Annotated in this window: 44 protein-coding genes, 1 tRNA gene and 2 pseudogenes (1 of these 47 cut by a window edge); 28 read left to right on the top strand and 19 right to left on the bottom strand. The window is 72.5% G+C overall.

Annotated features, from left to right (window positions below; genetic code table 11):
* On the top strand, positions 1 to 353 hold the final stretch of the coding sequence (locus ACZ3X1_RS19945; protein ID WP_356813978.1) for an aldehyde dehydrogenase family protein. Its footprint begins 1111 nt before the window's first position; only the last 353 of its 1464 coding nucleotides appear in the window; its start codon lies off the left edge, out of view; it ends in the stop codon at positions 351 to 353.
* 40 nt (positions 354 to 393) lie between these two features.
* Here ACZ3X1_RS19945 and ACZ3X1_RS19940 read toward each other — a convergent pair whose 3' ends face one another.
* Genes ACZ3X1_RS19940 through ACZ3X1_RS19930 form a run of 3 tightly spaced genes read right to left on the bottom strand, consistent with a single transcriptional unit; the run spans position 394 to position 4010 of the window.
* Positions 394 to 2193 carry a hypothetical protein gene (locus ACZ3X1_RS19940; protein WP_467280464.1) on the bottom strand — a complete coding sequence of 600 codons (1800 nt, stop codon included), beginning with the start codon at positions 2191 to 2193 and terminating at the stop codon, positions 394 to 396.
* Between the two features lie 54 nt (positions 2194 to 2247).
* Positions 2248 to 3336 carry a DNA alkylation repair protein gene (locus tag ACZ3X1_RS19935; protein WP_467280463.1) on the bottom strand — a complete coding sequence of 363 codons (1089 nt, stop codon included), beginning with the start codon at positions 3334 to 3336 and terminating at the stop codon, positions 2248 to 2250.
* A 41-nt stretch (positions 3337 to 3377) separates the two neighbouring features.
* Positions 3378 to 4010 carry a hypothetical protein gene (locus ACZ3X1_RS19930; protein WP_467280461.1) on the bottom strand — a complete coding sequence of 211 codons (633 nt, stop codon included), beginning with the start codon at positions 4008 to 4010 and terminating at the stop codon, positions 3378 to 3380.
* Between the two features lie 334 nt (positions 4011 to 4344).
* On the opposite strand from ACZ3X1_RS19930, the gene ACZ3X1_RS19925 reads away from it, so the two are divergent.
* The 3 genes from ACZ3X1_RS19925 (at position 4345) to ACZ3X1_RS19915 (ending at position 7242) form a co-directional block, all read left to right on the top strand.
* Positions 4345 to 5904, top strand: a complete 1560-nt coding sequence (locus ACZ3X1_RS19925) for an APC family permease (protein ID WP_356813983.1) — start codon at positions 4345 to 4347, stop codon at positions 5902 to 5904.
* A gap of 159 nt (positions 5905 to 6063) precedes the next feature.
* Positions 6064 to 6345 carry a hypothetical protein gene (locus ACZ3X1_RS19920; RefSeq protein WP_467280460.1) on the top strand — a complete coding sequence of 94 codons (282 nt, stop codon included), beginning with the start codon at positions 6064 to 6066 and terminating at the stop codon, positions 6343 to 6345.
* Between the two features lie 57 nt (positions 6346 to 6402).
* On the top strand, positions 6403 to 7242 hold the full coding sequence (locus ACZ3X1_RS19915; protein WP_467280459.1) for a bestrophin-like domain: 840 nt from the start codon (positions 6403 to 6405) through the stop codon (positions 7240 to 7242).
* On the opposite strand, the gene ACZ3X1_RS19910 is transcribed toward ACZ3X1_RS19915, so the two are convergent.
* Complete coding sequence (locus ACZ3X1_RS19910) at positions 7206 to 7604, bottom strand: VOC family protein (protein WP_467280458.1); 399 nt, start codon at positions 7602 to 7604, stop codon at positions 7206 to 7208. The genes ACZ3X1_RS19915 and ACZ3X1_RS19910 overlap by 37 nt on opposite strands.
* Before the next feature lie 332 nt (positions 7605 to 7936).
* Here ACZ3X1_RS19910 and ACZ3X1_RS19905 point away from each other — a divergent pair, with 332 nt between their 5' ends.
* Positions 7937 to 8464: a hypothetical protein gene (locus tag ACZ3X1_RS19905; protein WP_467280457.1), complete on the top strand. Its 528-nt coding sequence runs from the start codon at positions 7937 to 7939 to the stop codon at positions 8462 to 8464.
* Positions 8465 to 8646: 182 nt separating this feature from the next.
* Here ACZ3X1_RS19905 and ACZ3X1_RS19900 read toward each other — a convergent pair whose 3' ends face one another.
* Positions 8647 to 9198, bottom strand: coding sequence for a hypothetical protein (locus ACZ3X1_RS19900; RefSeq protein ID WP_467280456.1), 552 nt, complete (start codon positions 9196 to 9198; stop codon positions 8647 to 8649).
* Positions 9199 to 9325: 127 nt separating this feature from the next.
* Between ACZ3X1_RS19900 and ACZ3X1_RS19895 the strand changes: the two genes are divergently transcribed.
* On the top strand, positions 9326 to 9943 hold the full coding sequence (locus ACZ3X1_RS19895) for a flavodoxin family protein (RefSeq protein WP_467280455.1): 618 nt from the start codon (positions 9326 to 9328) through the stop codon (positions 9941 to 9943).
* Between the two features lie 10 nt (positions 9944 to 9953).
* Here ACZ3X1_RS19895 and ACZ3X1_RS19890 read toward each other — a convergent pair whose 3' ends face one another.
* Positions 9954 to 10202, bottom strand: coding sequence for a DUF397 domain-containing protein (locus ACZ3X1_RS19890; protein ID WP_467280454.1), 249 nt, complete (start codon positions 10200 to 10202; stop codon positions 9954 to 9956).
* Complete coding sequence (locus ACZ3X1_RS19885; RefSeq protein WP_467280564.1) at positions 10199 to 11035, bottom strand: helix-turn-helix domain-containing protein; 837 nt, start codon at positions 11033 to 11035, stop codon at positions 10199 to 10201. The genes ACZ3X1_RS19890 and ACZ3X1_RS19885 overlap by 4 nt, the downstream gene beginning before the upstream one ends.
* Before the next feature lie 129 nt (positions 11036 to 11164).
* Between ACZ3X1_RS19885 and ACZ3X1_RS19880 the strand changes: the two genes are divergently transcribed.
* Positions 11165 to 11614, top strand: a complete 450-nt coding sequence (locus ACZ3X1_RS19880; RefSeq protein WP_356813994.1) for an ATP-binding protein — start codon at positions 11165 to 11167, stop codon at positions 11612 to 11614.
* 268 nt (positions 11615 to 11882) lie between these two features.
* The gene (locus ACZ3X1_RS19875; protein ID WP_467280453.1) at positions 11883 to 15650 is read left to right on the top strand and encodes a hypothetical protein; all 3768 of its coding nucleotides are present in this window, start codon (positions 11883 to 11885) and stop codon (positions 15648 to 15650) included.
* A gap of 77 nt (positions 15651 to 15727) precedes the next feature.
* On the opposite strand, the gene ACZ3X1_RS19870 is transcribed toward ACZ3X1_RS19875, so the two are convergent.
* The 4 genes from ACZ3X1_RS19870 to ACZ3X1_RS19855 form a co-directional block, all read right to left on the bottom strand.
* Positions 15728 to 16588, bottom strand: a complete 861-nt coding sequence (locus ACZ3X1_RS19870; RefSeq protein ID WP_467280452.1) for a TIGR03619 family F420-dependent LLM class oxidoreductase — start codon at positions 16586 to 16588, stop codon at positions 15728 to 15730.
* A gap of 95 nt (positions 16589 to 16683) precedes the next feature.
* Positions 16684 to 17880, bottom strand: coding sequence for an ADP-ribosylglycohydrolase family protein (locus tag ACZ3X1_RS19865; protein WP_467280563.1), 1197 nt, complete (start codon positions 17878 to 17880; stop codon positions 16684 to 16686).
* Positions 17881 to 18547: 667 nt separating this feature from the next.
* On the bottom strand, positions 18548 to 21139 hold the full coding sequence (locus ACZ3X1_RS19860; RefSeq protein WP_467280451.1) for a bifunctional FO biosynthesis protein CofGH: 2592 nt from the start codon (positions 21137 to 21139) through the stop codon (positions 18548 to 18550).
* A 40-nt stretch (positions 21140 to 21179) separates the two neighbouring features.
* Positions 21180 to 21962: an SDR family oxidoreductase gene (locus tag ACZ3X1_RS19855; protein ID WP_356812720.1), complete on the bottom strand. Its 783-nt coding sequence runs from the start codon at positions 21960 to 21962 to the stop codon at positions 21180 to 21182.
* 307 nt (positions 21963 to 22269) lie between these two features.
* Between ACZ3X1_RS19855 and ACZ3X1_RS19850 the strand changes: the two genes are divergently transcribed.
* The 3 genes from ACZ3X1_RS19850 to ACZ3X1_RS19840 all read left to right on the top strand — a co-directional run bounded on the left by ACZ3X1_RS19850 (position 22270) and on the right by ACZ3X1_RS19840 (position 24676).
* Positions 22270 to 23601: a diacylglycerol/lipid kinase family protein gene (locus tag ACZ3X1_RS19850; RefSeq protein ID WP_467280562.1), complete on the top strand. Its 1332-nt coding sequence runs from the start codon at positions 22270 to 22272 to the stop codon at positions 23599 to 23601.
* Positions 23602 to 23714: 113 nt separating this feature from the next.
* Positions 23715 to 23966 (top strand): amphi-Trp domain-containing protein, encoded by a 252-nt coding sequence (locus tag ACZ3X1_RS19845; protein ID WP_356812719.1) that lies wholly within the window; start codon positions 23715 to 23717, stop codon positions 23964 to 23966.
* A 245-nt stretch (positions 23967 to 24211) separates the two neighbouring features.
* A complete protein-coding gene (locus tag ACZ3X1_RS19840; protein ID WP_467280561.1) occupies positions 24212 to 24676 on the top strand; it encodes a hypothetical protein in 465 nt (154 codons plus the stop codon).
* Here the strand turns inward: ACZ3X1_RS19840 and ACZ3X1_RS19835 are convergent.
* Positions 24654 to 25939 (bottom strand): annotated as a pseudogene (locus ACZ3X1_RS19835) (aminotransferase-like domain-containing protein). The gene ACZ3X1_RS19840 and the pseudogene ACZ3X1_RS19835 sit on opposite strands and share 23 nt — an antisense overlap.
* Positions 25940 to 26089: 150 nt before the next feature.
* Between ACZ3X1_RS19835 and ACZ3X1_RS19830 the strand changes: the two are divergent.
* Positions 26090 to 26953 carry a hypothetical protein gene (locus tag ACZ3X1_RS19830; protein WP_467280450.1) on the top strand — a complete coding sequence of 288 codons (864 nt, stop codon included), beginning with the start codon at positions 26090 to 26092 and terminating at the stop codon, positions 26951 to 26953.
* 150 nt (positions 26954 to 27103) lie between these two features.
* On the opposite strand, the gene ACZ3X1_RS19825 is transcribed toward ACZ3X1_RS19830, so the two are convergent.
* The 3 genes from ACZ3X1_RS19825 to ACZ3X1_RS19815 all read right to left on the bottom strand — a co-directional run bounded on the left by ACZ3X1_RS19825 (position 27104) and on the right by ACZ3X1_RS19815 (position 29430).
* Positions 27104 to 27313 carry a DUF397 domain-containing protein gene (locus tag ACZ3X1_RS19825; protein WP_467280449.1) on the bottom strand — a complete coding sequence of 70 codons (210 nt, stop codon included), beginning with the start codon at positions 27311 to 27313 and terminating at the stop codon, positions 27104 to 27106.
* A 199-nt stretch (positions 27314 to 27512) separates the two neighbouring features.
* On the bottom strand, positions 27513 to 28397 hold the full coding sequence (locus ACZ3X1_RS19820; protein WP_467280448.1) for a helix-turn-helix domain-containing protein: 885 nt from the start codon (positions 28395 to 28397) through the stop codon (positions 27513 to 27515).
* 298 nt (positions 28398 to 28695) lie between these two features.
* Positions 28696 to 29430: a GOLPH3/VPS74 family protein gene (locus ACZ3X1_RS19815; RefSeq protein ID WP_356812715.1), complete on the bottom strand. Its 735-nt coding sequence runs from the start codon at positions 29428 to 29430 to the stop codon at positions 28696 to 28698.
* A 1112-nt stretch (positions 29431 to 30542) separates the two neighbouring features.
* Between ACZ3X1_RS19815 and ACZ3X1_RS19810 the strand changes: the two genes are divergently transcribed.
* The 4 genes from ACZ3X1_RS19810 (at position 30543) to ACZ3X1_RS19795 (ending at position 36885) form a co-directional block, all read left to right on the top strand.
* Entirely contained in the window at positions 30543 to 32555 is a 2013-nt protein-coding gene (locus tag ACZ3X1_RS19810; protein WP_467280447.1) for a D-alanyl-D-alanine carboxypeptidase family protein, read from the top strand.
* A 232-nt stretch (positions 32556 to 32787) separates the two neighbouring features.
* Positions 32788 to 34749 (top strand): MFS transporter, encoded by a 1962-nt coding sequence (locus ACZ3X1_RS19805; RefSeq protein ID WP_467280446.1) that lies wholly within the window; start codon positions 32788 to 32790, stop codon positions 34747 to 34749.
* A 94-nt stretch (positions 34750 to 34843) separates the two neighbouring features.
* Complete coding sequence (locus tag ACZ3X1_RS19800; protein ID WP_356812713.1) at positions 34844 to 35047, top strand: hypothetical protein; 204 nt, start codon at positions 34844 to 34846, stop codon at positions 35045 to 35047.
* Between the two features lie 497 nt (positions 35048 to 35544).
* On the top strand, positions 35545 to 36885 hold the full coding sequence (locus tag ACZ3X1_RS19795; protein WP_356812712.1) for an ATP-binding protein: 1341 nt from the start codon (positions 35545 to 35547) through the stop codon (positions 36883 to 36885).
* A gap of 55 nt (positions 36886 to 36940) precedes the next feature.
* Here ACZ3X1_RS19795 and ACZ3X1_RS19790 read toward each other — a convergent pair.
* Positions 36941 to 37013: transfer RNA gene (locus ACZ3X1_RS19790), tRNA-Arg, on the bottom strand.
* A gap of 270 nt (positions 37014 to 37283) precedes the next feature.
* Positions 37284 to 37748, bottom strand: a pseudogene (locus tag ACZ3X1_RS19785) (serine/threonine protein kinase); the annotation flags it as partial.
* Between the two features lie 138 nt (positions 37749 to 37886).
* Here ACZ3X1_RS19785 and ACZ3X1_RS19780 point away from each other — a divergent pair.
* Positions 37887 to 39266, top strand: coding sequence for an acyltransferase family protein (locus tag ACZ3X1_RS19780; RefSeq protein ID WP_467280445.1), 1380 nt, complete (start codon positions 37887 to 37889; stop codon positions 39264 to 39266).
* 72 nt (positions 39267 to 39338) lie between these two features.
* On the opposite strand, the gene ACZ3X1_RS19775 is transcribed toward ACZ3X1_RS19780, so the two are convergent.
* Positions 39339 to 40193: an AfsR/SARP family transcriptional regulator gene (locus ACZ3X1_RS19775; RefSeq protein WP_467280444.1), complete on the bottom strand. Its 855-nt coding sequence runs from the start codon at positions 40191 to 40193 to the stop codon at positions 39339 to 39341.
* A 306-nt stretch (positions 40194 to 40499) separates the two neighbouring features.
* Between ACZ3X1_RS19775 and ACZ3X1_RS19770 the strand changes: the two genes are divergently transcribed.
* The 8 genes from ACZ3X1_RS19770 to ACZ3X1_RS19735 all read left to right on the top strand — a co-directional run bounded on the left by ACZ3X1_RS19770 (position 40500) and on the right by ACZ3X1_RS19735 (position 52156).
* A complete protein-coding gene (locus ACZ3X1_RS19770; RefSeq protein ID WP_467280443.1) occupies positions 40500 to 41483 on the top strand; it encodes a ScbA/BarX family gamma-butyrolactone biosynthesis protein in 984 nt (327 codons plus the stop codon).
* Positions 41480 to 42157: an HAD family hydrolase gene (locus ACZ3X1_RS19765; protein ID WP_467280442.1), complete on the top strand. Its 678-nt coding sequence runs from the start codon at positions 41480 to 41482 to the stop codon at positions 42155 to 42157. Before ACZ3X1_RS19770 ends, ACZ3X1_RS19765 begins: the two co-directional genes overlap by 4 nt.
* A complete protein-coding gene (locus ACZ3X1_RS19760; RefSeq protein WP_467280441.1) occupies positions 42154 to 43866 on the top strand; it encodes an FAD-dependent monooxygenase in 1713 nt (570 codons plus the stop codon). The genes ACZ3X1_RS19765 and ACZ3X1_RS19760 overlap by 4 nt, the downstream gene beginning before the upstream one ends.
* Positions 43866 to 46139, top strand: coding sequence for an MMPL family transporter (locus ACZ3X1_RS19755; RefSeq protein WP_467280560.1), 2274 nt, complete (start codon positions 43866 to 43868; stop codon positions 46137 to 46139). Before ACZ3X1_RS19760 ends, ACZ3X1_RS19755 begins: the two co-directional genes overlap by 1 nt.
* Entirely contained in the window at positions 46114 to 47214 is a 1101-nt protein-coding gene (locus ACZ3X1_RS19750; protein ID WP_467280440.1) for an NAD-dependent epimerase/dehydratase family protein, read from the top strand. The genes ACZ3X1_RS19755 and ACZ3X1_RS19750 overlap by 26 nt, the downstream gene beginning before the upstream one ends.
* Positions 47211 to 48401 carry an alpha/beta hydrolase gene (locus tag ACZ3X1_RS19745; protein ID WP_467280439.1) on the top strand — a complete coding sequence of 397 codons (1191 nt, stop codon included), beginning with the start codon at positions 47211 to 47213 and terminating at the stop codon, positions 48399 to 48401. The genes ACZ3X1_RS19750 and ACZ3X1_RS19745 overlap by 4 nt, the downstream gene beginning before the upstream one ends.
* 95 nt (positions 48402 to 48496) lie before the next feature.
* A complete protein-coding gene (locus ACZ3X1_RS19740) occupies positions 48497 to 50794 on the top strand; it encodes an MMPL family transporter (protein ID WP_467280438.1) in 2298 nt (765 codons plus the stop codon).
* Between the two features lie 27 nt (positions 50795 to 50821).
* Positions 50822 to 52156: a metallophosphoesterase gene (locus tag ACZ3X1_RS19735; protein WP_467280437.1), complete on the top strand. Its 1335-nt coding sequence runs from the start codon at positions 50822 to 50824 to the stop codon at positions 52154 to 52156.
* A 74-nt stretch (positions 52157 to 52230) separates the two neighbouring features.
* On the opposite strand, the gene ACZ3X1_RS19730 is transcribed toward ACZ3X1_RS19735, so the two are convergent.
* Positions 52231 to 53895, bottom strand: a complete 1665-nt coding sequence (locus ACZ3X1_RS19730; RefSeq protein WP_467280436.1) for a PKD domain-containing protein — start codon at positions 53893 to 53895, stop codon at positions 52231 to 52233.
* 912 nt (positions 53896 to 54807) lie between these two features.
* On the opposite strand from ACZ3X1_RS19730, the gene ACZ3X1_RS19725 reads away from it, so the two are divergent.
* From ACZ3X1_RS19725 to ACZ3X1_RS19715, 3 genes are all read left to right on the top strand, one after another.
* A complete protein-coding gene (locus tag ACZ3X1_RS19725) occupies positions 54808 to 55608 on the top strand; it encodes an AfsR/SARP family transcriptional regulator (RefSeq protein ID WP_467280435.1) in 801 nt (266 codons plus the stop codon).
* 80 nt (positions 55609 to 55688) lie between these two features.
* On the top strand, positions 55689 to 56627 hold the full coding sequence (locus ACZ3X1_RS19720; protein ID WP_467280434.1) for a beta-ketoacyl-ACP synthase III: 939 nt from the start codon (positions 55689 to 55691) through the stop codon (positions 56625 to 56627).
* 14 nt (positions 56628 to 56641) lie between these two features.
* On the top strand, positions 56642 to 57400 hold the full coding sequence (locus ACZ3X1_RS19715) for a thioesterase II family protein (protein WP_467280433.1): 759 nt from the start codon (positions 56642 to 56644) through the stop codon (positions 57398 to 57400).
* Positions 57401 to 57529: the final 129 nt, after the last annotated feature.

Here is a 57529-nt window from a genome sequence, read left to right as displayed (position 1 = left end):
TCTACGTGGCACCCACCCTGCTCGTGGACTGCACCAACGACATGCGGGTGGTCCGCGAGGAGATCTTCGGCCCGGTCGTCGTGGTCGTCCCCTTCGACGGCGACGAGGACGAAGCGGTCCGGCTGGCCAACGACAGCGACTTCGGGCTGCTGTCCTACGTGTGGTCCGGCGACTCGGCGCGCGCCTTCCGCGTGGCGCGGCGGCTGCGCGCGGGCGGGGTCGGCGTGAACACCGTCGGCCGGAACATGGAGGCCCCCTTCGGCGGCTTCAAGCGCAGCGGGGTGGGCCGTGATGTCGGCTCGTACGCCCTGCACGCGTACAGCGAAGTGCAGTCGATCGTCTGGACGACCTAGGGGGTCCGGCCGGGGGCGGTTGCCCCCGGCCGGACCCGTGTCATGCCGGCGGGGTGCGCGGGGGCTCGCGGTGGCCGAGGGCCTCGGCCAGTTCGCCGTCGCCGCCGGCGAACGTAGCGAAGGCCTTCGGGTCGTCCCTCTCCAGCCGTCGCAGGGCGGCGGCCGCCCGGTCCCGGGGCGGGGCGCCGTCGTCGGGCAGCCGCCAATCGAAGTAGAGCGATCCACCGGTGCCGGGAGGCGGCGCGGACGGTTCGTACCTGAGATGGACCACCGTGGTGTCCGGCTCGCGCCAGTCGGTGCCGATCCAGTGCGGCGAGAGCTCCCACCGGGCCGTCAGTTCGGGCCGGTCGCGCAGGCCCGCCGCGATCAGGCGGGCGGTGCTGCGGGCCGGCCAGCACCAGGAGTGGTCCCGTACGGCGCGCGCGAGTTCGGTGTCGTAGGCGGCCGCGTCGAAGTGGTAGGCGGGCGGCGGCGGGCCGACCGCTCCGCGCCAGCCGTCCCACACCACCTCGTCGCCGTCCCGGCGGATCGTCACATACAGCGCTCCGCAGCAGCCCTCGGTGCAGTACGCCTCGGCGAGCTGCACCTCGCGCGGCTGCGGTACGGCACGCAGCCGGCCGCTGTCGAGGAGGTACTCGGGCGCGTGGCCCCTGCCCTTTCCGAACAACGCGGGGACGAGTGGGATCCCGTCGATCAGGATCCGGGTCTCCACGGCGGAGGGGTCCTCGCAGTCGTGGACGACGGCCAACTCCCACCGACGGGGGTCCCCGGCTTCGGCGTGGGCGAAGGGTAGGTGCCGGTTGCGCCGGAACCAGTCCGCCCGCCGGTCTCCGGGTACGGGCTCGGGTACGGGGTCCGGCGCGGCCGCGGGCAGCAGCCGGTCCAGCGCGTCGAGCAGGGCCCGACGCCGTCCGGGCCGCCAGTTCAGCAGGACGGGGGCGCCGCTGTGCAGGTCGAGGGCGATCGACAGCAGCAGGGACCAGTGCTCCGGGGTCGGGGGCAGCTCGTCGGCGTGCCGGACCAGGGCCTCGTACACGGCCCGGGCGGGCAGGTAGTCGAGGATTTCGGCGCGGCTGTCCAGTTGGTCGGCCATCCGGTGCAGCAGCCGGCCGGCCAGCGCGAGCAGGTCGGCGTCCTGCGGCCGGGCCCGGAGCAACCCGTGCAGGTCGGCGGCCTCGGCGATGCGCCGGGCGAGCCACATGGCCTGCGACTCGTCCGGCAGGGAGACCAGGGCGGACCGGGTGGCCTCCGCGTCGCCGGAGGTGATCGCCTCGGTCAGGGGGGTCAGCCGCTCGGAGCGGTCGCGGCTGCGGATGACCAGCAGGGCCGCCGCCTGCCGGTCGAGCGGGTCGAGGGCGGCGCTCGCGGTGTCCGCCAGGCCGCGCAGCATGCCGAGGGCCTTGAGGCAGGGCACGTCCTCGGGCTCGCCGAGGCGGATCAGCAGGGCCATCCCGACGCCGACGGCCGCAGGGTCGGTACCGGTGCGGGCAAGCTGCCGGGCGGTCCGCCGGGCGGCGTCCTCGTCGGTGAGGGCGAGCCGTGCGGCGTGTGCGCGCAGGGTGCGGCGGGGCATGGCCAGTTCGGCGACCCGCCGGTGGACGGCCGCGGCGGCCCGTACCGGGTCGGGGTCGGCGAGCAGGGGCGTGAGGGCGTCGGTGACTTCGGCCCGTGCCTGTTGCCAGGTCAGGCCCTCGCGGCTGGGTTCCGGTGGCCCGTCGGGCAGGGGATAGCCCTTCCGCGGGATCCGGCCGTGCGGCTCGATGCCGTGGCGGAAGAGGGCGTAGTCGTAGAGGGAGGTCGTCCGGGAGCTGAGCGGCGGGCGCTCTTCGCGGGCGCTCACGGGGCTGGGTGGGACTCGATTCCGTAGGTCATGCGACGAGGGTGCCAGGAGTGATCATCCGGCGTCCAACGAGAAAACCGCCTCGCCGCGGACCCGGCCGTTGACCTGGAGCTGCACCAGGTGCTCGCCCGAGTGGTAGCGGCGGGTGGTGATCGGCTTGAAGGAGTGGCGCCTGGTGCCGCTGAGGGTCTCGCCGGGGGCCAGCGGGCGGGTGACGAGCTTGAAGACCTTCGGGGTGCGGGTGCCGTTCGCCTTCGTGTGGTGCACGACGTAGTCGATCACCAGCTCGGCCGGGAGCTCGCCGGTGTTGGTGACGGCGTAGTGGAAGACGAGGTATTCCCCGACGGCCACCCGCGGGGTGGTCACCACCGGCCCGTGCACGGTGACCGGTACGTCCGGGGCGTGCCCGAGGAGGGTCAGCGCCTCGGGCCGGCCGGCCTTGACCAGGGTGCGCAGGCCGTGCCGGACGACGCGGTCGGTCGTGTCGGCGGGCTCGGCCAGCCAGCGGGCCGCGGTCTCGACGGCGAGGGCGGGATGGTCCCGGCTGATGTCGTTGAGGTGGTTGGAGACGGAGCGGCGGACGTACTCGGACGCGTCGAGGTAGAGGGCGTCCAGCACCGGCAGGGCCGGGCGCGGGTCGGCGACGAACGCCGGGAGCTGCGGGGCCCACGGCAGCCGGGGGCGCGTGCCCTCGCTGGCGAGGCGCCGTACGTGCGGGTCCGGGTCGTCCGTCCACTTCCGTACGACGGCCAGGGCGCGGTCCGCGTCGGCGCGCAGGAAGGGCCGTACCGCGGATTCGGCCGTCAGCCGGGAGGTGAGGTCGTGCAGCAGCTCCAGTCCGGGCTCGAACACCTCCAGTCCGCGGACGGCGACGGCCTCGTTGACGGGGAAGGTCATCCATCCCTCGAAGCCGGGCTCGGCGAGGGCGGTGCGCACGACGGCCTCGAAGGCCGGCCAGTCCTCGGGCAGGTCGGCGAGGACGGCGTCGCGGACGGCGGCGACCCGGCCGCTGTACGTCAGCCCGTCGAGGGCGGTGGCGCGGGCGGTCAGGGCGGGCGCGGTCCGGCGGCCGCCGGACCGGGCGAGGAGGCGGGCAAGGGCGGTGACGGTGTCCGCGCTGAGGAGCTCATCGGCCGTGGGCATGGGGACAGTCTCGCGGATCGCACACCCGGCCCGCCGGTTCGTCAGTCCTTGTAGTAGTCCGTGAGGACACAGCCCTTCACCAGGGCGGGCTCCTTGCGGAAGCCGCTCGGCGGGTTGAAGTCCGGGTGGCAGTTGAGCATGAGCAGTCCGGCCTGGGGCTGGAGCAGGGCGCTCATGGCGTCCGAGCTCTCGGATCCCATGGCGAAGTCCTGGCCGACGACGATGCCGCTGTTGCGGTTCCCGCTGCCTTCCTTCGCCGTCAGGGCCTTGAAGGCGGTCTGGAAGGCCTTCGCGTCCTTGTAGAGGACGATGGTGGTGGTGTTCCGCCTGCCGCAGTATCCGGTCTCGGTCACGGTGGCGTTCGAGCCGAAGGAGGCCTCCGGGCCCGAGCTCGGTCCGCCCTCCCCGGGGTCGGGGCTGACCGGGTCGCACTTGGTGTAGCCGTTGACGAAGCGGGCGGCCGCGGCCATGGTGCCGGCCTTGGGCAGCTTCTGGAAGGCGGTCCCGTCCTTGGGTGCGTTCCCGTTGACCCCGCCGTCGGTGACGCCGCTCGTCCCGGTGTCGGCGCCGGAGCCGACGCCGCCGACGGTCGGGTTCGCGCCGCCTCCGCAGGCGGTGAGGGTGAGCAGCGCGGTGACGGCCGCGGCCGATGCCAGCAGTGTTCCGGTGCGCATGTGCGTGGTGACTCCCCCGTGAATGACCTTGATCGGCGGTGACTCTAGGTCGGCGATCATGTCCACGGCAAACTGGTCGCATACCCCGTTACCACTGGTCACCGCAAAGTCACGAGGGAAAGTTTGGAAAGGGGTAAACCGGACATGCCTTCGGTTTCCGCATACCGAAAGCCTCTCGGTCGAGCCTGCCGATTCCCGGCTGGGTGTCTGAGTGGACCTTTCATTAAGCTCTCATGAACTCTCTAGACCTCAAGATTCCAAGGCGTCGCCGCCCGTTCTCTTCCGGAGTCCGATCCTCCAGATGTGGAATGCGCACCATCTAACGTCCTGACCCATGACTCAGCTGGACGTTCGGCCTCAGGCCGGAGACACGGTAAGCGGCGTCGCCGACGGCGACGTTCGCGGCAAGGGACTCGGCAAGGGGTCCGTCGGGCTCGTGGGCAGTGCCGTCATCGGCATCTCCACCGTCGCCCCCGTCTACTGCCTGACCTCAACCCTCGGCTCCACTGCTGGCGAGGTCGGCATGCAGATGCCCGCGATCTTCCTCGCCGGCTTCCTCCCGATGCTCCTGGTCGCCTTCGCCTACCGCGAGCTCAACAAGGCCATGCCGGACTGCGGCACCTCCTTCACCTGGACCGTCAAGGCCTTCGGCCCCCGGATCGGCTGGATGTGCGGCTGGGGCCTGGTGATCGCCACGATCATCGTCCTCTCCAACCTCGCGGGCGTCGCCACCTCCTACTTCTGGCTGCTGGCCGGCGAGATCACGGGCAACCCGTCGATCGCCGCCCTGGACGACAACAAGCTCGTCCACATCGCCACCTGCCTGACCCTGATCGCCCTCGCGACCGCCATCAGCTACCGCGGCATGACCGCCACCAAGGGCGTCCAGTACGCCCTGGTCGGACTCCAGCTCGTCGTGCTGGCCGTCTTCGTCGTGATGGCCTTCCAGAAGGCCTCCGCCGGCACCTTCGACACCGGCCTGGACTTCTCCTGGTCCTGGATGAACCCCTTCGCGGTCGAGTCCATGGCGGCCTTCACCGCCGGACTCTCGCTCTCGATCTTCATGTACTGGGGTTGGGACGCGTGCCTGGCCACCAATGAGGAAACCACCGGCTCCACGAAGACCCCCGGCCGCGCCTCACTCATCGCGATGGTCGTGCTCGTCGGCTCCTACCTCGCCACCGGCGTCGCCGCCCAGATGGCCGTCGGCTCGGGCGGCGAAGGCCTCGGCCTCGCCAACGAGGAGACCTCCGACAACGTCTTCGCGGCCCTCGCCGGCCCGGTGATGGGCCCGGTCCTCGGCATCCTGCTCTTCGTCGCCGTCCTGGCCTCCGCCGCGGCCTCGTTGCAGACCACCTTCATCCCGGTGGCCCGCACGGTCCTCGCGATGTCGGCGTACGAGGCGCTGCCGCCCTCCTACGCCAAGGTCCACCCCACGTTCAAGACCCCGGGCCGCGCCACCGTCATGGCGGGCGCCGCCACCGGGCTCTTCTACACGGTGATGACCCTGGTCAGCGAGAACGTCCTGACCGACACGATCTTCGCGCTCGGCCTGATGATCTGCTTCTACTACTCGCTGACCGCCTTCGCCTGCGCCTGGTACTTCCGCGCCGAGCTGCGCCGCTCCTCCCGCGACCTGTTCTTCAAGGGAGTCTTCCCGGTCCTCGGCGGAGTCCTCCTGGCCGCGGTCTTCTGCAAGACCCTCTTCGACATGTGGGACCCGTCCTACGGATCCGGTTCCACCGTCCTCGGCGTCGGCGGCGTCTTCATCATCGGCGTCGGCCTGCTGGCCCTCGGCCTGGTGATCATGTTCGTCACCGAGCGCCGCAGCCCCGCCTTCTTCCGCGGCGAGGTCCTCACCAAGTCCACCCCGGCCCTGGTGGTCGAGGACTGACCCCAGCCGGAACCGCCGGAACCCGGCGGAGCCCCACCCGCGACGCCACCCGCGCGCCACCCGCCGAGTCATCCCCGCGGCCCCGGATCGATCCCCCCGATCCGGGGCCGCCGGCGTTCCCGGCGGTGACCTCGGGTGCGGGAGGTCGTTGGGCCGGGCATGACTGCCATGAAGCGCACCCTCGCCGCCCTGGTCCTGTCCGGGGGCGCCGCCCTCGCACTCGTTCCCGCCGCCGCGCACGCCGCCGACGAGCCGGCTGCCGGGGCGGCGCCGCTCGTCGGCCGCGTCGTCGACATCGCCGACCACCCCGCGCAGACCGTCCAGGACGCGAAGACGGCGGTCGCGGTGACCCAGGGGGCGGTCGGCTCCGCCACGAAGGCGACCGACAGCTCACTCGGGGGCGTCGGCTCCGCCCTGCCGAAGACCCCGAAGGTCGACTGATCCAGCCGGTACGGGGCCGGGCCGGGATTTCGGCCCGGCCCGCTCGTTGAACAGCGCATGATCCTCTGGTTGCTCAACAGCCTCAGCACGTTCGTCATCGCCGTCCTCCTCGTCGGCGGCCTCACCGGGCTCGCCGTGGCCGGGAGCGTGGCGGCCCGCCGCCGCTTCCCGCACCTGGCCCAGGGAGAACACAACGAGATGGTCGGGATCGCGCTCGGCATGTTCGGCGCGATCTACGGCATCATCCTCGCGTTCGTCGTCGTCACCCTGTGGACGCAGCTGGAAACCACCCAGGGCATCGTCGCCGCAGAGGCCAGTGACCTGGCGACCCTCGTGCGCAGCGCCGACGCCTTCCCCGCGGCCGACCGCGCGAGGGTGCACGCGGCCGTCGGCGCGTACTCGCACGCCGTCGTCGAGGTGCAGTGGCCCCTGATGCGCGAGGGCCGGCCCAGCTACGAGGCGACCGGCGCGCAGACGCACGCCCTGTACCAGGCCCTCATGGCCTACGAGCCGCAGGGACCCCGCGCCGAGACCTTCTACGGGGAGGCGGCCTCCAGCCTCAACGACCTCAACTCGCAGCGCCGGGCCCGGATCACGATGGCCGAGACCTCCCTGCCGGTCCTGCTGCAGGTGCTCGTGTACGGGGGCGCGCTCGTGATCGTCCCGCTCACCTTCCTCTTCGGGCTGCGCAGCCTGAAGATGCAACTGCTCTTCGTGTCGGCCGTCGCCGGACTGATCGGCTTCAGCCTGCTCCTGGTGGTGGCCCTGGACCGGCCCTTCGCGGGGGACCTGAGCGTGAGCCCCGCGCCCTACAAGGAGGCGGCGCTGGCGCGGTTCTGGACGGCCGACACCCCGGCGGATCAGCCCCAGGTGCGGGAGCAGAGCACCAGCCGGTAGCCGTCCGGGTCCTCGACGGTGACACCCCACTCGTCCCAGTACGGGTTGTGCGAGACGACCCGGGTCCCACCGTGCTCGACGAGGCGCTGCACCAGGGCCTCGTCGGGCTTCTCGCCGAGGTACAGCACGAACAGGTCGTCGACCGTGGGCGCGGGCACGACCGGGTTCGAGGCGTCCCGGGTGAGTTCGAAGTGCCATCCGCCCCCGGCCGGTCCGACCATCAGCAGGTCGTGCTCCCCGGGCACGGTCTCGGCGCTCCGCCACTGCACCTCCAACCCGAGCCCGTCGACGTAGAAACGCTCGGCGGCGCCCAGGTCCAGGGAGGGCCGGGCGACACGGACACGGGTACGTGAATCGATCATGCACGGCAGCGTACGGGCGGACCGAGCCCCCGTGGCCGGTAATCGTCCCGTCACCGGCCGCCGCGGATTCCGCTTGGGCGCGGCGGCCCTCCCCGCGCCGTGCGGCGCGGGCGGAGCAGGGTGTCCCCCTCACCTTCAGGGCAGGGTCGAATACCGGCCACATCCCTTCTGACCTGGGTAAATGTGCTTCGTGATGCGTGATGCATCGGCCTAAGATCGACTCTGCCGACGGCCCGCTCATGCCGCTTTTCGGGGGGAGCGGCATGGGCCGGAACAACCGTCTCAGGGTCCGTCCGGCCTCTGCTTCACACCGACACGGGGGAAACCGAACCATGCACAAGAACCTTCTGCGCGCCTCGGCTGTCAGCGCGGCGGCGATCGCCTTCTGCGGCGTCATCTCCGTCTCGCAGGCGAGCGCGGCGCAGACCTGCTCGACCGGCGGTACCAACGCCCGCATCCAGGTCATGACCGGGATCATTCCGGAGGCGCAGCTGTCCGTACCGACCTGCGTCGAGGCCGTCGCGGACGGCAAGGTCCGCGGCAAGGCCACCGTCAACTGGGGCTTCGTCAACGACGGCCAGTCCGACATGACCAGCAAGCGCTTCACCTCCTTCAAGGTGACGACGCGTCTGGAGAGCCGTGTCCCGGGTGGCACCGACGTCGTGGTCAACAGCAAGACCTGCGACATCACGGCCAACATCAACGCCACGCCCGAGAGCAGCTTCACCTGCCTGACCCCCGCGGTGACCCTGGACCCGAGCAAGCAGTGGTCCGGCGACGCGACCGTCGTCTACGATATCGAGGGCGACGGCAAGGGCCCCGTCACCTGGCAGCTCACGGGCTCGCCCCTGATGAGCTGACCCCGCTCCACGTCCCGGACCCGTCCGGGACGCAGACGCTCACCCGGTAGGTCGCCGGGTGGGTGAGGCGACCGCAGAACAGGTGGCCGGGGCCCTTCTCCGGCCGGTTCCGTTCCCGGTCGCGCTGCTGCCTCTGCTTGCGTTTGCGCCGGCCGGGCATGTGCGGCGGCCTCCGTGCGGGGTCACGGCCGCCATCGGGGGGCCTCCTCGTCCGGGGTGTCGGGGCCGGCGAAGTGGAACGGCACGCCGAGGTGGTCCGCCAGGGCGCGGCCCGCCTCGGCGGCGGCTTCGGCCGGGTCGCGGTCCCTGCGGCTGTAGACCGTGGCGAGGTGCCGCTCCTCGGCGGGACCGTCCGTGATCGCCAGGAGGTTCACGAACCAGTCGTGGACGGTGTCCCCGTCCCAAACGGCCTCGACCGCCACCACCCGCCCCGGCAGGCCGCCGGCGAGAGCGGCCAGGGACTCCAGGTCCAGCGGGCTCTCGGGCGTACGGGCGATCTTGTCGCCGTGGAAGACGTACCGCTCGTGGACCACCGTCTCGGCGTCGTGGAGGCCGATGCCGCGGGCCCGCCCGGCGTCCCAAACGAGCTTCACCGCCGGCAGGAGGCGGTCCTGCAGGACGTACCCGTCGACCTGGGCGCGGATTCCCGCCGGAAGCGCCTCCCAGAGGCCCCCGTCCTGCGCCGGGTCCTGCGTCTCCGTCTGCGTCTCCGCCTGCGTCTGCCTGCTGGGCATGCCGACCCGTCCCCCTCGATCCGTCCGGCTGTCATCGTCCACGGCGGCCGGCCCCGCCGTCGAGGGGATTTCTCCCGCCCCGGACGCGGACGGAATAGCTCCGTAAGCAGGGAGAGTTGCACGCCGCATGACGACCGACAGATTGACCGACGCCGACCGCTCGTTCCTCTTCGTCCTCGGCAGTTCCCGGCCGGACGGCAATACCGAGATCCTCGCCCGGGCAGCGGCGGAGCAGCTGCCCGCCGGTATCCCGCAGCGCTGGGTGGACCTGGCGAAGGACCCGCTGCCCGACTTCCAGGACGGCCGGCACGAGGACGGGACCTGGCCGATGAGCGAGCAGGAGGCGGAGCTGCGCCGCGCCACGATGGAGGCCACCGACATCGTCATCGCCTCGCCCCTGTACTGGTACGCGGTCTCCGCCCACACCAAGCGCTACCTCGACTACTGGTCCGGCTGGCTGGGAGTGCCCGGCCTGGACTTCAAGCAGCGGATGGGCGGCCGCACGCTGTGGGGCGTCACGGCGATGGCCGAGGAGGACGAGGACACCGCCGACGGCCTGATCACCAGCCTCAACAACACGGCCGCCTACTTGCGGATGCGCTTCGGAGGCGTCCTGCTCGGCAACGGCTCCCGGCCCGGCCAGGTGCGCGGCGACGAGCGTGCGATGACCCGCGCCAAGACCTTCTTCGAGCGCGAGGCCGCGCTCGCCCGGTTCCCCTCCGAGGAGGTGACCGGGGAGCGGTAGCCGCATCCGCTCAGCGGGCGCCCGTGACCCCGTCCAGGAACGCGGTCCAGACGCCGGGGGTGACGGCCAGCTCGGGGCCGGCCGTCACCTTGGAGTCCCGGACGTGCACGGCGTCGGGGCACGTGGCGACCTCGACGCAGTCGTCGCCTTCGCTGCCACTGTGCGTGGACTTGTGCCAGGAGAGGGCGACCTCGACGCAGCTGTCACCCTCGCTTCCGCTGTAGCTGCTCTTGAACCACCGCACATCGGAGCTGTTCACAGGGAACCTCGCATTCGCATCAACAGGCCCGTGCTGTCAGCAGGATTGAGGGCCTGGATGCGAAGTTTGGCATACCGCTGGTGGAGGACGCTGACGGCTTTCGGGTCGGAGATGACCTGGCCCGTCTTCTGGCCCTCGCTGTAGCCCAGCCACTCGTGTTCATCGGTTTCCAGGAGCCGGAAGGGGCCGTCGGTTCCCGCGTGAACCGGCTGGACCAGAGGCATGATCTGGATGTCGACGTTGGGGAGCTCTCCCCACTCCAGGAGGCGGTCGATCAGCTCCCGCGTGACCTGCGGCCCTCCCGTGCGCCGCTCGATCAGCGCCTGCTCGATGACGAAGCTGAAGAGGGCGTACGGGACGCGGTGCAGCAGCTTCTGGCGTTCCAGGCGGACCGAGACGCGGGCCTCCGCCTCCTCCGGGGTGGCCAGCGGCGGGACGTTGTCGATGAGGGCGCGGGCGTAGGACTCCGGTTGGAGAAGCCCCGGCACCGACCGGCACTCGTACGTGTTGAGGGTGACGGCCACTTCCTCCAGCTCCGCCCACCGCCGGAACCATGACGCCAGGCCGCGCCGCCGCGTCAGCTGCTTCGCCGCGATGCCGATGACGCCGAAGGTGTCCAGTACCGCCTCGGTCTTGTTCACGAACTTCTGCGACGGGTGGCGGCGGCCCTGCTCCACCGAGCCGACGTACTGGACCGAGTACCCGATCAGCGGCGCCAGTTGCTCCTGGGTCAGGCCGGCGCGTTTGCGGGAGGCCTTGACCGTCTCGCCGAAGCTGCGCAGGTTGTCGTCCGGCTCGACCTCGCCGTCACCGCTGTCGTCGGCACTCACCATGGCGGTCACCTCCCCGACAGTCAGGCTCACGCACCGTGACTCCGCCTGTCCAGGGAGTGCACTCGTACAGTTGATTTGTACGAGTCCGGGTGGTGTTGAACGAGCCTGGCCAGGCGGGATGTTGGCGGCATGACCGCACCTTCCGGCCGCGCCCGGACCCTCGTACGCGTGTTCACCCAGCGTTTCACCAGCACCCGTCGCGGGGCCCGGCTCGCGCGGCAGCTGGCCCTCGTCGAGCTCCACGACTGGGGCTTTCCCGAATCCACCGCGCTGTCCGCCGACGCCGGCCTCCTCGTGGCCGAACTCGCCGCCAACGCCGTCCGCCACGGCCGCGTCCCGGGGCGGGACTTCGAGCTGAAGCTGACGCTCCTGGAGGACTGCCTGCGCGTCGAGGTGTCCGACGCCCGCCGCGACCGCCGCCCGGCCGTCCGGCCGCACGCCTACCAGGCGGAATCCGGCTACGGCCTGCGCATCGTGGACGCCGTCGCCGCCGACTGGGGCGTCACGGAACGCATCGTCGGCAAGACGGTCTGGGCGGAGCTGAGCCGCCGGCGGTGCCCCCCTCCCGGGCTCATGTAGTGGACATATAAGCTCCGCCTGCCCGTCGTGTGATGGTCACCGGGCGGGGACGTGCTGAGCTGGGGGCTCCATGAGACTGCTGCCGTCGGGCAGAACAAGACGCGGGAGACCGGGGAGGGGCAGGGCCGCGATCACGTCCGGGGCGCTGCTGCTCGGCCTCCTGGCGTCGTTCACCGGTCAGACCGGAGCCGCTGCCGCGGCGACGCCGCCACCGGCTGCCACCGGTCCCGCTGCTGCCGCCGTTCCGGTGTCGGGGCCCGAGGCCGCCGTGCCGAAGACGGACCCGGCGGGCGACCGCGAGGCCGTGGTGCGCTCGCTCCAGCAGAGCGGCCAGGCAGCAGCCGGTGCCTGCCCGACGGCCCTGCAGCCGAGCACCATCGTCAACTGCGCGGTGGAGCCGAACACGACGGCGTCGTTCTCCATCGCGCTGTCCGCGCCCGACGTGGTCGTCCTGCAGCTCGCCACGTCGCCCGGGATCATCCGGCCCAAGCTGGTCTCGCCCACGGGCGCCACCGTGACCTGCGAGCACGTGCGGGGTGCGGGCGACTACGCCTACGGGGCGGTCCGCTGCCCCGCGGCCCAGGCGGGCACCTACACGATGAAGGTCGAGAACGGCACAAGTTCGCAGACCCAGATCTGGACCTCGTACCTGCCGCTTGCCTCGTTCACCGCCTGCAAGACCGTCGCTCCCGGCGACCGCAGGCTCGGCGCCCCCACGGTGTTCCAGGGCTCCCTGCCGGCCGGTTCGGCAGGTGACTGCTACGCGCTGGACCTGGCCGCGAACGACGTGCTCCGCAGCTACTCGTCCTCGAAGGACGTCCACCACAGCGTCTACGACGCGACCGGCAAGCAGATCTGCGCCAGCGTCTACGCCTGGCAGAACACCGGTAGCGTCGCGCTCGACTGCAAGCTCGCCGGAACCGCGCCGTTCCGGATGATGGCGATCAGCGCCTTCGGGGCGAGCCAGGCGGCCTACGACGTCACCCTGGCGCGGCTCTCCCGCCCGGAGGGCTGCGCGGTGGTGGAGCCGCTGGCGTTCGGGACCTCCCCGGACCTGGGCTCCACGGCGCGCTGCCGCACCCTGCGGGTCAACCAGCCCGCCTGGCACGCCTTCGGTCCGGTCGCGTCGGGTACGGCCCCCACCGGCACGCTGTTCGACACGGCCGGCGCCGTCGTCCCGGGACTCTGCCAGTACGGCGGATGCGACCTGCCCGCTGGCGACCACACGTGGGCGGCCACTCCCACACCCGAGGCCCCCGGCGCCTTCGGCATGGCACTCCACTCCGCCAAGGAGACCCGGGGCTGCACCGCCACCCACGACAACGGTCTCGTCGCCGGGCCGGCGACCGGCACCTTCGGCGGACCCGGGCAGCAGCTGTGCCTGACCCTGCCGACCGCCTCCGGCAAGGGCGTGTACCTGCTCGACCGGACGCCCGCCGGCGGGCAGGCCCTCAGCGCCGTGGTGTACGACGCGGCCGGCCTCAAGCAGTGCGAGTACTCCGGCTACCACCCGGTCTGCAAGCTGACCGGTACCGCGCCCTTCCGGGCCGTCCTGACCGGTACGCCGTCGCAGGCGTACGCGCTGGCGGTCCACCGGACCGGCGAGGCCGCGGGATGCGTGGCCTGGCCGCAGACCGGCTTCGACGGATCGGCGGGGGCGCAGGTGTCGCTGACCTCGGGCGGACGGCAGTCCTGCCTGAGCCTGCCTGCCGACAAGCACACGGCCGCCGAGGTACTGGCCTACTCCCAGCCCTTCAACCGGCAGTGGGCGACGTTCTACGTCGCCGACCCCGCGGGCAACGTCGCGTGCCTCGGCGGCGCGGTCCTGGCATGTCCCCTGACGCCCGGCACCCCGTACACCGTCATGCTGGTCGGACAGGCAGACACGTACAAGCTGGCACGGCGTGACGTCTCGGCGACGGCGAGCTGCACCGCCCCGGTGTCGACGAAGGTCGGCGGCCAGGCCACGTCCTTCGACCTGGGCTCGGCGCTCGACGCCCGCTGCCTGCGGGTGAGCGGCGCCGCCACCGACAAGTTCTGGCTGAGCGCCAGGACGGCCGGCGGCAAGGACGACCCCTCGGCGACGCTGCAGGTGGTCGACGCCGGTGGCAGGTACATGTGCGAGCAGTACACCGTGGCCTGCCGGGTCACCGGGTCCACCTCGTACGTCGCGATCGTCCACACCAAGAACCACGCGGGCAGCCCGGTCCACGCCGACGTGGACACCTGGAAGGTCGGCACGTCCGCGGGCTGGGCGCCGGAGTGCACCGCGAACCGGATCTCGGTGGCGGGCTTCCCGAACCGCAGCGGCGTGCTGACGGAGTCCTCCACCGCCTACTGCGCGGTGGTCGACATGAAGCCCTCGCAGAGTTTCGGCGTCGGCGTGCCGTTCACGACCAACGACCTCGCCAGCCAGGCCGCCCCCGAACGGAGCCTGCTGGGCCCCGGCGTATGGGAGGGCACCGGCACCACGTCCAAGTACGGGTGCGATGCGCACGGCCTCTGCTCCACCGAGAGCGATGCCCAGGCCGGCCAGGCAGTACTGCTGCTGAGTGCCGGCAGGACGGCCCTGCCGGTCGAATTCACCATGGGCGGATCCTGCGTCACGACGTGCAGTGGCCAGCAGCCCAGTCCGTGGGTGTCCGGGATCAGCCCGGCCACCGGTCCCGCGGGGACGAGGAACCAGGCGGTCGTGCACGGGCAGAACCTCACCCTCGGCACGGAACTCATGCTGATGCCCAGTGGCACACAGTACGAACAGGGCCCCTACCTGAAGCCGCTGTCCGTGAGCCCGGACGGGACCTCGATGAAGGTGCTCGTCGACACGACCGGCCTCCAGCCGGGTCTGTACGACGTGGGGCCCTTCATCGGACACAGGATCACCAAGGCGTACACGGTGACGGCGCCGCCGACGGCCGCCAAGAGCCGGTTCGTGCCGCACGGCCCGTCGCGGTTCCTGGACACGCGTGACGGCACGGGCGCGACGAAGCAGCGGGTCGGACCGGGTGGGGTCGTCACCCTGCAGGTCGCCGGTGTGAAGGGCGTTCCGGCGAGCGGGGTCACGGCCGTGGTCATGAACGTGACCGCTGTGCAGCCGACCGAGGCCGGGCACGTGATGGTGTACCCGAACGGGCAGCCCAAGCCCTCGGTGTCGAACCTGAACTTCGCGCCCGGGCAGATCGTGCCCAACCTGGTGACGGTGCCGGTGGTGAACGGCAAGGTCGACCTGCGCAACAACGCAGGATCGGTGGACCTGATCGCCGACGTCACCGGCTACTACACCGACCAGTCCGGGGCGGGCTCCGGGCTGAACCCGGTCACGCCGTCGCGGTTCCTGGACACGCGTGACGGCACGGGCGCGACGAAGCAGCGGGTCGGACCGGGTGGGGTCGTCACCCTGCAGGTGGCCGGTGTGAAGGGCGTTCCGGCGAGCGGCGTGACGGCCGTGGTCATGAACGTGACGGCGGTCCAGCCGACCGAGGCGGGCCATGTGACGGTCTACCCGAACGGGCAGGCGGCGCCGGGCGTTTCGAACCTCAACTTCACGCCCGGGCAGATCGTCCCGAACCTGGTGACCGTCCCGGTCGTCAACGGCAAGGTCGACCTGCGCAACAACTCCGGTTCGGTGGACCTGATCGCCGACGTCACCGGCTACTACGCGGCGCAAGGGTCGGCGTTCTCGGCCGGTGCGCCGGTTCGGCTGCTCGACACGCGGGACGGGACCGGCGCCCGCGCCGGAACCGTCGGCGGTGGCGGCATCGTCAGCCTGCAGGTGGCGGGCGTCGAGGGCGTGCCGCTCACGGGAGTGACCGCGGTGGTCCTGAACGTCACGGTCACCAACCCCTCCCAGGCCGGCCACCTCATCGTGCACCCACACGGCACCGGGCGGCCGAACGTGTCGAATCTCAACTACACGGCGGGGCAGACCGTCTCCAACCTGGTGGTCGTGCCGGTGGTGGACGGCCGGGTGACGTTCTTCAACAACTCCGGCGCCGTCGACGTGATCGCCGACCTGAACGGCTACTTCACGTCCTGAGATCCGCGCAGAAGTGATCCGGGGCCCGTCCGATCGCACGATCGGGCGGGCCCCGCTGCCGTACGTGAGCGCAGAGGTCAGAGGTACTGGGCGAAGTCGTCCAGGGCGCGCAGGATGTCCGGCTCGGGGGCCGAGGGGAGCTGGAGGACGACCTCCTCGATGCCGAGGTCGGCGTAGTGGGCGAGCTTGCCCGGGCTGGGGTGCACCGCGTACGGGACCACCTGGAGGGATTTCGGGTCGCGTCCGGCGGTCTCCCAGACCTGGCGCAGCACCGGGAGCGACTCGGTCAGGCCGCCGCCGCCGATCGGGAGCCAGCCGTCGGCGTGGTCGGCGATCGCGGTGAACAGCTTCGGGCCGGCCGCACCGCCGATGAGGGTGCGGGGGCCGTGCAGGGCTGAGCCGGGGCCGAGTTCGCGCGGGGCCTGGGCGGGCTTGGGGTGGGCGCTGCTGGCCTGGACGGAGCAGTACTGGCCCACGTACGCCGTCGGCTCCGGCGCCCACAGGGCGCGCATCAGGGCCATGCGGTCGCGGACCAGGTCGCGGCGGATGCGCCACTCGACGCCGTGGTCGGCGGCCTCCTCGACGTTCCAGCCGTAGCCGATGCCCAGGGTGAAGCGGCCGCCGGAGAGGTGGTCGAGGGTCGCGACCTGCTTCGCGAGGCCGATCGGGTCGTGCTGGGCGACCAGGGTGATGCCGGTGCCCAGGTGCAGGTGTGCGGTGACCGCGGCGGCCTGGCCGAGGGCGACGAAGGGGTCGAGGGTGCGGCCGTACATGTCGGGGAGTTCGCCGCCCATGGGCGCGGCGGTCTCGCGGGCGACCGGGATGTGGGTGTGCTCCGGCAGGTAGAGGCCCGAGAAGCCGCGCTCCTCCAGACTGCGGGCGAGACGGACGGGGGAGACGGAGCGGTCGGTGAGGAAGACGGTCGTGGCGATCCGCATGTGTGCTGGCACCTCCGGCGGCCGGGACGTGGGAACGCCACGGTACGGTCTCGGGCCGTGGTTGTTGAGAGGGCGTCAGGTCCTGGGGGTGCCCGTCAGCCGCGCGGGTAGCGGGCGAGCCAGCCGGGGGAGGAGGCCGATGGGCTGTGCAGGGTCGGGCCCTGGGTCATCTCCAGGGCGAAGTCGTCGCACAGTTCGAGGAGCGTGGCACGGCCTTCGAGCTCCGCGAGCCAGGCGGGCGGGAGGGCGGTCTCGCCGTGCAGCGCGCCGAGCAGTGCCCCGCAGAGGGTGCCGGTGGCGGCGGAGTCGCCGCCGTGGTTGACGGCGAGGCGCAGGCCGTGGGCGACGTCCTCGGCGACGAGGGCGCAGTAGACGGCGACGGCGAGGGCGTCGGAGGCGTCGGGGGCGGAGGTCGCGCCGGGCGCGCCGGGTGCGCCGGGCGCGCCGGGTGCGCCGGTCGGGCCGGTCGGGCCGGGCGTCCCGGGAGCGGACTTGCCGGCGGTGAGCGCTTCGACGGTGTCGGGGCCGGGCGGGCCCTGGGTGACCGCCGACATGGCGCGCTGGAGGGCGTCGGTGACGGGCTGGTGGCCGGGGCGCGCCCCCAGCAGTCCCAGGGCGCGCCGGACGGCGGCGTCGGGGGAGTCGCCGCGGGTCAGACCGTGGACGATGACGGCGAGCGCGCCGGCCGAGAGGTGGGCGGTGGGATGGCCGTGGCTCTGCGCGGCGCATTCGACGCTGAGCTGGAGGACGAGAGCGGGCTCCCAGCCGACCAGCAGCCCGAAGGGGGCCGAGCGGGCGGCGGCGGCCGCGCCGCGGGCGGTCGGGTTCTTGGGCTGGTCGAGGGTGGCGAGGACGTTGTCGCCGAAGCCGGTCAGGCAGGCGCGATCCGGGTTGCGGCGGGCGTAGAGCCACTCCTGCTGCGCGAGCCAGCCGTTGTCCTCGCGGCGCTCGTCGGGGCCCCAGTCGTGCTGGGTCGCCGCCCAGCGGCGGTACGCGCGGTGCACGTCGGTGGGCGGGTGCCAGACGCCCGTGTCCCGGCGTACGTGGGCCCGTATCAGCCCGTCCACGGTGAAGAGGCTGAGCTGGGTGGCGGCGGTGATCCGGCCGCGGCGGCCGTGCGCGACGGCGGGGCCGGTCAGACCGTCGGGGCCGTGCGCCTCGCGGACGGCGTCGAGGGAGAGGCCCGCGAGGGGCGCGCCGAGGGCGTCGCCGAGGGCCGCGCCGAGGAGCGTGCCGCGGATGCGGCTGCGGAAGTCCTGCTGCTCGATGCGGCCCCAGAGGCCGGTGACGATCCCCCGCCCGAGCGTCCTGCCTCCGGCGGGGCCGCCGGAATCCCCCGGCCCGCCCCCCGGCCGCCCCCCGGCCGGTCCGGCCGCGCCGCCCCCGGCCGCCGGGGCGGGGCCCGGACCCGCTGAGCCGCCCGGCTGCCCCTGGCCTCCGGCCGGTCCGAGGCCCAGGTGCGCTGCGCCGCCCGGCTGCCCCTGGCCTCCGGCCGGGCCGGCTTCGGCGGGAGCGGGACCCATCTGGGCCGGGCCCGCTACGCCGCCCGGCTGTCCGTGGCCTGCGGCCGGGACCGGGACCGGGGCCGGCACCGGGCCGGGCTGCTCCGGGCCTGCGGCTGGGGGGGAGCCCGTGGGGGTCTGGTCGGAGGACGGGCCTGCGGTTGAGGCGGGGATCGCGTAACCCCGGCCTGCGGCCGGGTTCGCGCGAGCCGCGTGGGCGTTGCCGTTCGTGCCGTCGTTCGTACCGATCACGTCGTCCCCCCGGGCCGATGGCCGCCGAGCATACGAAATCCGCACTGTAGTGGACAGGTTCGATCGGATCCGGAGGCGGTCCGCCAAGCGAACAGTTCCGGCCGCCACCTGGCCGGTGCCACGTTTTGCCACTCACCTACCGGGATCATGCGCCGTTCTCCGGCGGCGGGGAGGGGGCCCGCGCCACGGGCCCCCTCCGCCGCGCTCAGTCCAGTACCGGCAGCAGCTCCGGCAGGTGCCCGTCCGATGCGCGGGCCGCCTGCTGCCGCTCCTGCGGCACCTCCCCGTACAGCGTCGTACGGGGCTTCGCGGGACGGCCCGCCGCCTCCGCGACCGCGACCAGGTCCTGGACCGACTTGTACGAGCCGTAACTCGACCCGGCCATCCGGGAAATGGTCTCCTCCATCAGCGTCCCGCCCAGGTCGTTCGCCCCGGAGCGGAGCATCTCCGCCGCGCCCTCGCTGCCCAGCTTCACCCAACTGGTCTGGATGTTGGGGATGTGCGGGTGCAGCAGCAGCCGGGCCATCGCCGTCACCGCGCGGTTGTCGCGGACCGTCGGGCCGGGCCGGGAGATGCCCGCCAGGTACACGGGGGCGTTGGTGTGGATGAAGGGGAGCGTGACGAACTCCGTGAAACCGCCCGTCCGTTCCTGGATGCGGGCCAGCGTGCGGAAGTGGCCGAGCCAGTGCCGGGGCTGGTCCACGTGCCCGTACATCATCGTGGACGAGGAGCGGATCCCCAGCTCGTGCGCGGTGCTCACCACGTCGATCCAGTCCGCCGTCGGCAGCTTGCCCTTGGTCAGGACCCAGCGCACCTCGTCGTCCAGGATCTCCGCCGCCGTCCCCGGGATCGAGTCCAGGCCGGCCTCCTTGGCCGCCGTCAGCCAGTCCCGTACTGACATGCCCGTGCGGGTCGCGCCGTTGACGACCTCCATCGGCGAGAAGGCGTGCACGTGCATGCCCGGCACCCGCTGCTTGACCGCCCGCGCGATGTCGAAGTACGCGGTCCCCGGCAGGTCGGGGTGGATACCGCCCTGCATGCACACCTCGACCGCGCCGACGTCCCAGGCCTGGGCGGCCCGGTCGGCGACCTGGTCGAGGGAGAGGGTGTAGGCGTCGGCGTCCGTACGGCGCTGCGCGAAGGCGCAGAAACGGCAGCCGGTGTAACAGACGTTGGTGAAGTTGATGTTCCGCGTGACGATGTAGGTGACGTCCTCGCCGACGACCGACTTGCGCAGGTCGTCCGCGATCCGGCACAGGGCGTCGAGGGCCGGCCCGTCCGCGTGCAGCAGCGCGAGCGCCTGCGCGTCGGTGAGCTTCTGCGGGTCTTCGGCGGCCTGCGCCAGGGCGGCCCGTACGTCGGTGTCGATGCGCTCGGGCACCATGCCCGGCGCGGCCGCTTCGCGCAGGGCCTCCCAGTCGCCGTAGACGTGGTCGAAGTCCTCGCGCCGGTCGGTGGTGCGGCCCTCGGTGTCGATGGCGGTGTGCAGGTCCGTACGTCCGGTGCCGGTGCGCCCGTACGCGGCGAAGCCCTCGTCGGGCTCCTGCCAGGGGCGGCCCACGAGGGCCGCGGACTCGTCCGCCAGGCCGGTCTCCGCGTCGGCCAGCGCCCGTACGTGCGGCAGCAGGCGCGGGTCCAGCCAGGGCTCGCCGCGCTGGAGGAACTCCGGGTAGATGGTGAGGCGCTCGCGCAGCTCGAAGCCGGCGGCCGCGGTCCGCGCGGCCAACTCCTCGATGTGCGGCCAGGGGCGCTCGGGGTTGACGTGGTCGGGGGTCAGCGGGGAGACGCCGCCCCAGTCGTCGATGCCCGCGCCGATGAGCAGGGCGTACTCGGCGTCCACCAGGTTCGGCGGGGCCTGGATGCGGGCGCTCGGGCCCAGGATGTGGCGGGCGACGGCGATGGCCGCGGCCAGCTCCTCCAGCTCCGCGTCCGGCATGCCGCGCATGGCGGTGTCCGGCTTGGCGCGGAAGTTCTGGACGATGACCTCCTGGATGCCGTGGTAGCTGCGCTGGATCCGCCGGAGCTCGAAGAACGCCTCGGCCCGCTCCTCGTAGGACTCGCCGATCCCGATCAGCACCCCGGTGGTGAAGGGGACGTTGGAGCGGCCCGCGTCCTCCAGCACCCGCAGCCGGACCGCCGGATCCTTGTCGGGGGAGCCGTGGTGGGGGCCGCCGGGCTCGGACCACAGGCGGGTGGCGGTGGTCTCCAGCATCATGCCCATGGACGGGGCGACGGGCTTCAGGCGCTGGAGTTCGGACCACGACATGACACCGGGGTTGAGGTGCGGCAGCAGCCCCGTCTCCTCCAGGACGCGGATCGCCATGGCGCGGACGTAGGCGAGGGTGTCGTCGTAGCCGTGCGCGTCGAGCCACTCGCGGGCCTCGGGCCAGCGGTCCTCGGGTCGGTCGCCGAGGGTGAAGAGGGCCTCCTTGCATCCCATCGCCGCACCCCTGCGGGCGATGTCGAGGACCTCGTCGGGGGACAGGTACATGCCGTGTCCGTCCCGGCGGAGCTTGCCGGGGACGGTGACGAAGGTGCAGTAGTGGCACTTGTCGCGGCAGAGGCGGGTGAGGGGGATGAAGACCTTGCGCGAGTACGTGATGACACCGGGCCGCCCGGCGGCGGCGAGCCCGGCGTCCCTGACGCGAGCGGCGGAGGCGGCGAGGTCGGTGAGGGCCTCGCCGCGCGCCTGGAGGAGTACGGCCGCCTCGGCCGCGTCGAGCGCGACGCCGTCTCGGGCCCGTCGCAGCGCGCGGCGCATCGCGTTTTCGGTCGGAGCGTCACTCGGAGTGGTCATGTGGTGAGCATACGATCCGTGGGCGCCGCGGTGGAGTCCGTCATCTCATCAGCTCACCGGCGTTGACCAGCAACGATTGGCCGGTAATCGCCCGGGCGCGGTCGGAGGCGAGGAAGACGGCGGCGTCGGCGACGTCCCCGTCGGTGGCGAGCTCGGGCAGGGCCATGCGCTCGGTGAGGCGGGCGTGCACCTCGGCCTCGGGGACGCCTTCGGTGTGGGCGGTGAAGGTGACGAAGGCCTGTACGGGCGGGCCCCACATCCAGCCGGGAAGCACGGTGTTGACGCGGATCCGGTGCGGGCCGAGTTCGCGGGCCATGGAGTACATGGCGGAGGTCAGGGCCCCCTTGGAGGCGGCGTAGGCGGCCTGCTGGACCTCGTTGGGCGCGGCGACGGCGGACTGCGTCCCGATGATCACGACGGCTCCGCCGTTCTCCTTGAGGGCGGGGAGGCAGGCCCGCGTCATGCGCAGGGTGCCGAGCAGGTTGACGTCGATGATCTGCTGCCAGGTCCCGAAGTCGGCGTCCTCAAGCCCCCCGAAGTACGAGTCCCAGGCGGCGACGTGCACGACGGCGTCGACGCCCCCGAACCGCTCCCGCGCGAGGGCGGCGAGGGCCTCGCACCGCGCCTCGTCGCCGATGTCGGTGGCCAGGTGGGCGGTGTGGGTGCCCTCGGGGTCGATCTCGGCGGCGGACTTGGCGAGATTCGCCTCGGTCCGCGCCCCGAGCACGGCGTTTCCGCCGTCCCGCACGACGGCGGCGGCCACCTGGTGCCCGAGCCCGGCCCCGACGCCGGAGACGATGACGGTCTTCCCTCGCAACAGCACGACGTACCTCCAGGGCGGGCGGGGCGTATCTGACGGCGCGTCAGGCTACGACGTGGGTGCGGCGGTGTGAAGGGGTTTCGCCGAGTGGCGGGGGCAGCGCCGGAGCCCGCCGGGGCGGGCGCGGCGCCGCCGTCGATCCCCGGCCCCGCCGATCCGCCCGAGCGCGGTCAAGGAACGAGCAATGTGCGGGGGCGGCGGTGGCTGCGCCGGCGGGCCGGGGGTGGGTGTTCGGGGGATGATCGGATGGGAACGCATCCTGGTGGGGACGATCCGCCGCGCCAGGGCCCGGTCGGAGGACGTGAGGACCATGTCGCTCTCGCACCCCGCCGGCGTGCCGCCGCGCGCCCGGCTGTTCGCTCTGCTGGCGCTGGTCGGTGCGCTGGGCGCGGTCGTGGTGCTGGTGGCGGCCGGCGCGGGCGGCGGGCTGGTCGTCGTCGTGGTCGGGGTGGCCGGCGCGGCGCTCACCGCCATGGGTACCTGGTGGGCGGTCGCCCACCGCGGAGCGGTCCGGCTGGCCGGGGCCGCGCTGGCCGTGGCCGCGCCGGTGGCCGTCCTCGTCATCTATGCCCGCGCCGACCTGTGGCCGACGGCGCTGGCCGCCATCGTGGTGTGGGCGGCCGCCGTGGTGTGCGCGCGGACGGCGCTGCGCGCCGCCCGGCCCCCCGCCGGCATGCGGGCGGTCGCCGCCGAACGCCCCCGGCGCCCCGTGCTGATCATGAACCCGAAGTCCGGCGGCGGGAAGGTCGGCCGTTTCGGCCTCGTCGAGAAGGGCGAGGCGCTGGGCGCCCGGGTGGTGCTGCTGGACCCGGAGGCCGTGACCGACGTCGCCGCCGTCGCCCGCCGGGCGGTGGCCGAGGGGGCGGACCTGCTCGGGGTGGCGGGCGGCGACGGCACCCAGGCCCGGGTGGCCGAGGTGGCGGCCGAGCACGGGCTGCCGTTCCTGGTGGTCTGCGCCGGTACGAGGAACCACTTCGCCATGGACCTCGGCCTGGACCGCGAGGACCCGGCCCGGTGCCTGGACGCGCTGGCGGACGGCGAGGAGCTCAGGGTCGACCTCGGTTTCGTAGGGGGCCGCGCCTTCGTGAACACGGCCTCCTTCGGCGTCTACGCGGAGGTCGTGCAGCGCCCGGAGTACCGGGACGCCAAGGCGGACTCGGCGCTGAACGCACTGCCCGACCTGCTGCTCGGGTACGCCGGCCGCACCCTCGAAGCGGCGACCGACGAGATGCGCCTGGAAGCCCAGCAGGCGCTGCTGATCAGCAACAACCCCTACTCGTCCCCCGAACCGATGGCCGTCGGCGCCCGCCGGGCCCGCCTCGACCTCGGCGTACTGGGCGTCGTCGGCATCCGGGTGAACAACGCCGCGCAGGCGGCCGACGTGGCGCTGCGCGGCGCACGGGCGGCGGGTCTGCACGTCCTGACCTCCCGGCAGGTCGTCATCGGGTCGGAGGCGGAGAGCATCCCGGTCGCCGTCGACGGCGAGGGCCTGACGATGCCCACGCCCGTCACCTGTTCCATCCGCCCGGGCGCCCTGCGCGTACTGGTGCCGAGGGAACGTCCGGGCGCTCCGGCGGCCGGTCCGCCGATGCGGTGGCGCCACGTCCTCGCGCTGGCCTTCGACCGGACGCGGCCGCAGTGACTGCACACGCCCGCAGGAGCGCCCCGGGATGCCCGGCCCCCGCTACGGCGTCACAATGAGCCTTACCTGGTGATCCCGCTGTTCCCGCTGGTCGTGGCGGATAGGAGACAGCCGTGAAGGACCTCAAGTTCGAGCAGAAGAGTTCCCTTTCGCGCCTCGAGGCCGCCGATCAGCTCTCCGCCCTCGCGGAGGCGCTGCGGCACGGCGGCAACGCCGAACTGGAACTCGGCCCCGGCACGATGAGCCTGCGGGTCCCCGACGAACTCCGTACCGAGATCGAGGTCGAGGTCGGCGACGGGGAGATCGAGATGGAGATCGAGCTCAAGTGGCCCACCGCCACCTCGCGGCCCGGGGCCGCGTCGTAGTGGTCCCGGTCGGCGGCCGTCCGGAGCCCGGTTCGGAGCCCGGTCCGGAGCCCGGTCCGGAGCCCGGTCCAGAGCGCGGCCGGGAGCCCCGCCCGGAGCGCGGCCGGGAGCCCCGCCCGGAGCGCGGCCGGGAGCCCCGCCCGGAGCGGGCCCTGGAGGAGGCCTCGTACGAGGCTTCGTACGAAGCCTCGGAAGGTGCTGGCGAAAGCGCTTCGCAAGGCGCTTCGCCAGGCGCTGCGGAGAAGATCCGCGGCGACTACGCGGGCGCCGTCTACGGCTCGCTGCTCGCAGCCTCCGTCGTCGTCGGCGCCGGGACGCTCGGCTCGTACCCCCGGCTGCAGCTCATCGTGCTGCTGCTGGGCACCGCAGTCGTCTTCTGGGCCGCCCACGTCTTCGCCCGCCACTTCGGCGCCCGCCTGGCGGGCCGGCTGAGCTGGAGCGTGGTCCGACGCACCGCCCGGGAGGAGCGCCCGATCATCGAGGCGGCCGTCCCGCCGGCCGTCGCCGTGGCCGTCACCCCGCTGTTCGACTTGGGGCCGCAGGGCACCGTGTGGCTGGCCCTGCTGGTCGCCCTGGCCGGTCAGGTCGGCTGGGCCACCGTGGCCGCCCAACGCGCTGGCGCCTCGCGCCGCCTGATGGCGGTCGCCGGTGTGGTCAACCTCCTCCTCGGACTGGTCATCGTGCTGCTCAAGGTCGCACTCCAGCACTGACCGCCGTGACCCGGCGCGGGCCGACGTCGCCGTACTCCGCCAGCGCCGCGCCGAGCCGGCCGACCCCCTCGGTGATCTCCCGCGGGGTGTGCGTGGTGAAGGACAGGCGCAGCGTGCGGGGATCCGGGGCGCCCGTGTAGAAGGGGGCGCCCGGGACGAAGGCGACGCCGTGCGCCACGGCCGTGCTCAGCAGGGCCGTCGCGTCGTGGTCCTCCGGGAGCCGGGCCCACACGAACATGCCGCCCTCGGGCAGGTTCCAGTCGCAGTCCGCCGACAGGGTCCGGCTCAGGGCGTCCTGCAGGGCGTCGCGCCGCTCGCGGTACGCGCCGCGCACGGTGGCTATGTGCGCGTCCAGGTCCACCGTCGCGAGGTAGTGCGCCGCAGCCAGCTGGTCGAGCGTGGAGGTGTGCAGGTCCGCCGCCTGCTTCGCGACCACCGCGGCCCGCAGGAGCGCCGCCGGCGCCCGCAGCCAGCCCAGCCGCAGCCCCGGCGCCATGATCTTCGAGAAGCTGCCCAGCAGGGCCGTGCGGTCCTGCGCGCCCGGGTGGGCGGCGAGCCACGGGAGGTCGTCGCCCTCGTAGCGCAGGTCCCCGTACGGGTCGTCCTCCACCAGCCACAGACCGAGGCGGGCCGCGACCTCGGCGACCGCCGCACGGCGGGCGGCCGGCAGCGTGCGCCCCGTCGGGTTCTGGAAGGTGGGGACCGTGTAGAGCAGCTTCGGCCGCTCCCGCGCGACGAGTTCCGCCAGGGCGTCCGGCAGCACGCCCTCGTCGTCGCAGGGGACGGCCACCACCCGCGCCCCCGCCAGGCCGAAGCACTGGAGCGCGGCGAGGTAGGTGGGGTTCTCGACCAGCACCACGTCGCCCGGCTCGATCAGGGCCGCGGCGATGAGGGTGAGGGCCTGCTGGGAGCCGGTGGTGACGAGTACGTCGTCCGCGCCGGTCGGCAGCCCGCGCGCCGTGGCCCGCGCCGCGACCGCGGCGCGCAGCTCCGGCGCGCCCTCGGTGGTCGAGTACTGCAGCGCGCGGCGCGCCGACACGCGAAGGCGGCGTCGTACGCGGCGCGCAGGCCCTCGGTGTCGAAGAGCTCGGGCGCGGGGAGGCCGCCGGCGAAGGAGATGATCCCGGGCCGCTGCGTGAGCGCGAGGATCTCGCGTACGGGGGAGCCCTCGACCGAGGTGGCGCGGGCGGCGAACGCGGGCGGTGCGGCGGCGGGGGTGACAGCGGCGGTGACGGGGGCGGTGACGGCGGCGACAGCGGGCACGGGAGCTCCTCGGGGAGACGGGTGCGCGCATCGTAGCGACAGAAACTTGTAGAGGGCATGGATATATCACGAGGCGGACACCCGGGCTTCGCTCTCCCCGACTCGCCCCGCCCTCTCCCGATCTGACGTCACATCAGTTAGACCGTTCCCATGACGACAGCAGAGCAGGACCCGCAGCAGGACACCGGCACCCGCGTCGACGACTACGCCGAGCTGGCGGCCGTCGGCCCCTACGGCGTCCGCCCCGGCCATGCGCTGATCACCATGGTGGAGCCGCACCCGGGCCACGAGTACGCGTACAACCGCTGGTACGAGGACGACCACTACTACGCCGGTGCCATGGCCATGCCCTGGATGTACGCGGGCCGCCGCTGGGTGGCCACCCGCGAGCTCCAGGAACTGCGCTACCCCGAGAAGTCGGCCGTTGCCCAGCCCGTCACCGCCGGCTGCTACATATCGACGTACTGGGTCACCGAGGGCCGCTACGACGAGCACATGAAGTGGACCGTCGCCATCAACAAGCGGCTCAACCGCGACGGCCGCGTCTACCAGGACCGGACCCACGTCTTCACGGCCTTCCAGGACCACGCGGCCACCGTCTACCGCGACGGCGCCGCCGGCCCGCGGGACTACCACGCGCTCGACCACCCGTACGCCGGGCTGGTGGTGCAGGTGGTCGACGCCGACGGGCCCGGGCAGCGGGGAGAGTTGCTGGAATGGCTGCGCTCACGCGCCCTGCCGAAGCGGCTGCACGGCTCCCCGGTGGCGATGGTGACCGCCTTCCGGCCGACACCGCTGCCAGGTGACCGGATGGCGTACGTCAAGCAGGTGGAGGGGGTCGACACGCGCCTGACGCTGCTGTGGTTCCTGGAGGAGGACCCCCGGGCCTGCTGGGACCGCTTCCAGGCGCTGGACGCGGAGGTCGCGGAGACGGGCCTGGGGCGGGTGGAGCTCGTGGCTCCGTTCATCCCGACGGTGCCGGGGACGGACCGTTACGTCGACCAGCTGCGCTGACTGGGCGACCGACCGGCTGACCGACCGACCCACCGGCGGACCGACCGGCCGTGCCGTCGGTCGGAGGCGGGCATGGCCGAGCCCCCTCGGCCAAGACGGCGGACCGGTCGAGAGGGCTCCAGTCGGGACGGTCGGGACGCGTCGTGATCTTCAGGTGAGGCGTCCCAGCCGGCCTTCGGTGACATCGGTGACGAAGGAGGTCCACGAGCCGGGCGCGAAGGTGAGGGACGGGCCGTCCTGCACCTTCGAGTCGCGTACGGCGATCGCCTCCATGACGGGGGACTTGACCTCGACGCAGGCGCCGTTGGCGGAGTAGGAGGACTTGACCCAGTTGTCGTTGGCGCCCTGGCGAATAGCCATGTTTCTCTCCGGTGAGCGAGTAGTTCCGGTGTCTTGTCGGCCATTTCCGGCTGACGTGATCGACGCTACCCGCAGCTCTTGACGGGTGAAGGAAGCATTCACCCGACCGAGTGGCATATTCCATTCAAGCCTTCTGTGGCCGGGGATCGACGGTGTACGGTGCCGCCCCCGCGCCCGCCCGCACCGTGTGCCACAGGCGCTATTCCCCTTTGTCCGCATATTCGTTGATGATGCCCAGGATGAACTCACGTGTCCGGTCGACGCCCAGGGCCTGGGCGCGCAGGTGCTCGTACATCACGCTGTACTTCTGGACGTCGTTGGCCTTCTCCAGATACAGGTCGCTCGTCACGCCCTCGATGTAGACGACCGTCGAGTCGGACGCGTCCGGGAACTCCAGGATCGCGTACTGGCCGTTCACGCCGGGGTGCGCGCCCAGCTCGAAGGGCATCACCTGCACCGTGACGTGCGGCTGCTCCGACTGCTCTATCAAGTACTCCAGCTGTCGGATCATCAGTTGGACGTCGCCCACGTGCCGGCGCAGCGCCGCCTCGTCGATGACCGCCCACAGGCGCAGCGGGCCGAGGTCCGGGTTGTTGTTCTCGGTCTCGGAGAGCCGCTTCTGGCGGTGCATCCGGACCTGGACGCGCTTGTCCACGTCGGCCGGGGCGGTCTCCGGCCACGCGCCGCGGACGAGGGCCTGGGCGTACTCCGTGGTCTGGAGCAGCCCGGGGATCACGAGGGGCTCGTACGTGCGCAGGCTGGCGGCGTCCGTCTCCAGCCCGATGTAGACGCTGTACGGGATGTCACCGAAGGCGTGCCACCAGCCCTGCTGGCGGGAGTCCTTCGCCATCTGCATGAGGGAGTCGATGAGCCGGCGGTCCTCGACCTCGTACACGTCGCACAGGTCGCGGACATCGCGCTGGCTGATGGAACGGCGGCCGTTCTCCAGTCGGCTGATCTTCGACTGGGAGACGAGGAGGCGTTCGGCGACCTGTTCGGCCGTCATGCCCTTGTCCTCGCGGAGCTTGCGCAGCTCCATGCCCAGTCGGCGGCGTCGGACGGTGGGATTGACATTGGACGCCACGTGAACGGCACCTCCGCCTTCTTCTGTCGTGCAGCTGTCTCTCTGCGTGGCTGATGTTCAGCAGACTGCCACCGAAGCGGGCGGCGCCGCTGGGGAACGGCAGGGAAACACAGACGCGCGGGGTGGCGGAGCCGGCGGACCGGCTCCGCCACCCCGCGCGCTGGCGGCTCGGTGCAGCGGTGCTGTGGTGGAGCGGTGGAACTGTGGATCGGTGCTGCGGTGCTGCGGTGGAGCGGTGCTGCCGTGGAGCTGTGGAACGGGGGACCCGGGAATCTGTCCGGGCCGCACCGGGGGTGGATCAGTGCGCGGCCGCGCGGGCCATCGCACCCGTGCGGCGCGGCTGCAGCGGCATGCCGCCCGCCGTGGGCCGGGCCTGCGGTGCCGGTGGCCGGTCCCGGCGTGGCTGTGCGGCCACACCGTTCTGGACGTCCATCACGGCGTGCGCCACGAGTCCGCCCATCGGGTCGTGCCTGATCAGGTCCCGCAGCCGGGACCTGGACGAGCGCCCCTCGTTGCCGGGGTACAGGTGCTTGCCGAGTCCGACCGCGTGGGCCAGCGCGGCGAGCGCCGCGGTCCGCGGGTCCGGCGGTACGCCGGTGCGGATCGCACTGTCGAGCCGGGCTCGGATCTCCCGGCTGATCTCCGTGTCCGTCGCCTGGTAGCGAGTCGTCGGCAACACCCCGCACATCTGTCCCGCAACGGCATGGACCATGCCGCAGCGCTCCAGGTGCGCGAGGTAAATCTGACGAAGCCCCAGCCGGGGTCCGCCGATCCAGTGGACGGCCCGTACCGGGCTGCCGCGCCTGCGCAGCAGTTCCAGTGCGGAGTCCAGAGTCGGATCTCCTGTCGGCCGTGGCATCACCACGGCGATACGATCCCCATCAGGGGCTATCCGTCCTGCCAGAGCCAGCTCCACTAGCTGTGCCCCGGCCAGGCCGAGGTCGAGCGACTGCGGCTGCGCCGTGGTACCCGTGGCCGGGTCCAAGGCGAGCAGCAGAAGCTCCTCCGGAATTGTTCTGCGGCTCCTGCCCATCCATGCCTCCCCGCGTGGATGAGTGACAGGGTGACGCCTCTCACATTCATCTGTCGAGAGCGCGTGGCCGCTTTGTGGGGGAACCCGCAGCTATGTCGTTCTCGTCTGGCACGGGGGCGATGCTCCCTAGACGGGACACTGTTAGACATTCGGACAGCCGAACGTGGCGGCGATGAGGAGGAGCGGTGGCGGGCGAGTCCCCCGACAAGTCGGTAGATGAAGGAACGCCGGGGGCGGCGGCGGAGTCGTCCGCGGAGCGCGACCCGAGGCTCTCGGTGTTCCGGCCGAGGGAATCCGCGGACGGTGCCGGGGTCGCCCGTAAGGGCGAAAGCGGTGCCGAGGCGGATGCCGAGGCCGGCGGCGGCGACGCGGCCGAGGCCGATGCCGAGTCCGGCGCCGCCGCCGGTGCCGAGTCCGGCGGGCGGGATGCGCTGCGCGAGGCGGTGGCGGCATGGGTCGCCACCACGGAGGAGGCCACCGAGGGTCCGTCTTCCGGCGGGCCGAAGCCCGGCTCCGCCGGGCCGGCGGACAGCGAGCGCACCGCTGCGTCTGCCGCGGCCGGTTCCGCTTCTGGTGAGCCGAAGCCTGCGGCTGCGGCCGGCGAGCGCCTCGGCTCCGTCGGCGCGGACAGGTCGTCGGACAAGACCGACGCACGTTCCGCCGCGTCGAAGCCTGAGGCCGGGGACACCGCCCGCAGCGGCTCCGCCGAGGCGGGCAGGTCGTCGGGCGACGGTGCCGGGCGTTCCGCCGCGTCCCGCGAGGGTGGTTCCGCTTCCGGTGAGGCGAAGGCTGAAGCCGGGGATACCGACCGCGCTGGCTCTGCCGAGGCGGGCAGGTCGTCGGGCGGCGGCGCCGGGCGTTCCGCTGCGTCCCGCGAGGGTGGTTCCGCTTCCGGTGAGGCGAAGGCTGAAGCCGGGGACACCGACCGCGCTGGCTCTGCCGAGGCGGGCAGGGCGTCGGGCGGCGGCGCCGGGCGTTCCGCTGCGTCCCGCGAGGCGAAGCCTGAGGCCGGGGGCACTGACCGCAGCGGCTCCGCCGAGGCGGGTAGGACGTCGGGCGAGGGCGCCGGGCGTTCCGCCGGGTCCCGCGGGTCCGGTTCCGCTTCCGGTGAGGTGAGGCCCGCTGCCGCGGACACCGACCGCATCGGCGGCGCGGGTGGGGGCGAGTCGAAGCCCGCGGCTTCGGACGCCGAGTCGGCGGACAGTGAGCGCACGGCCGTGTTCCGCGCCGTGAAGCCCGCCTCCGCCGGGACCGGCTCCGGCGGGGCGAAGTCCGCAGGCGTGCGGCTGCCGAAGGGGCCGGCCCCGGCCGCGCCCTCGAAGCCTGCTGACGATGAACCCGCGGACAGCGAGCGCACCGCCGTCTTCCGCGCTGTGAAGCCGGAGACCGGCGAAGGCGCCGGGAACGGTGCCGGCGAGCCGAAGGGGCAGGCGGCGGACAGCGAGCGCACCGCCGTGTTCCGGGTGCCGAAGGTGGATGCGCTGAAGCCCGATGGCGGGCAGAAGCAGAAGCCGAAGCCCCCCGCCGCGAGGCCGGTCTCCGAACCCGCTCCCGGTCCCGCTTCCACTTCCCCCTCCGCTCCGGCCGACGAGGCCGCCGACAGCGAGCGGACCGCCGTCTTCCGCGCCCCGAAGCCGGAGGCGCTGCAGCCCGACGCGCCCAAGCCCGACGCGCCCAAGGCCAGTACCTTCGTGCCGCTGCGCGCCGACGGCGCTGCGCCGAAGGCTCCGGTTCCGTCCACCCCGCCCGCCCCGTCCGCACCGGGCTCCGCGGCGACCACCACCGAGCGGCTCGACCACAGCGACCGGAGCGAGCGGACCACCCAGCAGCCGCTGCCGCCCAAGCCTCCGCTCGACATGCTGGCGGACCTCACGAACAACCCGCCCCCGCCGCCGAGCCCCCTGCGCACCGCCGTCCGCCGGGTCAAGATCTACGCGCCGCTCGTCGTGCTCCTGGCGGTCATCCTGGCCGTCGTGCAGCTGGTGCGCCCGCTGCCCGAGCCGAAGCTCGTGATGACCGCGAAGTCCTCGTACACCTTCGAGGGCGCCATGCCGCAGCTGCCCTGGCCCACCGAGGGGCAGGCCTACATGGCGGCCGCCGGCCTCGGCACGCTCGGCCAGTCCGGCGAGCAGAAGCCGGTGCCGATCGCGAGCGTCACCAAGTCGATGACGGCGTACATCATCCTGCGCGACCACCCGATAAAGAAGGGTGAGCAGGGCGCGATGATCGACGTCGACAAGACGGCCGAGACCGAGGGCAAGAAGAACAACTCCACCGACAACGAGTCCACCCTCGACACGGTCAAGGAGGGCGACAAGATCTCCGAGTACGACGCGATCGCCGCCCTCATGATCCCGTCGGCCAACAACATCGCGCGGCTGCTCGCGCGCTGGGACTCCGGTTCCCAGGAGGCGTTCGTCAAGAAGATGAACGACACCGCCAAGGAACTCGGCATGACCAACACCACGTACACGGACCCCTCGGGTCTGGACGCGACCACGGTCAGCACCGCCGAGGACCAGGTGAAGCTGGGCCTGAAGCTGGTGGAGATCGAGACGCTGCTCGACATCACCAAGAAGCCGAACTGGGTCGACCCGTCCGGCAAGAGCTGGCGCAACTGGAACGGCCTGACCGGACCGAGCGGGGCGCTCGGCATCAAGACCGGTACGACGACCAAGGCGGGCGGAAACCTCCTCTTCGCCGCGCAGAAGAAGATCGGCAACACCAATCAGCTGATCGTCGGAGCCGTCCTCGGCCAGCACAAGCCGTCGATCATCGACACCGTGCTCGCCGCGAGCAAGCAGCTGATGACCGCCACGCAGAAGGCCCTCGACGGCGCGGTCGTCGTGAAGAAGGGCCAGGTCGTGGGGTACGTCGACGACGGGCTCGGCGGCCGGACGCCGGTCGTCGCCACCGCCGACGTGCAGGCGATCGGGTGGGCCTCGCTGACCGTGGACGTGAAGCTCGCGGACGGCGGTGGCAAGATGCCGCAGACCGCGAAGGCAGGCACCGAGGTCGGCCTGCTGACCGTGGGCGAGGGCGCCAGCCAGGTCAAGGTGCCGGTGGCGCTGCAGAGCGACCTGGCCTCGCCGGGCATCGGCAGCAAGCTGACGCGCATCGGCTGACGCCGATCGGCCGACACGGCCGTCGGTGAGAGCACTGATCCGGCGCCCCGGGCAACCCCGGGGCGCCGGTGCGCGTCTAGCGAGTGTCCGCAACGTGCGTGCCGGGCGCCGGGCGCCGGGGGGCGGGCTCGGCGAGACTTTGACGGCAGGGACTACAGCTACAGGGACGACAGGGTGGACCCGGTACGCGGAGATGCGTGCCGGTGCGGATCCATGTGTGGGGAGTGCGGCAGTGACCACCGCTGAGCAGCAGGGCCAGCGCCAGGCAGCCATCCCGTCGGCCGACGGCGGCGGCCCGGGCCTTGGCGCCGGCGCCCTGCCGCCGCGGCCGGGGGCACAGGGCCCGCACGAGCCGCAAGGGCAGCAGGAGCCGCAGGGACAGCCGGAGCCGCAAGGGCAGCAGGAGCTGCAGGAGCGGCCCCGGCGGCGCACCCGCGCCCTCGACCCGCTCCGCCGGCACCCGGTGGCCGTCGCCACCTTGGTTGCCGCCGTCCTGCACGTCGTCTGGTTCTTCACCTTCGCCAACAGCGGCGGCGACCTCGCCGCGCAGGACGCCTGGGCCGAGTTCGTGGGCCGGCATCCCGACTCGGCGTACAACCTCGCCTGGTACGGCGGCATGCACCCCGTCTCGTACAGCGTGGTCTCGCCGTACCTCATGCACATGCTCGGCGTGCGGACCACGATGATGATCGCGGGCACCGTCTCGGCCGGGCTGTTCGCCCTGATCCTGACCCGCTGCCGCGGGGCCGTGCGGGAGCCGGTGTGGCCCGCCCTGGCCGGGGCGTACGGGCTGTTCTGCAACGCGCTCTCGGGCCGGGTCACCTTCGGGCTCGGCGCGATGTTCGCCCTCGGCGCGGTCGCGGCGGTCTTCTGCTGGCCCCGCAAATGGGCGCACCGCCGCTGGGCCAAGGCAGCGGTGGCGGCCCCGCTCGCCGGGCTCGCGACCGCCGCCAGCCCCGTCGCGGGCCTCTTCCTCGGGGTGATCGCGGCCGCGCTGTTCCTCAGCCGGCGGCGCCCCGGTGCGTACGCGCTGGGGCTGGCCCCGGTGGCGGTGGTCGGCCTGTCGGCCTGGCTCTTCCCGTTCTCCGGAACGCAGCCGATGAAGATCGGTTCGGCTGGACTGCCGTTCGTGTTCGGGCTGCTGATCTTCTTCCTCGTGCCGCGGCGCTGGAAGACGGTGCGGATCGCCGCCGCGGTCTACGCCCTCGGGGTCTTCCTGACCTGGGTGATCGACTCCCAGATCGGCTCGAACGTCACCAGGATGGTGATGCTGTTCGGCGGCGCCGTGCTGCTCGCGGCGCTCCCGTACGAGGTCCCGCGCTCGCGGCGCTGGTACGGGGTGCTGCTCGCGTGCGTCGGCCTGAACGCCTGGATCACCACCAACAGCATCACGGACATCGTCCGCACCACGCCGGTGGCCGCCTGGAACCGGGAGCTGGCCCCGCTCGTGGACCAGCTGCAGAAGGCGGGCGCCGACCGCGGCCGGGTCGAGGTGGTCCCCGTCAGCAGCCACCGCGAGTCCTCGGCCTTTCCCTCGTACGTGAACCTCGCGCGCGGCTGGAACCGGCAGGCCGACCTGGAGCGCAACCCGCTCTTCTACGACGACACGCTCACCGCCGACAGCTACCGGGCCTGGCTGGAGCGCTGGGCCGTGCACTACGTGGTGCTGCCGGCCGACAAACCCGATTCGGGCGGCGAGGACGAGGCGAAGCTGGTGCGGGCGGGGCTCCCGTACCTCCAGCAGGTGTGGGGCGACGCGAACTGGCAGCTGTTCAAGGTCGACGATCCGACGAACCTGGTGGCGGGGCCCGCGACCGTGGTGCGGGCGGGCGCCGACCAGCTGGTCATCGATGCGAAGCGGGCCGGCCGGGTGCTGGTGCGGATCCCGCACTCGCCGTGGCTGGGGCTGGTGGACGGGGCGGGCAAGCCGGTGCCGCCGCCGCAGGAGACCGCGGATTCGAAGGCGCGGGGGGCCGTGCCCAAGGAGTTCGCGAACACCGCCGGGTGCCTGTTCAAGGCGCTGCCGGACGGCGAGGGCGACGTGTGGACGGAGCTGCTGGTTCCGGCGCCGGGGGAGTACCGGGTGGCGGCGAAGTACCAGCTGCCGCGGGGCACGCCCTGCCCGGAGGAGGTCATCCAGGCGACGGTGGGGCTGCCGGAGCGTCCGGCTCCGGCGACCGGCTCGACTCCCTGACTTCTTTACGCTCCGGTCCGGGTGCGTTGCTCCGTATATATGCATACGATCCCAGTAGTCCGATTGGGTGCTTCCTGAGGGAGTTGACGACGGGATGAACAAAGAGCAGAAGCGGGACGTCCGGGCGGCCATCGCCAAGGCGCAGGAGGCTTCGCAGCCCCCGCGCCCCCCGGGTCACGGCTTCGACGGTCCTGTACGGAGCAAGGTCAAGGGCGGACCGCACACGAAGGCCGCTCTCAAGCGGGCCGGAACTCCGCAGGGCGACCGCATCGGCGAACGCAGCAGTGGCCTGAGCTGATCCCCTGGGGGTGTCTCGCCGATCAGGCCGGGCTCGCGGGTCCCGGCACCGCACCTCGCCGCGTTGTCCTCGGTCGACGACGCTCCGCGTCGCCTCCCTCGTCCGCCTCGCGATGCTTCCCCTCCGTCCTGCGGGCCCGGGGGGCCCATGGCACCAGACCCCGCCCCTTGATCCGGCCTGATCGACAAGACATCCCTTCGCGAGAAGGCACATCCGTGGTGGCGCAGCCCTTCCGGCTCCGGCCGGGAGGGCTGCGTGCGTCCTGACGCCGCCGCAGGGCCCGGCCGAAGCGGCCGCCCCCGCCTCCGTCCCCCGCATCCGCTTCCGCCTCCGTTGTGGGTTCCGCTTCGGGTTCCGTTTCCGGTTCCGCGCCGGGCGGCCCGCCGGCCGGCCCTGGCTCCATCCGGCTCGATCCGGCTCGATCTCGCGGGATCCGGCCGGATCCCGCCGCTCGCCCGTCCGGGCGGGCGCATTACCGTGACCTGACCATGTACGAAATGCAGCGCAGAGCGCGGCTGCGGCCGCGCCCGCGGCTGCCCGCCTGGACCTCGACCCTGACCTGGAAGGCCGCGGTCTTCATCACCCTGATGTGCTGCGGGCTCGCCGCGCTGCTCGGCTGCCTCGTGCACGGCGCCATGACCCGCCAGACCGTGGGCACGGCTCGCGAGAAGGCGCTCCTGAAGCTGGAGCGGTCCATCGAGGCCTACGAGGACGGCGCGCGGCTGCCGCGCGGCGAGGGCATCGACCCCTCGGGCCTGCCCCCGGAGCTGCGCGCCCTCGCACGCGAGGGGAAGCGCGGCACGGCCGTCGGCAGGCACCGCGGGCGCCCCGTGATGTGGGCGGCCGCGCCCGCCGAGCACGGCAGCGCGATCGCCGTGTCGGTGGACTTCCGCGGGGCCGAGCGCACCATCGCCGACCTCGACCGGGCGATCCTCGGCTCCTCGGGCCTCGCCATCGGCGTCACCCTCCTCATCGGCGCGGTCGGCGTCACACGAATCACCCGGCGCCTGCACGTCACCGCGCAGGTGGCCCGCCGGATCAGCGCCGGCGACCTGGACGCCCGGGTCGGCGACAGACCCCGCCACAAGGACGAGGTCGCGGCTGTCTCCCGGGCCCTGGACACCATGGCCTCGTCCCTCCAGGGCAAGCTGGAGGCGGAACAGCGCTTCACGGCGGACGTCGCCCACGAGCTCCGCACCCCGCTCACCGGCCTGAACGCGGCCGCCGAGCTCCTGCCGCCGGGCCGGCCGGCCGAGCTCGTACGGGACCGGGTGCAGGCGATGCGCGCGCTCACCGAGGACCTGCTGGAGATCTCCCGGCTGGAGACGCGCAGCGAACGCGTGGAACTGGACTCCTACGACCTGGCCGACCTGGCGGCCCGTACGATCCGCGCGTCCGGCACCGACACCGCCCTGACGGTGCTCGCCTCCCCGCGGGTGGAGACGGACCGGCGCCGCCTGGAGCGGATCCTGGGCAACCTCGTCGCCAACGCCCACAGCCACGGCGCCGCCCCGGTCACGGTTACGGTGGACGGTCCGGTCGTGACGGTGACCGACGCGGGGCCGGGCTATCCGGAGTACCTGATCACGACCGGACCGCAGCGGTTCCGCACGGAGGGCACGAACAAGGGCCACGGGCTGGGCCTGACCATCGCCGTCGGGCAGGCCCGGGTCCTCGGCGCCACCCTCGCCTTCCGCAACCGGGAGGAGGGCGGCGCCGAGGCCCGCGTCGTGCTCCCGGGCCCCGCGTCGCCGCCGGCGACCGAGCCCCTTCCCGCCCGGGACGGCCACCGGGACGGACCGCCGGCCCCCGGCTCCTGCACGCGCCGCGTCCGCTGAAGCCCGTACAACGCGAAGAGGACCCCGGGCCGTTCGACGGCGGGGTCCTCGACTGTGCCCTCGGCAGGATTCGAACCTGCGACACCGGCTTTAGGAGAGCCGTGCTCTATCCCCTGAGCTACGAAGGCGGGGGCTTGTCGCGAACCTTGTCGGAAACCCCGCTGGGGCCATCCGACTCGGACGGACAAACGTCCTGGTCAGCTTGCGTGCGTACGCGGATCGGGCAGCGCCCTCGCGGACACTTTCCCGGGCACACGCCCGGTAGCCGTCTGACCGCTGACAGCCTAGCGGATCAGGCTGGGAGTGGTCGCATGGATTGCCGCAGCAGCGGGTCTGAGGCGAGGGCATGGTCGTGACCTTGGGGTTTTGAAGCCGGGGGGACGCGGAGAGAGGGTGGGTCACCTGGCAGCGTCGCCGTCGAGGTCCAGGCGGATCAGGGCCAGCGCGTCGGCGATCTCGACGGTCAATCTCGTCGTCAGGGCCGAACATCATGCACATGTCCTGATGGAGCGGTTCGAGGACCTGCCGGGCTTCGGCGCCTTGGCCTTGGGTGAGCAACAGCATCCCGATGTTGTGCCGCAGCTCCACCGCTTCCTCGCTGACGTCACCGTCGACGGCCCGCACGGCGTTCAGCACGCCCTGGAGCACGGCGAGCGCGTCGGTGACCTGGCCCAGTTCGGTGCGGCACCGGGCCGCCTGGGCGCGGCAGGCGCGGGACTGCTCGCCCCGGTGGGTCCGATGACGCGGGCGCAGGCGTCGGCGAGGGCCTCGAACTCGGGCAGGGCGGCCCGGTAGTCGCCGCCGAGGAGGCGGATTGCCGCTCGCTGGCGGCGCAGCGCCAGAACGGCCCTGCTCTCGTGACCGCTGACAGCCAGCGGATCGTCCTGCGCGGATGCGCCTCCATAAGGGCAAGGTCACTTGGGATCGGTGTCGGGCCGCTGTGCACCGCCCGGTCCACGGGTGACGGCGGGCCCGTCGGGGCGTCGGCTATCGTCCCTGCGGTGAAGCACATACCCCAACTCACCCGGCGCACCTCCGACCCGGGGGCCGCGCCGAAGGCCGCCGCGCCGGCTGGCCGGCTCGGCTGGCTGGACGCCCTGCGCGGCATCGCCGCCCTGGTCGTGGCACTTCACCACTTCGACGTGCTGAAGATGCTGCCCTTCGGGGACGTGGTGGGGCGGAACTTCGACATGGGCCTGTTCGGCGTCATGCTCTTCTTCATCGTCAGCGGCTACATCATCCCCGCCTCGCTGGAGCGGCGGGGCGACGTCCGCGGCTTCTGGATCGGCCGGATCTTCCGGATCTACCCGGCCCTGATCGCCGCCTTCACCCTCTCGATCATGATGCTGCCCGACGGGGACGGCTCCGTCGCGCTGCTGCGCACCAACGACGACCTCGCCTCGCTCGTGGCCAACGGGCTGATGCTCCAGGACCTGCTCGGCGTCTACAACGGCATGAACGTCACCTGGACGCTCTGCTACGAGATGGTGTTCTACTTCCTCGTCACCGCCCTCTTCACCCGGGGCCTGCACCGGCACAGCGGGCCGATCGCGGTGGGCCTGACCGGCGTGGCGCTGGCCGTCGGTACCGCCGTCGGCACGCAACTCCTCACCTCGGACACCGGCTCGGTCCGCCTGCTCCTGCTGATCGTGACGCCGATCGTGCTCACCGGCCTGGCCTGCGTGCTCAGCGGCAACCGCATGCTGACCGGCGCGGGCGCGCTGCTGCTCGGCGGGGTCGGACTGGTCCTGGTGACGCTGAACAGCCGGGCTCCCGCCTTCGAGACCTGGATGATCTTCGCGACGATGTTCGCGGGCACCGTCGTGTACCGGGCGCAGCATGGACAGCTCGGCCGCGTGCCGGCTCTGCTCACCTGCGGATTCGTCGTCCTGGCGGGTGTGCTGGTGGGCTGGCTCTACAACCGCGGCGACGTCCTGAACCACAGCTGGACCGCGAGCTGGCAGGCCTGGTCCGTCGCCTACCTCGCCGCATGGGTGTTCTTCGGTGTCGGTTTCCTCCTGCGCAAGCGTCGCTTCCCGAAAGTGCTGACCTGGCTCGGCGCTATCAGTTTCTCCGTGTACCTGCTGCACATCCCGCTGCTGCGCACCGTCGAACCGCTGCTGGGTATCCCGCCCCAGCCGTCCTCGACGCTCGGCCGGATCGCCTGGGCGGCGATCTTCCTCGGCGTCGTAGTGGGCGTCAGCCACCTGATGTACCGGCTGGTCGAGATGCCGATGCAGCGCCTGGGCCGGCGGGTGCACGCGGCGGTGGACCGCCGCCGGCCGGTGACCCCGACCGCGCTCCCGGCCCCGTCCGGAGCCTCCGTCGAGGCCGAGGCCACCCTCTCCGGGACCAGGCGCACCGGAGTCGCCCGGACGTAGGCGATTGCGCCCCGGCTCCCTTGTGGGGGCCGGGGCGGAGTCGTCAGGTCCGGCGGGTGCCGGCGGGGGTCGTCAGTCGAAGGGGCCGCGGCGGGCCAGTGGGGGGATCGTGATCGGCGTGGCGATCTCGTCCTGCGCTGCGCCGCTGTCCTGGCGCAGCGCCGACATGACCATCAGCTGCGGGTCCTGCAGCAGCAGCCGCGCGTGGAGCGCGCGCAGGGCCGGGCCGGGCTCCACGCCGAGTTCCTCGACGACCCGGGCGCGCTGCACGGCGTACGTCGTCAGGGCCTCGTTGCCGCGGTCCGAGCGGTAGAGCGCCAGCATCAGCAGCCACAGGAAGCGCTCGCGCAGCGGGTACTTGTGCACCGCGTAGTGCAGGTACGGGACGGCGTTTCGGTGCCGGCCCAGTTCCAGTTCCAGCTCCGCCCGCACTTCCATGTCCGCCAGGAAGCGCTCCTGGCGGTAGAGCCGCTCGCGGTCCAGCATGGGTCCTTCGAGCCCCTCCACGAGCGGGCCCGTGGACATCGTGCGGGCCTCTTCCAGCAGCTTGACCGCCTGCATGATCTCGCCCTTGCGGGCTGCCGCTATGCCGGCCGCGGCCAGCTGCTCGTACGTGTAGAGGTCCACTTCGGAGGCGCCGACGTCCATCCTGTAGCCGCCGCCGGACCACTCCAGGGTGACGCCGGGGTCGTCGCCGTCTAATCCGGTCAGCAGGCCGCGCAGGCCCGAGACGGACTTCTGGATCAGGTTCTTCGCGTACGCCGGAGAGTCCTCCCCCCAGAGTGACTCGATCAGCTGGTCGACGCCCGTCTCCAGGCCCGGTCGCAGCAACAGCACGGCCAGCAGGGCCCGTTGCTTGGGCGGTCCCAACTCCAGTGTCTTTGCTCCCCGGTTGACCTGGAGCGGTCCCAGCAGTCGGAAACGCAAGTGTGAAGTACCTCTGTCGTTCCCGTAGAAGCCGCGCTCACGCAGCAGCACACCACTCATTCTTCCCCCCGAGTAAGGCCACGGTAAGGCTAGGTATTACCGACTGGTTCGCGCCATTTGGAGATCAAATGAGAGGGGGATCACATCCCCCGACCCCTTGACGTTGTCCGCTGGTTGAGATCCGTGCGGCGGCCACACACATGTGGCCCGGATGCCGCCGCGGTCGGTCAGCGATCGTTCCAGCGGCTCGTCAAACCACGTACTCCAAGGTGAGAGCGTCCCCGCTCTCGCTCTTTGGAGAAAACGATGACAGGTCCAGCGCAGCAGGACGAGCTACGTTCCGCTCTCAGATTCGACAGCACCGTCCCGCGGGCCATGGTCCACCGCGCCGCGATCGCCGAGGTCTTCCTGACCGATTCCCGACGGGTACCGGACCGGGCCGACACCTATGAGGTCGCCGCGCAGCTGCCGCGCGCCCACATCATGGGCGAGCAGTCGGGCACCCACGACTTCCTCCTCCTCATCGAGATGCTGCGGCAGGCCGGGGTGTTCCTCGCGCACGCCTACGAGGACGTCTCGCTGGACGAGTCCTTCATCTTCCGCCACCTGCAGACCGAGGTGCGCGACCGCGCCGCCCTGCGCACCGGCGACCGGCCGGCCCGCGCCGTCGCCACGCTCACCGTCCTGCCGCAGCGCAAGCGCAACGGCCGGGTGCAGGCCATCGACTTCTCCGGCACGCTCGCCATCGACGGCCAGGACGCGCTGCTGTGCAGCGGCGGCCTGGCCTTCTTCACCCGCGGCGTCTACCACGCGCTGCGCGACCGCCGCCGCAGCACGCTCGCGGACACCCTCGGCGCCCTCCCCACCCACGTGGCCGCCGCTCCCGCCTCGGTCGGCCGACGCGACCCGTACAACGTGGTGATCACCCAGCCCCTCCCCGCCGGGGAGAGCGCGTTCGCCGCCACCGTGCTCTCCGACACCACCCACCCCCACCTCTTCGACCACCAGCTCGACCACGTGCCCGGCAACCTCCTGCTGGAGGCGGCCCGCCAGCTGGCCGCCGCCTCCGTGTCCTCGCTGCACGCCATCTCGGCGACCGGCCTGCAGGTGACGGCGATGGACGCGCAGTTCCACGAGTTCGCCGAACTGGACCTCCAGACCCGGGCCGTGGCACGCGTGGAGCAGTTCCGGCTCAAGGACTCCCTGCGCACCCTGGTCGTGCCGGTCGTCGTGGACGTCCTCCAGCAGGGCCGGGCCGTCGCCTCCTTCCGCCTCGAGGTGGCCCAGTGACGTTCCGCCCCATCACCACCGTGGTCGTCGACTACGGCGGTGTCCTGACCAACCCGCTGGACGAGACCTTCGCGGCCTTCGCCCGGGCCGTGGACGTCCCCCTGCCCGAGCTCCGGCAGGCATTCGCCCGCGCCGCGCAGCGCCACGGCGGCAGCCCGATGGCCGACCTGGAGACCGCCGGCTGCACCGAGAAGGAGATGGTCGAGCGGGTGCTCGCCGAACTGCCCGGCGGCCGTGGTTACGCGGACCTGCTCGGCGACGAGCCGTTCGGCGAGGTGTGGTTCCGCGCCCGGACCGTCAACGAGCGGCTGGTCCGCTTCCTGCGCGAACTGCGGCAGAGCGGCTACCGGACGGCGCTGCTGACCAACAACGTCAAGGAGTGGGGGCCGCGCTGGCGCGCCCAGCTCCCCGTGGACGAGCTGTTCGACGCCGTCGTCGACTCCTCGGAGGAAGGGGTGCGCAAGCCCGATCCGCTGATCTACCGGCGGCTGCTGGAGCGGCTGCCCGCGACGGCGCACGAATGCCTCTTCCTCGACGACCTGGAGGAGAACTGCCAGGCCGCCTCGGACCTCGGCATGCTCGCCGTCCACTTCACCACCACCGACGAGGCGGTCGACCAGATCGTGGCCCTGCTCCGGTCCCGGGGCGGCGCCTATGGCAGGAGCCTCGTATGACGCACACGGACACCGTGCTGATCGTGGGTGCCGGCCCCACCGGCCTCACCGCGGCCTGCACCCTGCTCCAGCACGGGGTGGACTGCCGGGTGATCGACCGCAGGAACGGGCCGGCCAGCGAACCCAAGGCACTGATCCTGTGGAGCGGCGCCCTGGAGGTGCTGCGCCGCATCGACGTGGCGGACTCCCTGGAGAAGCGCTCGCTGCCGCTGTCCGGCGCCTCCTACTGGTCCGGCGGCAGGCGCACGGGCGGCGTCCGCTTCGGCGCGCTCGCCGACACCGCCTTCCCGCGCCCCCTGTGCGTACCGCAGTCGGTGACCGAGGGCGTGCTCTACGACCGGCTGCTCAAGCTCGGCGGGAACGTCGAGTGGAACACCGAACTCGCCGCCGCCCGCGTCACGGGCTCCACCCCCTCCAACGTCTCCGTCACCCTTACCGTTCCGGGTACGGGCTCCCCGGCACCCTTCTCGCCGCGCTGGCTGGTCGGCGCCGACGGCACCCACAGCACGGTGCGCGCGGCCGCCGGGATCGCCTTCGAGGGCAGCACCTACGCACGTGACTTCCTGCTGGGCGACGGCGTGTTCACCGGCGGACTGCCCGAGGACGAGGCGCAGTACCACCTCACCCCCGAAGGGGTGCTGGTCGTCGTGCCCCTGCCCGGCGGCGGGCACCGCGTCTTCTTCGACCGCGACGCCACGGGCGAGGTGCGGCCGCTGTCCGACGAGGAGCTCCAGGAACTGCTCACGGCCCGCGGCCCGAAGGGCTGGAAGCTCGAATCCACCTGGTGGCGCAGCACCTTCCGGGTGCACACCAAGGTCGCCGCGAAGTTCCGCGAGGGCTCGGTCCTCCTCGCCGGGGATGCGGCGCACTGCCACAGCCCGGCCGGCGGCCAAGGCCTCAACACCGGTGTGCAGGACGGCTTCAACCTCGGCTGGAAGCTGGCCGCGGTGATCAACGGCGCGGACCCGGCGCTGCTCGACAGCTACGAGGCCGAGCGGCGGCCGGCCGCCCTGCGCGCGCTGCGCAACTCCGACCGCCAGACCCGGCTGTGGATGCTGCGCCAGGGGCCCAAGCGGGTCCTGCGCGACACCCTGCTGAAGGTGGCCACCGCCACCGGCGCGCTGGACCGCAGGATCGTTCCGGAGCTGGCCCAGCTCGATCCCGGTCTGGAATCGAGCCCGGCGGTTCCCGGTGAACTCCCCGAGCCCGGTACCCGCGGCGGCCGCGGCGGCAGGGGTGCGGGCCTGCTGAGCCCCGGGGTCCGGCTGCCCGACACCCCGTGGCAGCCGCTGCACGGCACCGAGGCGGCCTCGCTGCACGAGTTCCTCGCGACCGGCCGGCACACCCTGCTCGTCCTCCAGGGCGCGGGCGGCCCCGCCACGGCCGGGGGCCCCGCCACGGCCGGCGTCGACGTGGGCGAGCGCACCGCCGCCGAGGCCGCCGAGCTCGCGGCCCGCTCGCCGGTGCGCTCCCGGACCGACGTCCTGCTGCTCACCGACCACCGGCCCCGGGGCGGCAGCGACCCGTCGGCGCCGTACGCCCGGGCCGTGGACATCGGCCGGAAGCTGACCGCGCTGGCCGAGGCCGGCCCGCTAGTCGTCTACGTGCGCCCCGACGGGGCGGTCGGCGCCTGGTCCTCCCACCGGAACCTGACGCGGCTCGCTGCCGGGGTGTCCGTGCTCGGCGCCGCCGTGGAAAGCGTGGCGTGATGCTGAGGCTCCTCGGCGCGCACGTCGTGCGCCGTCCCTGGCTGTTCCTCGTCGCGGCCCTGGTCCTGGTCCTCGACGCGATCCTGCTCGGGGCGGACCTGCCCGACCGGCTCGGCAACGGCGGCACCACGGACCCCGGTTCCGAATCGGCGCGCGTGCAGCGCGTACTGGAGGCGCACTACCCCGAGCAGCAGCCCAACCTGGTCCTGCTGGTGTCCGTACCGGAGGGCGGGCAGGTCGACGACCGCGCGCTCGCCGCGCAGGGCGCCCGGCTCGCGGAACGCCTCGCCTTCGAGAAGCCGGTCGTCGGCGTGGTCTCGTACTGGCAGACCGGACTCGCCGAGCTGCGCTCCCACGACGGACGGCAGGCCGTGATCGCCGCCCGGGTCGTGGGCGACGAGGACCGGGCCCGGTCGGCGCTGGAGGAGCTCGCTCCCCGCTTCCGGGGCGGCCAGGGCGAGCTGACGGTCCGGATCACCGGACCGCTCGCCGTGCGGGAGGAGATCCAGTCCACGGTCGCCGAGGACCTGGCCCGCTCCGAGCTGATCGCACTGCCGCTCACCCTGATCGTCCTGGTCCAGGTCTTCGGCGGAGTGCTGGCCGCGGCCCTGCCGGTCCTGGTGGGCCTGGTCACCGTCCTCGCGACGGGAGCCGTCCTGCGGATCGTCACCGGGTTCACCGAGGTGTCGGTCTTCGCGCAGAACCTCACCACCGCGCTGGGGCTCGGCCTCGCCATCGACTACGCGCTGCTGATCGTGCGCCGCTTCCGCGAGGAACTGGACGCCGGGGCGGCACCCGGGGACGCGGTGGCCCGTACGGTGCGCACCGCCGGGCGGACCGTCCTCTTCTCGGCGCTGACCGTTGCCGTCGCCCTGTCGGCCATGCTGGTCTTCCCGCTGTACTTCCTGCGCTCCCTCGCCTACGCGGGCATCACCGTGGTGCTGGTCTCGGCGCTCGCCTCGCTGACGGTACTGCCCGCCGTGCTCGCCCTGCTGGGGCGCCGGGTGGACGCGCTGACCGTACGACGGCGGCGGCGCGGGACGGCCGCGGAGCCGGGACCCGGCGGACGGGTCACGCGGCTGGTGATGCGCCGCGCCCCGCTGGTCACGGTCGCGGTGACCGGGGTGCTGCTGGTGCTGGGGCTGCCGTTCCTGAACGCGCGGTTCGGCACCGCCGACCACCGCCAGCTGCCCGCGTCCAGCCAGTCGCGGGCCGCCCAGGAGTCCCTGCGCGCCGACTTCGACGACCTGCCCGAAGGCTCGGTCCCGGTGCTGCTGCGCGACGGCGGGGCCGCCACGGCCCAGGAGTCGGAGCGGACCGGCCGCATTGCCGGGAAGCTGTCCGCGCTCGCGGGGGTGACCCGCGTGGAGTCCTCGGCCGGCACCTACCGGGACGGGCGGCGCACGGAGGTCGCCTCGCCCGCCGACTCCGGACGCCGGACGGCCGGGTACGACCTGCTGACGGTGGTGGCCGAGGACGACACGGCCGCGACCTCGGCCGCCCACCAGGACCTCGTACGGGTCCTGCGCGCGGCGGCGGGGCCCGACGGCGCGTCCGTCGGCGGTCCAGCGGCGGAGGTGGTCGACAGCAAGGCGGCCATCGGACGGGGCCTGGTCCCCGCCCTCGCGCTGATCCTGCTCGGCACGCTGGTGCTGGTCTTCCTCCTCACCGGGAGCGTGGTGCTGCCGGTGCTGACGGTCGTCCTCAACGGGCTCAGCCTGACCGCCATGTTCGGCGCCGTCGTCGGGGTGTTCCAGGAGGGCGCGCTGTCCGGGCCCCTGGGCTTCACCGCGACCGGGGACGTCGAGGCGACCCTTCCGGTCCTGATGTTCTGCGTGGCCTTCGGCCTGTCCATGGACTACGGCGTCTTCCTCGTCGCCCGGATCAAGGAGCACTACGACCGCGGCGGCGACCACCGGGCGTCGGTACTGGCCGGGATGCGCAGCACCGGCGGGCTGATCACCGCCGCCGCCGTGGTCCTCAGCGTCGTGTTCGTTTCCATCGGCCTGTCCCGGATCACCAACACCAAGATGCTCGGCCTGGGCGTCGCCCTGGCCGTCCTGGTCGACGCACTCGTCGTCCGCACGCTGCTGGTTCCGGCGGTGCTGGCGCTGCTGGGCCCCCGTACCTGGTGGGCCCCCGCCCCGCTGCGCCGCCTGCACCGCCGTCTCGGACTGCGCGAGGGCGCCGGTCCCGAGCTGCAGCCCCCCGCACCGCACACCCCCGCCGGCCCCGAAAGGACCCCGCATGACCGAGAACCCGCCGCCCTCTGAGCCGGCGCCGCCGCGCCGCGCGGAGCCGGGCGCCGTCATGGTCACCGGCGCGACCGGGCTGCTCGGGCACGCCGTCGTCGCCCGGCTGCTCGCCGCCGGGTCCGAGGTGACGGCCGTGGTCCGGGACGTCGGGCGCGCCCGCAGGCTGCTGCCCACCTGCCCGCGGCTGAGGCTGGTCCCGGGGGACGTCAACGACGTCGACAGCTACGCCGGCGCCCTGCGCGGGATGGACGCGGTGATCCACACGGCCGCGTACTTCCGCGAGTACTACCAGCCCGGCCACGACCTGGAACTGCTGTACCGCACCAACGTGGACGCGGTGGAGGAGCTGCTCAAGGCCGCGGTGGACGCCGAGGTGCCCACCGTGGTGCAGACGAGCTCCATCGCCGTGCTCGGCGGCGGGGCCCGGGACGCGCCCGCGGACGAGGACACGCCCAACGGGGATCCCTCCCGAGGCAACCACTACCGGGCCGGCAAGATCCGCGCGGAGCGGCTGACCAGCCGCTTCGCCGAGCGGTACGGGCTGCGGGTGCCGCTGGTGCTGCCCGCCTGGATGTGGGGGCCCGGCGACGCCGGACCGACCTCCGCGGCCCGGCTGTTCCTGGCCGTGGCGCGCGGCGAGATCAAGGCGCTGCCGGCGGCGGGCAACCACGTGGTGGACGCCCGTGACGTGGCCGCCGTCTGTGTCGCCGCGGCCGCGCCGGAGGCCGGTGGCGGGCGGTGGATCGCGGGCGGCAGCTGGTACCCGCTGCACGAGATCTGCGCGGCGGTCGTGCGCGCGACCGGTTCCGGGACGGTGCCGCGCAGGCTGCCCGCCCCGGCGGCCATGACGATCGCGTCGGTCCTGGAGTGGCAGGCGAAGGTCCGCAAGGTGGCGCCCGTCGCCACCCGGACCGGCATGCGCACGCTCCTCGAAGGACACCACAGGAGGGTTTCCTCCGCCCGGGCGGTGCGCGAACTCCGCGTCAGCTTCCGCCCGTTGGAACAGACCGTCGCGGACCAGGCCGCCTGGCACCGGGCGCAGGGACAGCTTCCGGCCGCCGCGGCGCCGGCACGAAAGGTGCGCAGCTCATGAGCATCATCAAGCGGATCGCCGTACTGGGTGCGGCCGTCGCACTGCTGGCGAGTCCGGTGGCCGCCGCCATGACCGCCGCGGCCGGCGCCCCGGCCGGCGATCCGGGCGCCGGAGCGGCCGCGGGCACGGCGGCGGTGTCCGTGCCGCCGTCCCCGGCCGAGGCCGAGGAGGCCGCGAAGGCGACTGCCGCGCGCCTCGCGGCACGGCACATCGTGGACGTACCGGTGAGCTTCACCGTGCGCAACACCAACGGGAGCAAGGCGGGTTGCCGTACCAGCGGCGCGACCCAGCGGATCAGCGGCCACCTGACGGCGCCCGCGTCCGTGTGGGCGGGCGGCGAGCGGGCGGTCACCCTCTACCAGCACGGGATCGCCTCCGGGGAGTGGTACTGGCGCCTCGACGTGCCCGGCTACCACTACGCCGAGGAGCTCGCCCTGCGCGGGCACGCCTCCGTCACCGTAGACCGGCTCGGCTACGGCGCCAGCGACCGCCCCGACGGCTTCGACACCTGCATCGGAGCCGAGGCCGACATCGCCCACCAGATCGTGCAGCAGCTGCGGGCGGGGACGTACACCCTCGGCGGGAAGCCCGCCGAGGGCCCGGACACGGCCCAGGGCTTCGGCACGGTCACCCTGGCCGGGCAGTCCAACGGCGGTCAGGTCGCGCAGATCGAGGCGTACTCCTTCGGTGCCGTCGACGGCCTGATGATCATGGACTGGACCGATCGGGGCCTGACCCCCGAGGCCAACACCCGCTTCTTCAGCGCCCTCCAGGGCTGCATGGCGGGCGGCCAGCCCAGCCGCGAGCCCTCGGACCCGAGCGGCTACGTCTACTACGACCTCGGCCCGGACCAGTTCCGCCGGGGCAACTTCCACGACACCGAGCAGCGCGTCATGGACGCGGCCGCCCCGCACCAGAACCGGCACCCCTGCGGCGACATGAGCTCCCAGCTCGACTCCGTCTTCACCGACCTGGAGCACTTGGGCTCGATCAAGGTCCCGGTCCTGCTGGTCTACGGGGACGCGGACGCCCGCGTCACCGGAGGCGCCGCCCACCAGCGGCTGTTCACCGGCGCCCCGACCGAGCTCGTCACCGTCCCCGGCGCCGGCCACTACGCCACGATGGCCCGCTCCGCGGCCTCCACCTTCGACCGGATCGGCGCCTGGCTCGACGCACGCGGCCTGTGAAGCGCCGCCCGTGAAGCGCCACCTGTGAGCCATCACCGGTGATCCGCCACCGACCCCTTCCCCCCCACACCTCCCCTTCGTCCAGAGAGCAGACCATGTCCCGTACACACACGTCCGACCGTCCCGACCCCCACGCCCGCCCACCGGCCCTCCAGCGATGGGGCCGGGTGACCGCGGACCGGTCCCGGCTCGTCGTCTGGGCCGGCGTGGTCCTCGCCGTACTCGGCCTGGTCCTCGCCGCCGGCACCATGAACCGCCTGGTCCTGAGCCGCTTCGAGACCCCCGGCTCCGAATCCGTGACCACCCGGGCCTTCCTGGAGAAGGAGTTCGACGCCGGCACGCCCAGCGTGCTGCTGATGGTCACCGCCAAGCAGGGCACCGTGGACGGCGACGCGGTCGCCTCCGAAGGCCGCGCCGTGGAGCGGGAGCTGGCCGGCCGGGAGGGCGTGGCCGAGGTCTTCTCGTACTGGTCGCGCGGCAACTCGCCCGCCATGCGCGGCAACGACGGCAAGCAGGCCCTGATCATCGCCCGCATGGCGGGCACGGTGACCGAGGCCCGGACCAGGCTCGCCGACATCTCCCCGGCCTTCACCCGGGACGGCGCCCGGGTCACCGTCCAGGTCGGCGGCGGCGACGAGATCTTCCGGCAGGCGGCCGAGCAGTCCCGCAAGGACTTCCTGCGGGCGGAGATGATCGTCTTCCCGCTCGTCCTGCTCCTCCTGTTCGTGATCTACCGCCGGTTCTCGGCCGCCTTCCTCACCCTCGGCATGGGCCTCTTCTCGGTGATCACCACACTGGCCCTGATGCGCGGCGTCACCTACCTCACCGACGTCTCCACCTTCGCCGCCAACCTGGCCCTGGTGATGGGCATCGGCCTCGGCGTCGACTACAGCCTCTTCGTCATCAACCGCTTCCGCGAGGAGCTACGGGCCGGACTGAGCGTCCCCGACGCCGTCGAGCAGTCCGTCGCCCACGCCGGCCGCACCGTCGCCTTCAGCGGTCTCACCGTGGTCCTGTCGCTGGCCGCCCTGCTCCTCTTCCCGTTCCCGTTCCTGCGCTCCTTCGCGTACGCCGGTGTCGCCACCGTCCTGACCTCGGTCTTCGCCGCGCTCGTGATCCTGCCCGCGGCCCTGGCCCGGCTCGGCCGCAAGGTCCTGCGCAAGAACGAGAACACCCGACCCGAGCAGGGCTGGTGGCACCACACCGCGCTGCGCATGATGCGCCGCCCGCTGCTCTACGGGATCCCCGCACTGGTGGTGCTCCTGGGCCTGGCCTCGCCCACCCTCGGCCTGACCTTCGGCGTGCCCGGTGCACAGGTGCTGCCCCGGGACGTCTCCAGCCGGGTGGTCCAGCAGCAGGTCCTCGACAACTTCGCCGCCGAGGAGATGAGCGCGATCAAGGTGCTGCGCAGCGGCCAGGCCGGAACCGACGCCAACCGCGCCTCGATCGACGCCACCGCCGCCGAGCTGTCCCAGATCGCCGGGATCCACCAGGTCGACGCCCTCACCGGCTCGTACGCCAAGGGGCGGAAGATCGCCGAACCGGGCGAGTCCGCCCGCCGGTTCGCCGGCGAGCGCGACACCTGGTACTCGGTCGTCGCCACCCACCGCACCGTCGCCCAGGACATCGACCGGGCCCACTCCGAGATCCGCTCCGTCGCCGCCAAGGGCGCCGAACCCGGCGCGGTGAAGATCGGCGGCTACCCGGCCGAGCTGAGCGAGTTCCGTGCCGAGCTGGTCGACCGGCTGCCGCTGGTGTTCGGCCTGATCCTGGTCACCACCTTCCTGGTGCTGTTCCTGATGACCGGCAGCGTGCTGCTCCCGGCGAAGGCCATGCTCCTGAACACCCTGAGCATGGGCGTGATGTTCGGCGTCCTCGTGTGGATCTTCCAGGAGGGCAACCTCGCCGACCTGTTCGGCTTCACACCGAGCGGTTCGATCGAGCCCAGCATCCCGATCCTGATGTTCTGCGTGGCCTTCGGCCTCTCCATGGACTACGAGGTCTTCATGCTGTCGCGGATCAAGGAGGAGTACGACCTGACCGGCGACAACGCGGGCGCCGTGGCCGCCGGCCTGGAGCGCAGCGGACCGCTGATCACGTCGGCGGCGGTCATCCTCGCCGCGTCGTTCGCCACGTACGCCTCCTCCGAGATCGTCTTCCTCAAGATGCTCGGCATCGGCATGGTCGTCGTGATCCTCGTCGACGCGACGCTGATCCGCGCGGTCCTCGTACCGGTCTCCATGCGGCTCGCGGGCAAGGCCAACTGGTGGGCTCCGGCGCCGCTGCGCGCCTTCCACGACCGGTTCGGCATCTCCGAGTCGTCACCGGCCGCGCCCCCGGCGGCCGCCGCCTCCGACACGGCCGGGGCCGGCGTCCACGCCGGCCGCTCCTGATCCACCAGGTCCGAGGGAGACAGACACATGCTGGGAATCGGATTGTGGGCGCTGATGCTGGCGGGTTCCGCAGTCGTCCACTCCTACCTGTGGATCCGGCTCGTCCGTGACACGACGGGGGCCGGGACGACGGTCCGGCGGCTGGCGACCCTGGGCGTCGTGCTGTCGGCGCTGCTGGCTCCCGCGACCCGGATGCTCACCCCGCTGTTCGACCCCTCGGACGGGGGAGGCGGCCGGTTCCTGGCGTGGCCCGGCTACACCCTGATCGGCGTACTGCTCTACCTGCTGATGGCGCTCGCGGTACTGGAGCTGCCGCGGGCCCTGCTCCTGCGCAGGTGGCGGCGGAGCGCCGGGCGGCAGGCCGGTGCGGCTCCGGTACGGGTCGCCGTGGCGGCCGCCGCTCCCGTGAGCGCGGCCGTGGCGCCCACGCCCGCGCCCCCGCCGGAGCCCGCGCCGGAGCCGGCCCGGGACACCGCGCCGGACACCGCGCCGGACGCCGCGCCGGAGGACCAACGGCAGCTCGGCCGCCGGCTGTTCCTCGGCCGCGCGGTGGGCACCGTGGCCGGGGTCACCGCCCTCGGCACGGTCGGCTACGGCATGTCCTCGGCCCTCGGCGACCCGCTGGTCAAGCGCGTACCGGTCACCCTCTCCAAGGTGAACCCGCGCCTGGCCGGGCTGCGGATCGCCGTCGTCAGCGACATCCACCTCGGGCCGCTGCTCGGGCGCGCCCACACCGAGCGGATCGTCCGCATGGTCAACGGGCTCCAGGCCGACCTGGTGACGATCGTCGGCGACCTCGCCGACGGCACCGCGTCCCAGCTGGGACCCGCGGCCCGGCCGCTGAAGGCGCTCGAATCCCGGTACGGCAACTTCTTCGTCACCGGCAACCACGAGTACCTCTACGACGGGGTCGAGGACTGGCTCGACGAGATGCGCAACGTGGGGGTGCGGCCGCTGGTGAACGAGCGCGTGGAGATCCGGCACAACGGCGCCCACCTCGACCTGGCCGGCGTCGAGGACCTGGCGGGGGAGGAGTTCGGCCGGGGGCCCGACCTGGGCAGGGCCCTGGGCGGGCGGGACCTCTCGCGCCCCGTCGTGCTCCTCGCCCACCAGCCGGTCTTCGCCGACGAGGCGGCCCGGCACGGCGTGGACCTCCAGCTGTCGGGGCACACCCATGGCGGGCAGATGTTCCCGCTGACCGCGGTCACCTCGCTGGCCAACCCCGTCAACTCCGGGCTGGGCCGGGTGCAGGACACGCAGCTGTACGTGACGAACGGCGCCGGCTTCTTCGGCCCGCCGGTCCGCGTCGGCGCCCCGGCGGAGATCACCCTGCTGGAACTGCGCTCGCCGCTGCCCGCGTAACGGGCCGTGCCCCGGGAACAGCCTGTAGGGCGGTTCCCGGGGCACGGTCGTCAGGGCGCGGTCCGCCCGGTGGATCAGTTCTGCTGGTAGACGCCGAACATGTCGACCACGAGGTCCGCGGGCTCCCAGCCCCGGTTCCAGAAGTCGATGACGCCGGTCTTGCCGGTGCTCGCCTGGACCAGGTTCGGGACGGTTGCGCCCCCCGTCCAGTTCAGGTTCGAGGAGTTCGGCGGGGTCGGCGGCTTCCACGTGTCGTTGTCGTACTGCGCCCAGGTGTTCGGGTCCGGGGCGACCGAGAGGTGACCGCTGCCGCGGGTGTTGGTGACCGTCGTGTTCAGGACGTACGCCGTGTTGTTCGGCTTGCCGTCCGCCAGCGGCAGCCAGCGGTAGTCCTGGCCCTCCACCGGCCAGTCCCACTCGCGGGAGTCGTGCAGCCGCGTCGGCAGCACGGGCAGGTAGGCGGCCCCGCCGTTGGGGGTGTAGTAGCCGACGACGTCCACGACCACGTCGGCCGGGTCCCAGGCGCCGTTGCGGACGTTGATCTGGCCGTCCGGGCCGACCGGGACGATCACCGAGTTCGCGATCGTCTGGTTGGCGCTGAAGTTCACGTTCGACGTGCCGGGCGCCTGCTGTCCGCTCGGGAAGACCGTCAGGTGGCCGGCGCCGCGAGGGCCGGTGACGGTGACGTTGAGGGCGACGGCCGTGACGTTGGAGTACGGGATCGCCCCGCGGCCGGCGACCTGGACGGGGAACTGGCTCTGACCGGCGACCTGACCCCAGGTGCCGAGGCCCGCGCGGCTGTCGACGATGCGGGTCGGTTCCAGCGCGGTGTAGCCGCCGGCGGCGGCGGAGCGGCTGAAGTAGCCGGTGACGTCCGCGAGCAGGTCCACGTCGCCGTAGCTGCGGTTGACGAGCTCGACGTAGCCGTCCGCGCCCACCGGCACGATCGTCATGTTCGGCACGGTCTGGCCCGCGGTGAAGTTGACGTTGGAGGTGGTCGGCTGCTCCGTGCCCGACGGGTAGGCCGTGATGTGGCCGCCGGAACGGGGGCTGACGACGGTGAGGTTGAGCGCCACGGCGGTCGCGTCGTCCGGGATGCCGCTGTTGCCGCCGACCTTCACGCGGGCCACGCCGTACGGGGTGACCGGACGGTTGCTGCCGCCGATGCCGGAGCGGGTGTCCAGCAGCCGGGTCGGGGCGTGCGGGGTGAACTTCGAGCCGGCGGCCTGGACGTCGACGCTGTTGGTGGCCGTGACGTTGTTGTCCTGGTCGGTCAGAGTGACCGTGACCTTGTGGGTCCCGACCTCGGCGAAGGTGTGCTTCGAGGTCAGCAGCTTCCCGCCGGTGACGTGCTCGGTGTCGGTCTTGCCGTCGCCCCAGTCGATGTCGACCTTGACGGGCGAGCCGGCGGCGCTGGTGATCTGGGACGCAAGGCTGAAGCCGTGCGCCGAGGTGGCCGAGGCGCGCAGATCGACGGCGAGGCCGGCGTTGCCCTTCGCGGCCCCTGCGGCCCCCGCGGCCTGCGGAGCGGCCGCTGCCTTGCCGGATGTGCGGACCGTACGCTCCGCCGGGCTGTGGAAGACGGCGGACTTCGCCGCGGCGGCCTTGGCGGCGTCCATCGCCGCGGCTGCGCTCCCCTGGCGCTCCGCGGGGCGGTCTGCGGCCTGGGCCGCTGTGGGTACGAAGCCGATGACTGCCGCTACGACGGCAGCCGAAATCATGACGCGGTGACGCTGCACCGGTCCCCCCTTGTTTATTGAACCAGTTCAGAAGTGAAGCGCGTTCAGAGTACACATACCGGATGGTCGATGCGAACAAGTTTCCGAAACGTGTGAACGCCCTGCCGAAGGGGACGACAGGGCGTTCTCGGCGGTTGCACCGAAAGTGATCAATGTGGCTGGAGGGGATGTCCGGCCGCAGGCAGCCGGCGACGGTGCGGGCGATGGGGGTCAGGCATCGCCCGCGGCCGTGCTGCCGTCGTCGTGCGTGCCCGGGATCCGGTCCCCCCGTGCCTCCGGGCAGTCGCGCCGACGCGTCAACCGCCGAGGTGGCCTCGTCGATCCACGCGGGTGGACGTCCCCCAAAGCCCCGGGAGGCGGCTGTCTTTCGGGACCATACCCGCAAGTCCGCGCAGGTGGGCGGAGTCCTCGGGCCGCGGGGCGGACACCGCCCGGCGTTCCCGCGGTACGTACGGAGGGTGGCCGGGCGGTCGCGGTGAGAGTGCGTCAGGGCGGCTCCTGAGCCCGTCAGGCACGGGATCGGGCGCCTCCCGGAGGTGTTGTGGCCCGCCGGGCCGGGACCGTCGGATGTCCGGTTCGCGGTGGTACGGCCGCCCGCCGCAGGTCGCTTTCTAGCCGTTTGAATTTGGCTTGATCGGCTGGGGCGCGTTGGCGGGAAATGGTCGCTCAAGGGTGACGAAGAAACGGAATCGGGTCATGCCGGATGAGTGTGAGATGTGGCCGATTCGTGTGGAGCGTTCGTAATCCGGAGATTCCCTCTCGACACCTCAAGAGTTCCTCAGATGCGAGATGAGCGGCTTGACTCGATCTAGGTACCCCATGAAAGATCTAGGGGTGCGGAGGGGGGCTGCACGTTGCAGGCCGGTTGTTCGCATCCCCTTCGTGGCGCAGAGATCTACCAGGGGGAATGTCGTGAAGTTCCAAGTGCTCGGACCAGTAGAGATAGAGACAGAGGACGGGACCCAGGTTTCGCCGAGAGCGCTCAAGCTCCGCTCCCTGCTGGCCTATCTCTGTGCCCACCACGGCGAGGCAGTGTCCTCCGGCCGGCTCATCGAGGCCCTGTGGTCGGGCGCTCCCCCGCAGACCGCCTCCACCGCCCTGCACGTCTACGTGTCCAAGCTGCGCAAGCACCTCCAGAGCCTCGATCTCGACGCGGCCGCCCTCATCACCACGCAGCCGCCCGGATACAAACTCCGGCTCGTCGGGTGCGATCTCGACGTCTACGAATTCGATCGGCTGCTCGTGACAGCCCGGGAATTTCGCCGGAACGGTGAAAGGGAGAATGCTTCGAAAACCTTCGAGCAGGCCATTTCTTTGTGGCGCGGGCAGGCTCTTGAGGATCTGCGCAGCATTCCGGCGTTCGAATCCCTCGGCCGCAGGCTCGACGAACGCCGTTCTTTCGCGCACGAGCAGCGTTTCGAGCTCGAACTCGAACTCGGAAACCACAAGGCTCTCGTGGGCGAGATATACGCCCTGCTCGACGACCGGTCGACGTGGGAGAACCTTTACGCCTACCTGATGGTGGCGCTCTACCGCAGCGGGCGGACCGCCGAGGCGCTGGCCACGTACAGCCGGGTCAGGCGGAACCTGGTCGAGGACCACGGGATCGAGCCCGCCCCCCGCCTCCAGCGGCTTCAGCATGCGATCTTGACCCACGCCCCCTCCCTGGACGACTGTGGCGCGGATCAGCTGGTGGGCGTGACCGCGGCGTGAGGGCGGTCACCCCGCTGCATAGGCTGACCATTGGTCAATCCGGATCCGGGTCAGGGTCCATGGAACGAGGAGAATCACTGATGGTCGGGTCCCGCGTCCTTTCCTTCGGGCACTATCAGCCGTCAAAAGTTTTGACCAACGCCGATCTGGAGCAAATGGTCGAGACCAGTGATGAGTGGATTCAGAGCCGGGTCGGGATCAAGACCCGTCGGGTGGCCGCCGAGGACGAGTCCGTTTCGGACATGGCAGCAAAGGCCGCTGCAAACGCTCTGGCGAATGCGGGCCTGACCGGAGCCGACATAGATTTCGTCATCGTGGCCACCTGCACGGCGCAGGACCGCTCTCCCAACATGGCGGCCCGCGTCGCCGCGGCCGTCGGCGCGAAGGCCCCGGCCGCGATTGATGTGAACACGGCTTGCTCTGGATTCCCACACGCAATGGCGCTGGCGGACCAGAGCATCCGGACCGGATCCGCCACCAAGGCTCTGGTCATCGGCGTGGAGAAGCTGACGGACTTCGCCGACTGGACCGACCGCACCACCTGCGTGCTCATCGGCGACGGAGCCGGAGCGGCCGTCGTGGCCGCCTCCGATGAGTCCCTGATCAGCCCGGTCGTATGGGGGTCCGTACCCGAGATGGGCCACGCCGTGCGCATCGAGGCGCCGTCCCACACCTTCTCCCAGGAGGGGCAGTCGGTGTACCGCTGGGCCACCACCGCCCTGCCGAAGGTCGCGCTCCAGGTGTGCGAGCGGGCCGGGGTCAAGCCCGAGGACCTCGGCGGCGTCGTCCTGCACCAGGCCAACCTGCGGATCATCGAGCCGCTGGCCCGCAAGATCGGCGCGGTCAACGCCGTCATCGCCAAGGACGTCGTGGACTCCGGCAACACCTCGGCCGCCAGCATCCCGCTCGCACTCTCCAAGCTCGTCGAGCGCGGCGAGATCGAGAAGGGATCGCCCGTACTGCTCTTCGCATTCGGCGGCGGCCTGTCCTACGCCGGCCAGATCATCCACTGCCCGTGACCGGGAGAGGCGACGTGACCACGGTGAAGTCCTCCTCCACCGCCCCCTGGTGGCCGCTTCTGCGGCTGCAGGGGGCGGCGGTCGCGCCCCGGCTGCGGCTGCTGGTGTTCCCGCACTCCGGCGCCGGCCCCAACACCCTCTTCCCCCTCGTCGAACCGCTCCCCGACGACATCGAAGTGCTCGGGCTGTCGCTGCCGGGCAGGGAGCGCCGCTTCGGCGAGACCCCCGGCTGCCGCCTCGACGAGGTCCTCGACTCGGTCGCCGACGAGGTGCTCGGCCGGGACCCGCTGCCCACCGTGGTCTTCGGCCACAGCCTCGGGGCGCTCCTCGCCGTCCGCACCGCGCACCTCCTCGGTCCGCACTGCCGCGCCGCCGTCGTCAGCGGCCAGGTGCCCGGCCGGACCAGGCGCCGGGCCCACGCCACCAGCAGCGAGGAGGACGCCGTCGGGCTGCTGCGGGACGGCGGGGGCACCCCCGAGTGGGTCATGCAGGACCCGGACATGCTCGCCCACGTCACGCGCGTCCTGCGCGCGGACATCGACCTCAGCCGGGAGGCCGCCGTGGGGTTCGAGGACATACGGCTCGACGTGCCCCTGCACGTCCTCGGCGGCACGGCCGACCCGCTGGTCCCGCACGAACCGCTGGACGGCTGGGCCGACCACACCACCGGCCCCTGCCGGGTCCGCCGCTTCGACGGCGACCACTTCTTCCTCCTCGCCGACGAACACCGCGGCGCGGTCGTGGACATCCTGCGCGAGGCCCTCGCGTACTGACCGACCGGCAGCCGGCCGCCGCCGGGGGGGCGGCCCCCCCGGGGGGGGCGGCGGCCCCCCCCCGGCCGGGGGGGGCGCCGGGCGGGGGGGGGGGGCCGGGCCGGGGGGGGGGGGGGTGGCGGCCGGCGG

The organism is Streptomyces sp. NPDC023541, from assembly GCF_055559995.1.
This window is presented reverse-complemented; position numbering and strand designations above follow the sequence as displayed.

Bases quoted from the DNA above. Each gene is read 5' to 3' on its own strand.
- ACZ3X1_RS19870 (WP_467280452.1), bottom strand. From the start codon at position 16,588: ATGCGGATCGCCACGACCGTCTTCCTCACCGACCGCTCCGTCTCCCCC.
- ACZ3X1_RS19815 (WP_356812715.1), bottom strand. From the start codon at position 29,430: ATGGGCAGGAGCCGCAGAACAATTCCGGAGGAGCTTCTGCTGCTCGCC.
- ACZ3X1_RS19830 (WP_467280450.1), top strand. From the start codon at position 26,090: ATGACGACAGCAGAGCAGGACCCGCAGCAGGACACCGGCACCCGCGTC.
- ACZ3X1_RS19740 (WP_467280438.1), top strand. From the start codon at position 48,497: ATGTCCCGTACACACACGTCCGACCGTCCCGACCCCCACGCCCGCCCA.
- ACZ3X1_RS19930 (WP_467280461.1), bottom strand. From the start codon at position 4,010: ATGCGCACCGGAACACTGCTGGCATCGGCCGCGGCCGTCACCGCGCTG.
- ACZ3X1_RS19920 (WP_467280460.1), top strand. From the start codon at position 6,064: ATGACTGCCATGAAGCGCACCCTCGCCGCCCTGGTCCTGTCCGGGGGC.
- ACZ3X1_RS19760 (WP_467280441.1), top strand. From the start codon at position 42,154: ATGACGCACACGGACACCGTGCTGATCGTGGGTGCCGGCCCCACCGGC.
- ACZ3X1_RS19850 (WP_467280562.1), top strand. From the start codon at position 22,270: ATGTCGCTCTCGCACCCCGCCGGCGTGCCGCCGCGCGCCCGGCTGTTC.
- ACZ3X1_RS19915 (WP_467280459.1), top strand. From the start codon at position 6,403: ATGATCCTCTGGTTGCTCAACAGCCTCAGCACGTTCGTCATCGCCGTC.
- ACZ3X1_RS19755 (WP_467280560.1), top strand. From the start codon at position 43,866: ATGCTGAGGCTCCTCGGCGCGCACGTCGTGCGCCGTCCCTGGCTGTTC.
- ACZ3X1_RS19745 (WP_467280439.1), top strand. From the start codon at position 47,211: ATGAGCATCATCAAGCGGATCGCCGTACTGGGTGCGGCCGTCGCACTG.
- ACZ3X1_RS19720 (WP_467280434.1), top strand. From the start codon at position 55,689: ATGGTCGGGTCCCGCGTCCTTTCCTTCGGGCACTATCAGCCGTCAAAA.
- ACZ3X1_RS19895 (WP_467280455.1), top strand. From the start codon at position 9,326: ATGACGACCGACAGATTGACCGACGCCGACCGCTCGTTCCTCTTCGTC.
- ACZ3X1_RS19880 (WP_356813994.1), top strand. From the start codon at position 11,165: ATGACCGCACCTTCCGGCCGCGCCCGGACCCTCGTACGCGTGTTCACC.
- ACZ3X1_RS19885 (WP_467280564.1), bottom strand. From the start codon at position 11,035: ATGGTGAGTGCCGACGACAGCGGTGACGGCGAGGTCGAGCCGGACGAC.
- ACZ3X1_RS19795 (WP_356812712.1), top strand. From the start codon at position 35,545: ATGCAGCGCAGAGCGCGGCTGCGGCCGCGCCCGCGGCTGCCCGCCTGG.
- ACZ3X1_RS19825 (WP_467280449.1), bottom strand. From the start codon at position 27,313: ATGGCTATTCGCCAGGGCGCCAACGACAACTGGGTCAAGTCCTCCTAC.
- ACZ3X1_RS19935 (WP_467280463.1), bottom strand. From the start codon at position 3,336: ATGCCCACGGCCGATGAGCTCCTCAGCGCGGACACCGTCACCGCCCTT.
- ACZ3X1_RS19860 (WP_467280451.1), bottom strand. From the start codon at position 21,139: ATGACCACTCCGAGTGACGCTCCGACCGAAAACGCGATGCGCCGCGCG.
- ACZ3X1_RS19925 (WP_356813983.1), top strand. From the start codon at position 4,345: ATGACTCAGCTGGACGTTCGGCCTCAGGCCGGAGACACGGTAAGCGGC.
- ACZ3X1_RS19910 (WP_467280458.1), bottom strand. From the start codon at position 7,604: ATGATCGATTCACGTACCCGTGTCCGTGTCGCCCGGCCCTCCCTGGAC.
- ACZ3X1_RS19735 (WP_467280437.1), top strand. From the start codon at position 50,822: ATGCTGGGAATCGGATTGTGGGCGCTGATGCTGGCGGGTTCCGCAGTC.
- ACZ3X1_RS19770 (WP_467280443.1), top strand. From the start codon at position 40,500: ATGACAGGTCCAGCGCAGCAGGACGAGCTACGTTCCGCTCTCAGATTC.
- ACZ3X1_RS19750 (WP_467280440.1), top strand. From the start codon at position 46,114: ATGACCGAGAACCCGCCGCCCTCTGAGCCGGCGCCGCCGCGCCGCGCG.
- ACZ3X1_RS19905 (WP_467280457.1), top strand. From the start codon at position 7,937: ATGCACAAGAACCTTCTGCGCGCCTCGGCTGTCAGCGCGGCGGCGATC.
- ACZ3X1_RS19800 (WP_356812713.1), top strand. From the start codon at position 34,844: ATGAACAAAGAGCAGAAGCGGGACGTCCGGGCGGCCATCGCCAAGGCG.
- ACZ3X1_RS19900 (WP_467280456.1), bottom strand. From the start codon at position 9,198: ATGCCCAGCAGGCAGACGCAGGCGGAGACGCAGACGGAGACGCAGGAC.